This is a genomic window from Candidatus Woesearchaeota archaeon (assembly GCA_030651135.1).
GTDB lineage: Archaea > Nanobdellota > Nanobdellia > Woesearchaeales > JACPBO01 > JACPBO01.
In genome coordinates, this window is sequence record JAUSCS010000010.1 from 1 (window position 1) to 56,627 (window position 56,627).

General features: G+C 38.2%; 63 protein-coding genes (1 of these 63 running past the window's edge). 48 read left to right on the plus strand and 15 right to left on the minus strand.

All coding sequences use genetic code 11. The annotated features are described in order from the left end of the window. The 3 genes from Q7J54_05440 to Q7J54_05450 all read left to right on the plus strand — a co-directional run. A partial coding sequence (locus tag Q7J54_05440; GenBank protein MDO8740985.1) for a hypothetical protein occupies positions 1-562 on the plus strand: 562 nt, incomplete at its 5' end. Positions 563-668: 106 nt separating this feature from the next. Further along, complete coding sequence (gene gap / locus Q7J54_05445; protein MDO8740986.1) at positions 669-1,661, plus strand: type I glyceraldehyde-3-phosphate dehydrogenase; 993 nt, start codon at positions 669-671, stop codon at positions 1,659-1,661. A 1-nt stretch (position 1,662) separates the two neighbouring features. Next, positions 1,663-2,883, plus strand: a complete 1,221-nt coding sequence (locus Q7J54_05450) for a phosphoglycerate kinase (protein MDO8740987.1) — start codon at positions 1,663-1,665, stop codon at positions 2,881-2,883. Positions 2,884-2,894: 11 nt separating this feature from the next. Here Q7J54_05450 and Q7J54_05455 read toward each other — a convergent pair whose 3' ends face one another. Next, entirely contained in the window at positions 2,895-3,488 is a 594-nt protein-coding gene (locus Q7J54_05455; GenBank protein MDO8740988.1) for an HAD family phosphatase, read from the minus strand. A gap of 273 nt (positions 3,489-3,761) precedes the next feature. On the opposite strand from Q7J54_05455, the gene Q7J54_05460 reads away from it, so the two are divergent. After that, positions 3,762-4,904 carry an aminotransferase class I/II-fold pyridoxal phosphate-dependent enzyme gene (locus tag Q7J54_05460; protein MDO8740989.1) on the plus strand — a complete coding sequence of 381 codons (1,143 nt, stop codon included), beginning with the start codon at positions 3,762-3,764 and terminating at the stop codon, positions 4,902-4,904. On the opposite strand, the gene Q7J54_05465 is transcribed toward Q7J54_05460, so the two are convergent. Continuing rightward, positions 4,892-6,145, minus strand: a complete 1,254-nt coding sequence (locus tag Q7J54_05465; GenBank protein ID MDO8740990.1) for a hypothetical protein — start codon at positions 6,143-6,145, stop codon at positions 4,892-4,894. The genes Q7J54_05460 and Q7J54_05465 overlap by 13 nt on opposite strands. A gap of 52 nt (positions 6,146-6,197) precedes the next feature. Between Q7J54_05465 and Q7J54_05470 the strand changes: the two genes are divergently transcribed. The 13 genes from Q7J54_05470 (at position 6,198) to Q7J54_05530 (ending at position 13,049) form a co-directional block, all read left to right on the plus strand. Further along, positions 6,198-6,497 (plus strand): ribonuclease P, encoded by a 300-nt coding sequence (locus Q7J54_05470; GenBank protein MDO8740991.1) that lies wholly within the window; start codon positions 6,198-6,200, stop codon positions 6,495-6,497. A gap of 105 nt (positions 6,498-6,602) precedes the next feature. Continuing rightward, positions 6,603-7,034, plus strand: coding sequence for a hypothetical protein (locus Q7J54_05475; protein MDO8740992.1), 432 nt, complete (start codon positions 6,603-6,605; stop codon positions 7,032-7,034). Next, positions 7,027-7,656: a nucleotidyltransferase domain-containing protein gene (locus Q7J54_05480; GenBank protein MDO8740993.1), complete on the plus strand. Its 630-nt coding sequence runs from the start codon at positions 7,027-7,029 to the stop codon at positions 7,654-7,656. Before Q7J54_05475 ends, Q7J54_05480 begins: the two co-directional genes overlap by 8 nt. Before the next feature lie 173 nt (positions 7,657-7,829). Then, the gene (locus tag Q7J54_05485) at positions 7,830-8,435 is read left to right on the plus strand and encodes a hypothetical protein (GenBank protein MDO8740994.1); all 606 of its coding nucleotides are present in this window, start codon (positions 7,830-7,832) and stop codon (positions 8,433-8,435) included. A gap of 34 nt (positions 8,436-8,469) precedes the next feature. After that, positions 8,470-8,676, plus strand: coding sequence for a hypothetical protein (locus tag Q7J54_05490; GenBank protein ID MDO8740995.1), 207 nt, complete (start codon positions 8,470-8,472; stop codon positions 8,674-8,676). 83 nt (positions 8,677-8,759) lie between these two features. After that, complete coding sequence (locus Q7J54_05495; GenBank protein MDO8740996.1) at positions 8,760-9,119, plus strand: hypothetical protein; 360 nt, start codon at positions 8,760-8,762, stop codon at positions 9,117-9,119. After that, positions 9,116-9,577 (plus strand): hypothetical protein, encoded by a 462-nt coding sequence (locus tag Q7J54_05500; GenBank protein MDO8740997.1) that lies wholly within the window; start codon positions 9,116-9,118, stop codon positions 9,575-9,577. The genes Q7J54_05495 and Q7J54_05500 overlap by 4 nt, the downstream gene beginning before the upstream one ends. An 8-nt stretch (positions 9,578-9,585) precedes the next feature. After that, the gene (locus Q7J54_05505; protein MDO8740998.1) at positions 9,586-9,732 is read left to right on the plus strand and encodes a hypothetical protein; all 147 of its coding nucleotides are present in this window, start codon (positions 9,586-9,588) and stop codon (positions 9,730-9,732) included. After that, positions 9,732-10,187, plus strand: coding sequence for a hypothetical protein (locus tag Q7J54_05510; GenBank protein ID MDO8740999.1), 456 nt, complete (start codon positions 9,732-9,734; stop codon positions 10,185-10,187). Before Q7J54_05505 ends, Q7J54_05510 begins: the two co-directional genes overlap by 1 nt. A 48-nt stretch (positions 10,188-10,235) precedes the next feature. Next, entirely contained in the window at positions 10,236-10,487 is a 252-nt protein-coding gene (locus Q7J54_05515) for a diphthamide synthesis protein (GenBank protein ID MDO8741000.1), read from the plus strand. After that, complete coding sequence (locus Q7J54_05520) at positions 10,484-11,815, plus strand: MATE family efflux transporter (protein MDO8741001.1); 1,332 nt, start codon at positions 10,484-10,486, stop codon at positions 11,813-11,815. Before Q7J54_05515 ends, Q7J54_05520 begins: the two co-directional genes overlap by 4 nt. Positions 11,816-11,846: 31 nt before the next feature. Beyond that, positions 11,847-12,296 carry a hypothetical protein gene (locus Q7J54_05525; protein ID MDO8741002.1) on the plus strand — a complete coding sequence of 150 codons (450 nt, stop codon included), beginning with the start codon at positions 11,847-11,849 and terminating at the stop codon, positions 12,294-12,296. A gap of 51 nt (positions 12,297-12,347) precedes the next feature. After that, on the plus strand, positions 12,348-13,049 hold the full coding sequence (locus Q7J54_05530) for a hypothetical protein (protein ID MDO8741003.1): 702 nt from the start codon (positions 12,348-12,350) through the stop codon (positions 13,047-13,049). 24 nt (positions 13,050-13,073) lie between these two features. Here Q7J54_05530 and Q7J54_05535 read toward each other — a convergent pair whose 3' ends face one another. After that, complete coding sequence (locus Q7J54_05535) at positions 13,074-13,478, minus strand: divergent PAP2 family protein (protein MDO8741004.1); 405 nt, start codon at positions 13,476-13,478, stop codon at positions 13,074-13,076. 51 nt (positions 13,479-13,529) lie between these two features. On the opposite strand from Q7J54_05535, the gene Q7J54_05540 reads away from it, so the two are divergent. From Q7J54_05540 to Q7J54_05565, 6 genes are all read left to right on the plus strand, one after another. Then, positions 13,530-14,987 (plus strand): radical SAM protein, encoded by a 1,458-nt coding sequence (locus Q7J54_05540; GenBank protein MDO8741005.1) that lies wholly within the window; start codon positions 13,530-13,532, stop codon positions 14,985-14,987. A gap of 93 nt (positions 14,988-15,080) precedes the next feature. Next, positions 15,081-15,230: a hypothetical protein gene (locus Q7J54_05545; GenBank protein ID MDO8741006.1), complete on the plus strand. Its 150-nt coding sequence runs from the start codon at positions 15,081-15,083 to the stop codon at positions 15,228-15,230. A 2-nt stretch (positions 15,231-15,232) separates the two neighbouring features. Next, the gene (locus Q7J54_05550) at positions 15,233-18,451 is read left to right on the plus strand and encodes a hypothetical protein (GenBank protein MDO8741007.1); all 3,219 of its coding nucleotides are present in this window, start codon (positions 15,233-15,235) and stop codon (positions 18,449-18,451) included. Between the two features lie 95 nt (positions 18,452-18,546). Further along, a complete protein-coding gene (locus Q7J54_05555; GenBank protein MDO8741008.1) occupies positions 18,547-19,119 on the plus strand; it encodes a hypothetical protein in 573 nt (190 codons plus the stop codon). 13 nt (positions 19,120-19,132) lie between these two features. Next, positions 19,133-19,942: a hypothetical protein gene (locus Q7J54_05560; GenBank protein MDO8741009.1), complete on the plus strand. Its 810-nt coding sequence runs from the start codon at positions 19,133-19,135 to the stop codon at positions 19,940-19,942. Further along, positions 19,936-22,173 carry a hypothetical protein gene (locus tag Q7J54_05565; protein ID MDO8741010.1) on the plus strand — a complete coding sequence of 746 codons (2,238 nt, stop codon included), beginning with the start codon at positions 19,936-19,938 and terminating at the stop codon, positions 22,171-22,173. The genes Q7J54_05560 and Q7J54_05565 overlap by 7 nt, the downstream gene beginning before the upstream one ends. On the opposite strand, the gene Q7J54_05570 is transcribed toward Q7J54_05565, so the two are convergent. Further along, a complete protein-coding gene (locus Q7J54_05570; protein ID MDO8741011.1) occupies positions 22,170-23,093 on the minus strand; it encodes a hypothetical protein in 924 nt (307 codons plus the stop codon). The genes Q7J54_05565 and Q7J54_05570 overlap by 4 nt on opposite strands. Positions 23,094-23,187: 94 nt before the next feature. Between Q7J54_05570 and Q7J54_05575 the strand changes: the two genes are divergently transcribed. Further along, positions 23,188-23,724: an HD domain-containing protein gene (locus Q7J54_05575; protein MDO8741012.1), complete on the plus strand. Its 537-nt coding sequence runs from the start codon at positions 23,188-23,190 to the stop codon at positions 23,722-23,724. A 30-nt stretch (positions 23,725-23,754) separates the two neighbouring features. On the opposite strand, the gene Q7J54_05580 is transcribed toward Q7J54_05575, so the two are convergent. From Q7J54_05580 to Q7J54_05595, 4 genes are all read right to left on the minus strand, one after another. Further along, the gene (locus Q7J54_05580; protein MDO8741013.1) at positions 23,755-23,910 is read right to left on the minus strand and encodes a hypothetical protein; all 156 of its coding nucleotides are present in this window, start codon (positions 23,908-23,910) and stop codon (positions 23,755-23,757) included. A gap of 65 nt (positions 23,911-23,975) precedes the next feature. Continuing rightward, on the minus strand, positions 23,976-24,740 hold the full coding sequence (locus Q7J54_05585) for a hypothetical protein (GenBank protein ID MDO8741014.1): 765 nt from the start codon (positions 24,738-24,740) through the stop codon (positions 23,976-23,978). A gap of 65 nt (positions 24,741-24,805) precedes the next feature. Next, positions 24,806-26,251 carry a radical SAM protein gene (locus Q7J54_05590; GenBank protein MDO8741015.1) on the minus strand — a complete coding sequence of 482 codons (1,446 nt, stop codon included), beginning with the start codon at positions 26,249-26,251 and terminating at the stop codon, positions 24,806-24,808. A gap of 164 nt (positions 26,252-26,415) precedes the next feature. Further along, positions 26,416-26,760, minus strand: coding sequence for a dockerin type I domain-containing protein (locus tag Q7J54_05595; protein MDO8741016.1), 345 nt, complete (start codon positions 26,758-26,760; stop codon positions 26,416-26,418). A 164-nt stretch (positions 26,761-26,924) separates the two neighbouring features. Between Q7J54_05595 and Q7J54_05600 the strand changes: the two genes are divergently transcribed. The 3 genes from Q7J54_05600 (at position 26,925) to Q7J54_05610 (ending at position 29,189) form a co-directional block, all read left to right on the plus strand. Continuing rightward, complete coding sequence (locus tag Q7J54_05600; GenBank protein ID MDO8741017.1) at positions 26,925-27,818, plus strand: NAD(P)H-binding protein; 894 nt, start codon at positions 26,925-26,927, stop codon at positions 27,816-27,818. Between the two features lie 36 nt (positions 27,819-27,854). Beyond that, positions 27,855-28,508, plus strand: a complete 654-nt coding sequence (locus Q7J54_05605) for a helix-turn-helix domain-containing protein (protein MDO8741018.1) — start codon at positions 27,855-27,857, stop codon at positions 28,506-28,508. Positions 28,509-28,613: 105 nt separating this feature from the next. Next, positions 28,614-29,189: a hypothetical protein gene (locus Q7J54_05610; GenBank protein MDO8741019.1), complete on the plus strand. Its 576-nt coding sequence runs from the start codon at positions 28,614-28,616 to the stop codon at positions 29,187-29,189. A 92-nt stretch (positions 29,190-29,281) separates the two neighbouring features. On the opposite strand, the gene Q7J54_05615 is transcribed toward Q7J54_05610, so the two are convergent. Continuing rightward, positions 29,282-31,759 (minus strand): DNA-directed DNA polymerase, encoded by a 2,478-nt coding sequence (locus Q7J54_05615; GenBank protein MDO8741020.1) that lies wholly within the window; start codon positions 31,757-31,759, stop codon positions 29,282-29,284. 177 nt (positions 31,760-31,936) lie between these two features. Here Q7J54_05615 and Q7J54_05620 point away from each other — a divergent pair, with 177 nt between their 5' ends. Together Q7J54_05620 and Q7J54_05625 are read left to right on the plus strand one after the other, a co-directional pair. Then, positions 31,937-32,416 (plus strand): hypothetical protein, encoded by a 480-nt coding sequence (locus tag Q7J54_05620; GenBank protein ID MDO8741021.1) that lies wholly within the window; start codon positions 31,937-31,939, stop codon positions 32,414-32,416. 134 nt (positions 32,417-32,550) lie between these two features. Then, a complete protein-coding gene (locus tag Q7J54_05625; GenBank protein ID MDO8741022.1) occupies positions 32,551-33,441 on the plus strand; it encodes an FAD-dependent oxidoreductase in 891 nt (296 codons plus the stop codon). Between the two features lie 14 nt (positions 33,442-33,455). Here the strand turns inward: Q7J54_05625 and Q7J54_05630 are convergent, their stop codons facing one another. After that, a complete protein-coding gene (locus Q7J54_05630; protein ID MDO8741023.1) occupies positions 33,456-34,646 on the minus strand; it encodes a helix-turn-helix domain-containing protein in 1,191 nt (396 codons plus the stop codon). A gap of 124 nt (positions 34,647-34,770) precedes the next feature. Here Q7J54_05630 and Q7J54_05635 point away from each other — a divergent pair, with 124 nt between their 5' ends. After that, positions 34,771-35,400 carry a hypothetical protein gene (locus Q7J54_05635; protein MDO8741024.1) on the plus strand — a complete coding sequence of 210 codons (630 nt, stop codon included), beginning with the start codon at positions 34,771-34,773 and terminating at the stop codon, positions 35,398-35,400. A gap of 256 nt (positions 35,401-35,656) precedes the next feature. On the opposite strand, the gene Q7J54_05640 is transcribed toward Q7J54_05635, so the two are convergent. After that, positions 35,657-36,790 carry a hypothetical protein gene (locus Q7J54_05640; GenBank protein MDO8741025.1) on the minus strand — a complete coding sequence of 378 codons (1,134 nt, stop codon included), beginning with the start codon at positions 36,788-36,790 and terminating at the stop codon, positions 35,657-35,659. Between the two features lies 1 nt (position 36,791). Continuing rightward, positions 36,792-36,959, minus strand: coding sequence for a hypothetical protein (locus tag Q7J54_05645; GenBank protein MDO8741026.1), 168 nt, complete (start codon positions 36,957-36,959; stop codon positions 36,792-36,794). A gap of 86 nt (positions 36,960-37,045) precedes the next feature. On the opposite strand from Q7J54_05645, the gene Q7J54_05650 reads away from it, so the two are divergent. From Q7J54_05650 to Q7J54_05700, 11 genes are all read left to right on the plus strand, one after another. After that, positions 37,046-37,705 carry an NUDIX domain-containing protein gene (locus tag Q7J54_05650; GenBank protein ID MDO8741027.1) on the plus strand — a complete coding sequence of 220 codons (660 nt, stop codon included), beginning with the start codon at positions 37,046-37,048 and terminating at the stop codon, positions 37,703-37,705. Between the two features lie 132 nt (positions 37,706-37,837). Continuing rightward, positions 37,838-39,175, plus strand: coding sequence for a nicotinate phosphoribosyltransferase (locus Q7J54_05655; protein ID MDO8741028.1), 1,338 nt, complete (start codon positions 37,838-37,840; stop codon positions 39,173-39,175). Position 39,176: 1 nt separating this feature from the next. Beyond that, complete coding sequence (locus Q7J54_05660; GenBank protein MDO8741029.1) at positions 39,177-39,398, plus strand: hypothetical protein; 222 nt, start codon at positions 39,177-39,179, stop codon at positions 39,396-39,398. Then, positions 39,395-40,153: an isochorismatase family protein gene (locus Q7J54_05665; GenBank protein MDO8741030.1), complete on the plus strand. Its 759-nt coding sequence runs from the start codon at positions 39,395-39,397 to the stop codon at positions 40,151-40,153. The genes Q7J54_05660 and Q7J54_05665 overlap by 4 nt, the downstream gene beginning before the upstream one ends. An 11-nt stretch (positions 40,154-40,164) precedes the next feature. Then, on the plus strand, positions 40,165-41,034 hold the full coding sequence (locus Q7J54_05670) for a radical SAM protein (protein ID MDO8741031.1): 870 nt from the start codon (positions 40,165-40,167) through the stop codon (positions 41,032-41,034). Beyond that, positions 41,031-41,984, plus strand: coding sequence for an aminotransferase class I/II-fold pyridoxal phosphate-dependent enzyme (locus Q7J54_05675; GenBank protein MDO8741032.1), 954 nt, complete (start codon positions 41,031-41,033; stop codon positions 41,982-41,984). Before Q7J54_05670 ends, Q7J54_05675 begins: the two co-directional genes overlap by 4 nt. Further along, complete coding sequence (gene nadE, locus Q7J54_05680; protein ID MDO8741033.1) at positions 41,981-42,889, plus strand: NAD(+) synthase; 909 nt, start codon at positions 41,981-41,983, stop codon at positions 42,887-42,889. Before Q7J54_05675 ends, nadE begins: the two co-directional genes overlap by 4 nt. A 1-nt stretch (position 42,890) precedes the next feature. After that, a complete protein-coding gene (locus tag Q7J54_05685) occupies positions 42,891-43,430 on the plus strand; it encodes an NUDIX hydrolase (GenBank protein MDO8741034.1) in 540 nt (179 codons plus the stop codon). Between the two features lie 112 nt (positions 43,431-43,542). Then, positions 43,543-44,295 (plus strand): hypothetical protein, encoded by a 753-nt coding sequence (locus Q7J54_05690; protein MDO8741035.1) that lies wholly within the window; start codon positions 43,543-43,545, stop codon positions 44,293-44,295. Position 44,296: 1 nt separating this feature from the next. Next, complete coding sequence (gene nadA, locus Q7J54_05695; GenBank protein MDO8741036.1) at positions 44,297-45,199, plus strand: quinolinate synthase NadA; 903 nt, start codon at positions 44,297-44,299, stop codon at positions 45,197-45,199. Beyond that, positions 45,196-46,866: an FAD-binding protein gene (locus tag Q7J54_05700; protein ID MDO8741037.1), complete on the plus strand. Its 1,671-nt coding sequence runs from the start codon at positions 45,196-45,198 to the stop codon at positions 46,864-46,866. Before nadA ends, Q7J54_05700 begins: the two co-directional genes overlap by 4 nt. A gap of 56 nt (positions 46,867-46,922) precedes the next feature. Here Q7J54_05700 and Q7J54_05705 read toward each other — a convergent pair whose 3' ends face one another. Together Q7J54_05705 and Q7J54_05710 are read right to left on the minus strand one after the other, a co-directional pair. Beyond that, positions 46,923-47,729, minus strand: a complete 807-nt coding sequence (locus Q7J54_05705; GenBank protein MDO8741038.1) for a hypothetical protein — start codon at positions 47,727-47,729, stop codon at positions 46,923-46,925. An 18-nt stretch (positions 47,730-47,747) separates the two neighbouring features. After that, complete coding sequence (locus tag Q7J54_05710) at positions 47,748-49,391, minus strand: hypothetical protein (protein MDO8741039.1); 1,644 nt, start codon at positions 49,389-49,391, stop codon at positions 47,748-47,750. Between the two features lie 139 nt (positions 49,392-49,530). On the opposite strand from Q7J54_05710, the gene Q7J54_05715 reads away from it, so the two are divergent. From Q7J54_05715 to trxA, 5 genes are read left to right on the plus strand one after another with little or no spacing between them, the layout of a single operon-like run. Next, complete coding sequence (locus Q7J54_05715; protein ID MDO8741040.1) at positions 49,531-49,782, plus strand: hypothetical protein; 252 nt, start codon at positions 49,531-49,533, stop codon at positions 49,780-49,782. A 12-nt stretch (positions 49,783-49,794) separates the two neighbouring features. After that, a complete protein-coding gene (locus Q7J54_05720) occupies positions 49,795-50,298 on the plus strand; it encodes an NYN domain-containing protein (protein ID MDO8741041.1) in 504 nt (167 codons plus the stop codon). 13 nt (positions 50,299-50,311) lie between these two features. Beyond that, complete coding sequence (locus Q7J54_05725) at positions 50,312-51,124, plus strand: sulfide/dihydroorotate dehydrogenase-like FAD/NAD-binding protein (GenBank protein MDO8741042.1); 813 nt, start codon at positions 50,312-50,314, stop codon at positions 51,122-51,124. After that, positions 51,100-52,497, plus strand: a complete 1,398-nt coding sequence (gene gltA, locus Q7J54_05730; protein MDO8741043.1) for an NADPH-dependent glutamate synthase — start codon at positions 51,100-51,102, stop codon at positions 52,495-52,497. Before Q7J54_05725 ends, gltA begins: the two co-directional genes overlap by 25 nt. Then, a complete protein-coding gene (gene trxA / locus Q7J54_05735) occupies positions 52,472-52,801 on the plus strand; it encodes a thioredoxin (protein ID MDO8741044.1) in 330 nt (109 codons plus the stop codon). Before gltA ends, trxA begins: the two co-directional genes overlap by 26 nt. A 30-nt stretch (positions 52,802-52,831) precedes the next feature. On the opposite strand, the gene Q7J54_05740 is transcribed toward trxA, so the two are convergent. Next, positions 52,832-53,257, minus strand: a complete 426-nt coding sequence (locus Q7J54_05740) for a hypothetical protein (protein ID MDO8741045.1) — start codon at positions 53,255-53,257, stop codon at positions 52,832-52,834. Positions 53,258-53,353: 96 nt separating this feature from the next. Between Q7J54_05740 and tpiA the strand changes: the two genes are divergently transcribed. Next, positions 53,354-54,100, plus strand: a complete 747-nt coding sequence (gene tpiA / locus Q7J54_05745) for a triose-phosphate isomerase (protein MDO8741046.1) — start codon at positions 53,354-53,356, stop codon at positions 54,098-54,100. Between the two features lie 91 nt (positions 54,101-54,191). Continuing rightward, positions 54,192-56,627 carry the 5' portion of a hypothetical protein gene (locus Q7J54_05750; GenBank protein ID MDO8741047.1) on the plus strand. 1,191 nt of this gene lie beyond the right edge of the window, so only the first 2,436 of its 3,627 coding nucleotides appear in the window; it begins with the start codon at positions 54,192-54,194; its stop codon lies beyond the right edge, outside the window.

The window sequence follows — 56,627 nt, forward strand, 5'->3', positions numbered from 1 at the left end:
AGAATTTAGATCTTCTGTTAGCGCAGGCGGTGCCGGCTGGAAAATAACAGCAACAGGCAATTATTTGGGCCATAAATTACTTTTTGCTCCGAGGTCAGCAGGAGCCACTTGGGAAACAGAGGTTCTTACTTTAACACAAAACGGCAACGTCGGCATCGGTCTAACAGATCCAGGAGCTGTCCTTGAAGTTTCTGGAGGAGAGAATAAATTAAGCATTATTAGAATGGTGCAAAGGTCATCAGGAGCAGCTGCCTACGGATTAGACGTGGGACTTGACCCAACAACAGGCGACCCAGTTTTTAGTAGAATTGTTAATAACGTAGTTACCGAGGTGTTTCGTATTCAAAGAAGCACCGGCAACGTCGGCATCGGAACAACAAGCCCGACAGAGAAGCTGCAAGTAGCAGGCAATATAAAGGCAAACCAATTCATTACAGGCGACATAACATTCAACAAGAACGACAAGCCAGTATGGAGAATGTATGAAGATGAAGATGGTTTGTATGTTGAGAGCCTTACAACAGGCAAGAATTATAGGGTTGTTCTGGAAGAGATAAAATAAGGCCTTTTTTCTTTTATTTTTTAATTTGAACAACGCAAAACTTTAAATAGTCATTCTTTTTTTATTCTCACCATACAAATAAATTAAAATCAAGGGGGTGTTTTGAATGGTTAGAGTCGCAATCAACGGATTTGGCAGGATAGGAAGATTGGTTTTCAGGGCAGGCTACAAGGACAAGAATATTGAATTTGTGGCAGTAAACGATCTTGGCGATGCGAAGACAATGGCCCATCTTCTGAAATACGATTCTATACATGGATTGTTCCCTGGAAAAGTAGAGGTAAAAGACAACAATCTTGTTGTTGATGGAAAGGAAATAAAATTCCTGTCTGAAAAAGACCCTGAAAAAATGCCATGGAAAGAGCTTAAAGTTGATGTTGTTGTTGAAAGCACAGGCATCTTCACAACAAGGGAAGGCGCTTCAAAGCATATCAAGGCAGGAGCTAAAAAAGTCCTGATATCTGCTCCGGTAAAAGGCGAGGAGAAAGTGCAGACAATTGTACGCGGCGTTAATGACAATAAATGCGCTGGAAATGATTTAATTTCAAATGCATCATGCACAACAAACAGCCTTATTCCTGTTGTTTCTGTTTTGCAGTCGAAGTTTGGAATTGAAGCGGGCCTGATGACAACAATACATTCCTATACAAATGATCAAAAGATACTTGATCTGCCTCACTCTGATTTAAGAAGAGCAAGAGCTGCTGCAATTAATATTATCCCGACATCAACAGGAGCAGCAAAGGCAAGCTCTGAAGTTATTCCTGAATTGAAGGGAAAGATGGACGGCTATGCCGTAAGAGTTCCAACTCCGGACGGATCTCTGACTGATCTGACTGTTTTGCTCAAAAAGGAAACAACTGCTGAAGAAATAAACAAAGCGATGAAAGAAGCTTCTGAAACATATCTGAAAGGAGTGTTGCAGTATACAGAAGAGCCGATTGTTTCAACTGACATTATAGGCAATCCGCATTCCTCGATCTTTGATGCATCATTGACAAAAGTGATCGGAAGGCTGGCAAAAGTCTGCGCATGGTATGACAACGAATGGGGTTTCAGCATGAGGATGATCGAGACGATAAAGCTGATGGCGAAATAAGATGCTTTCAATAGAAGAACTGGATTACGAAGGAAAAAGAACAATAATAAGAGTTGATTTCAATGTTCCAATGGAAGGAACCAAGATAACAGAGGATTCTAGGATAGTTGCTTCATTGCCTACAATAAAACGTGTAAGAGCCAGGGGCGGCATGGTTATTTTAATGAGCCATCTCGGAAGGCCTGAAGGAAGGGTCGTGAAAGAATTTAGTTTAAATCCGGTTGCCAAAAGATTAGGGGAGTTGCTTAATTTCCCCGTAAAAATGGCTCCGGACTGCATTGGCGAAGATGTTAAAAAGATGGTGTATGGCATGAAAAAAGGCGATGTTGCATTATTGGAAAATTTAAGATTCCATGCAGAAGAAGAGGCGAATAATGCGTTATTTGCAGAGAAGCTGGCGAATCTGGCTGACATTTATATTAATGATGCCTTCGGGACTGCTCATAGGGCGCATGCATCAACAGAGAGCATCGCAGAGATTATGAAGAAACAGGGCAAAAAAGTTGCAGCAGGGTATCTGATGCTGAAAGAGATTGAAATGCTAAAGCCTTTGTTAAAGCCGAAAGGCTACTCTGTCGCGATAATTGGCGGCGCTAAGGTAAAAGACAAAATAGGGGTTGTAAAATCTTTAGCCAGAATGTACGACGCTGTCCTGATTGGCGGCGGAATGGCAAACACATTTTTTAAAGCAAAAGGATATGGCATAGGCAGCTCAAAGTTTGAGAAAGATTTTGTTGAAGAAGTAAAGCAATTATTGGATTCAGAATATGGGAAAAAAATTTTCACCCCGGTCGATACATTGACCGGAATAGTTCCGGTTAAGATCAAAGAAGGCAAAGAAGAAAAAGATTATAAAAAAGCAGCGTATTCCGGAAAAGTTGATTTTATCACGAGCTCAATTAAAGAAGGCGAAGATGCACTTGATATCGGAGAAAAAACAGTTGCATTGTACAGATCAGAGATTGCAAAAGCCAAGACGATATTCTGGAACGGCCCGATGGGTGTTTTTGAAGTTGAAGCATTTATAAAAGGCACAATGGAGATCGCAGAAGCTGTTGCGGCAAATAAAGGATATACTGTTGTCGGCGGCGGCGATTCAGTGGCAGCATTGGCAAAATCCGGCTTGGCAAAAAAAATAAAATGGGTCTCAACAGGCGGCGGAGCATCATTGGAATTTTTGGAGAATAAAGGCCATCTGCCCGGGATTGATGTGCTGAATTAGATTATATCTGGCTATTTTACTCCTAAAAGAGCCAGTTCTTTTTTGAGTTGCTCCGGGGTTTTAAATAATATTGCATTCATTCCTATTATTTTTGCGCCGTCAGTGCAGTTCTCCTTATCATCTATGAACACAGCAGATTTTGCTGCCACTCCAAGCCTTTCCAAAGCCAATTCATAAATTTTTCTTTCAGGCTTTATCACGCCCTCCATACAGGAAAACACGCAAATATCAAACATATCGTATTTTTGCTCGCAGAAATACTTCATGCTGGGCAGTTCAGTGTTGCTTAAAAGACCTATTTTGTATCCATTTTTATGCAAGGAAGAAGCTATAGAAATGACATCTTTTTTTTCAGAATAAACATGCCTACATGCATCAAGCCACAATGACCGGTTAGGAGGATCTACTTTAAGCTCCAAACAAATATTTTTCCAGAATGTCTCTTCTGAAATTATTCCTCGCCCGAAATCATGCTTGAATTTGTCGTAAACTCTTGCAAATTCACTTTTAGGCACTTTAAAGTATCTTGCGCAGTAAGAATTGCGCATATCTTCCGGTTCTTCAATCAATACACCGCCCCAGTCAAATATGATTGCTTCGATCATTTTTATTTAAAATACATTTCTCTTTATAAATCTAACTGCATCATTATTCCGATAAGAATATTTCTATCAATCAAATATTTAAATAAGAATAGTTCTGGGTTTGATTATGATCAATATCAGCAGCAAAAAAACAAATATAAATTCAATCCAGTCTGTTCTTAATACTTCTATGCTTATGCTGATGCGTTAAAGCATCTCATTGTTTTTATCTTTTTTCATGATTTTTATTTTCTTAAAAATATAAGCTTAAAAATTAACAAAGGTGATTAAAAAATGAATATCGAAACAATCGCAGTCCACGGCGCTGGCGGCCCTGATCCGTCAACAGGCGCAATCGCCACGCCAATTATAACAGCAAAGAACGGCGCATTCAAGGGCATAGGGGATCCGATAAAGATAGAATACTGCAGAACCCAGAATCCTACAAGGGAAACATTGGAGAAATTAGTTGCAGAATTAGAGGGCGGAGGCGATGCATTTGCATTTTCTTCAGGAATTGCAGCAATAAACTGCATATTCCAGACATTAAGCAGGGGAGATCATGTTATTCTGAGCAAAAAGCTCTATGCAGGAACAATAAGGCTGTGCGATTTGGTTTTATCAAAGTTTTTGGAGATTGATTTTGTTGATCCGCTTAATGCAAAAGCTCTGAAAAAAGCCATAAAGCAAAATACAAAATACATTTTCATTGAAACTCCGACTAATCCGCTGCTCGAGATTGTTGATCTTGAAGCAATCAGGAAAATCTCATCTTCAGCAGGAGTTCCTTTTATTGTTGACAACACATTTGCAACTCCGTGCTTATTGCAGCCCTTTGATTATGGCGCAGAAACAATAATCCACTCCACAAGCAAATATCTCGGAGGGCATAATGATCTTGTCGGCGGTGTCGTTGTAACAAGAAACAAAAGCTTTGCTGAAGCTCTTAAGCTTTATGCTAAAACACTCGGCGCAACTCCCTCACCCTATGATGTTTACAACACAATAAGAGGAATTAAGACTTTGGCGTTGAGAATAAAAAAGCACTGTGAAAATGCCCAGATAATCGCTGAATTCTTGGCTGCAGATCCTAATGTTTCAAAAGTTTATTTCCCCGGGCTGCAGTCCCATCCTGGCCACGAAATTGCAAAAAAACAGATGAAGGGCTTTGGCGGAGTTGTGTCTTTTGAAGTAAAAGGCGATTATAAAAAATTTGCAAAAAACATAGCAGATAATGCCCCCCCGATTTACCTTGCAGAATCTCTTGGCGGAGTTGAATCATTATTAACGCATCCAGCTACAATGAGCCATGCTTATTTGACAGAAAAGCAGAGGGCAGAAGTTGGGATCAAAGACAATCTGTTCAGGCTCTCGCCAGGCATAGAAAACAGCGAAGATATCGTTGCTAAATTAAAATCCGCGCTTTACAGCTCATGAACAACTCTCACATCCTCTCCAACAACCCTTTTTATTTCCTTTTCAAGATAATTCTTGAACCCCCCGATATCAATATCCTGCTCTTTTTCCTTAATCAGCGAATGCTCTTTCTGCAACTTCTGCAGCTCATATTGAAATTCATTTAAATTGTCTTTTAATTCAGCATGTTCTTTTATTATAGTTACTGCTTTTATCTTCTCCTCAAACATCTTTGCCGAGTTTTCAAGATCCTCAAGCCCAATCAAAAACTTTTCAAAGGAATCCCTGTCTAATTTTTTAATAAGCTCCAAAGTTCTTTTTTTCTTGTCTTCTTTAAGGTCCAGGCTGTCGATATTTTCCTCTAATCTCCCCAATAATTCCAACACCCCGAATTCCTTATCATTAATTAACGTGTTTATAGGATCAACTAAGTAACCGTGCACAACTGCCTCATCTACTGACATTCTCTCATATTTTTTAAGCGCTTTTTCAAATGCGCCGAATATATTCAGAAAATTAGCCTTATGCTCTTTTATTTTAATTAAAATACTGCCTTTTTCATTTTCGAGAGCTTTATATGATTTAAATTCATTGTTTTCTTCCTTTGCCTTTAATTCTTCCCCTGTATTTTTTATTTTGTTTTTTATATTCTCAATTTCGCTTTCAATTGCTTTTATTTTTTCATTCAGTTCCTTTTTAAGTTCAATCTTTTCTTTAATATTTTTCAACTCCCCTTTTATTCTTCCGAATCCAATTGGCCCCCTTTCCACCTGCTTTCTCAGGTCATCTACAATCAGCTCAAATTCCCTTATATTCTGGGCTATCTTTTTGACATCAGTTGCAAAAAACTCATTCAAAACATAAAAATTCTTTGAAGTGTTCTTTCCGAATTCATTCAGGCTGCTTGAGAAATTAGTGCTGAAATCCAGAATATTCTCATACGCCTTCTCATCAGGAAAGGAAAGCTGCTCAAGGAAATAGCCGAGCTTTCTTATGTAAGCTCCCCTGTTGCCTTCCATAACTTCTTTTGCCTTTAGCGGAATGTTCGGGTTCATCAGCTGGGCTTTTTCAAGCTCTGTCATGTTTGTTTTAAGATCGTCTTTCTTGCTTTTTATGTCTGAGAATAAGGCCATTATCGAATTATTGAAATTGCCGAATCTTTCGCTTATTTTTTGGTCTATCCAATTCTCAGCTTCTGCTAATCTGACTTCCTCAAGCTCAGCCTTCTTTCCGAAAGAAAACAGCCGTTGAAAAAACCCCATGCACGAGAGTAATAGCAAATTTATTAAATACTTTTCTGTTTTATACCGCAATATGGCTAAAAAAGACAAAAAACCGCGAGCAGAGGTAATAAAAGACATAGAAGAGATGTTCAAGGAAGCTGGAAATATCTTTAGAAAAGACAAGGGCAAGGCCAATGATCTCGTCAGGAAAGCCCGTAATCTTGCAATGAAATCAAGGTTAAAGATGCCTTCAAGGCTGCAAAAGAACTTCTGCAAGCACTGCTATTCTTTTCTTAAGCCAGGCATTAACTGCAGGATCAGGCTGCAAAGGGGAAAGGCGATCTATTACTGCCTTGAATGCAAGAAATATATGAGATTTCCATATAAATAAGATTATGTTACATGTGTTACATTAACGATATTACATATGTAACAACAAAAACCAAAAGGCTTATATATTACATATGTTACATCTACGATATTACAGGTGTAACATATGAAGCTTGAAAAACACATCGAAACTTTGATTAATCTGCTGAAGGATATCAGAAAAGAGCCAAGCCCGGCAGTTATTGGCTTTGCTTATTCCACAGCAGCCATTCACATCTTTAATATAGCATTCCATGATGAATTAGACCCTGGTAGAGCTATAAAGCATGGCGACTTCAGGTCTGAAAGCGGCATTAGCAAATTAAAAAGCCTGATAAGGGATTTTGATAAAAAGAATGAATTATTCCTTCTATGGAAAGAAATGGAAAACAAGAGAAACGAGCTTTGTTATGGTTATCCCAACGAAAAAGACATCAAAGAATATGCCGGTAAATTCTACAAAATAAAAGAAATCCTGGAAAGCATATCTGATTTAAAATTCGAGGTAGAATTTCTGGAAGAGCGCCTAGCCAGAATAAACGGTGAAAAACATGAATGATCTGGTTTCCTATGCTTATGATTTTATTTCATATCTTTCATTGCAGCCTTTCTTTAGAAAATATGCCCTTAATAAAATAATCTTATTCGGATCTGTAGCAAGAGGAGATTTTACAAAAAAAAGCGATATTGATATCTTTATTGATGTCCTCAGCACAAATAAGATTGATTTGTTTACAAGGGAAATAGAAAAGACAAAAACAAGCTTCTTTGAATCCGAAAGAATGAAAAAATGGAACAGGCTGAATATTTCAAATAATTTCAATGTAGTTGTTGGAAGCTTAAAAGATGAAAAATGGAGCGATCTTAGAAAAAGCATGCAAACCCACGCTATGTCGCTTTGGTCCGGCTTTTTTATTATGGAAAAAAAAGGCTTAAAATCTTATGCGCTTGTGAGATGGGTTACAGGTGCAAAAAACACAAATAAAAGGGTAAGTATTGCACGAAAACTATATGGTTATAAGCAAAAGGGCAAGAAGTATACAGGACTTTTAGAAGAGACCAGTTCAAAGACAGTTGGCAAGGGCGTTGCTTTAATTCCGATAGAGCATGTGAATAGGCTAAGAAAGTTGTTTGATGGGCTTGAAGTAAAGTACAGCCTTATGGATGTTTTCATAACCTAATATCCCTTAAATCATCTTTGGGCATAAACTGCAGGATCAGGTTTCAGAGGGGAAAATTGATCTATTACTGCCTCGAATGCAAGAGATATATGAGGTTTCCGTATAAATAACGTTACTAAACAATAGTTACAAAAACAAAAGGTTTAAATATAGATTAATACTTGCTTATCAAAATGATTGAAGAATTAAAACACAAACTAGAATCAATTGATTCAGTTTTGAATGAAGAATCGATGAAAAGCAGCAACGAGTTAGATATTAAACGCGGATTCAACCCTTCTCAAAGCTATACAGATAAAGAATTAGCAAAATTTTACCCATCTGGCATCGAATTGTTCAAGAAAAAAGGAGATGAATCTAAATATCTGCTTCTAGAAGTTAAAATTGAGAAAGGCGCTGACACATATGCTAAACAATATCTGAGAGGTTTTGATATGCCTCTGCCATCACATCCTGTTCTAGCTGAACAGTTTTTGAGAGAAGAATTAGAACCTGTTCTGGCTCCTAATTTTAAACTGCCAGATAGATGGCCGCAAATAGGAAAGCCAATAAATGATGAGTGGGAAAAAACAGTCATCAGCGAATATGATGGAATAAAATTATCAATTTCCGCTGTCGGTGGTGGAAAATTTGATTTGAAAAACAACAGCATTAATTTAAGAGAAAAGAGTAGATCTTTTGGTCCAGTTCCCCTAAAGTATCAAGACAGATTTAATGAGCTTATTAATCAATTAGTTCAAAGACCTGCTTATAACGGATTTAAGGTCAATTTTGAATAAATTTATAAAGTGTCAAATTTTTAGGAGGTCAAAAATGAACATTGAAACTAAATCGGGGATTGGTCATAAAGATGTAACTAATATAGCTGATATTCTAGCAGAGCCAGCCAATAACTCGGCAATGGAAGAAAAAGTAACTCCTGTTGGAAAAATAGGCGATTCTGAATTTGTCTGCGTTATGGGTGAGGAAGAGAACAGATACCCTGTTCCTAGAAATCTAACATACCCTGTAAATCACTGATATAGTAATTTAATAGTGGTAACAAAACCGAAAGATTTAAATACTAGCTCTTATCCTATTTTCTACGTTGAGGTGGATAAAATATGACAAAAGAACCAAAGATTGTTTTACCGCAGAATCCTGAAATAAGGAAAGCATTAGAAACTAAATTAAAAGAGTACGAAGGAAGGCTTAAAAAAATAGAAGAAGAAAATCCATGTGCTTCTCCAGAAGCACTTCATTGTACAAAGGATGCATATAAAATTGAAATTGTTGAAAGGTTGCTCAAAAAAGGCGAGGTTGATACATGGGAACTTTTAGGAGAGTTAGAGAAGACATATGGCACCTTTGATCGTGATGATTTTAACAAAGCTGCCAGTGTAATAGATGATTACTGCAAAACAGGCGGCAAGAATGTTGTTGATGGAACAGGGTTTATGAATAAAAAGGTGGATAAAATATGAATGAATCAAAAACAACAGTTATAGAAAATTATGTACACAAAGAACTAAATTTGCTAGGAAAATACCTTTTAGGTGCAGCTGTTTTTGTAGCAGTTGCAGCAGCGATACTTCCTGATATGGTACATAAACAGTCTTCTTCAACTCTTGATAGCATAGTCAGGAAAACACAAGCCAATCAACCCTCTGAGTGCAATATTTACAGAAACAAGTCAGGCAATTATGATTGTGTTGAAATAATGACTGCAACTGGGTCTCATTATTACCCTATTGTGCAAAAAAAGGCAAAAACATTTCTTGGGCTCGTTGATAGTTCTCTTACAGAAGGAAAAAAAGGTTACAGCCACGAAATGCTTGCTCAGTTAATTGAATACATAAATGGGGGCATTAATGTTGTCAGAGAAGACAGAGATTATTTGGGATTGGGTCCTGAAAGGTCAAAGCCAGCTTATTTAAAGTGATATAAAAAATGAAAGAAGAATCTGATTTCGAGGACGATGAAGATTTCATGTTCGATGAAGTTACTGGAGGCAGGTCCAAGAAGCCAGTAATGAGTGTCCTGAACAAAAAGAAGATAAGCAAATATGAATTGGATGACTTGTTCGCAGGAGATTAATGATGGGAAAAATAGAAGGAACATCAAAAGATAATCAAGGCGCTTATTTTGTAATGTTTGACCCAGAAAACAGATTGATGCAGGCCGATATAAACCTCCAATTTAAAGAACCCAATGTAAGTCTGGTCAGAAATCTCACTAATGGGTTTGAAGGAAATTTAAAGTCTCGATGTACTGATTATAATGAATCTGCATATAGCGCTAATTATGAAGGCGTACCTGATAAAAATGTAACTGTGGCGATTAACGCAGGCATAGATAATTATCTTATCAGAATCACACAAAGAAAACTAACAGTGTCATCACCTGTGTTAGATTCTTTTAAGAAAAATATTAAAGAAATTATAAAGATGATTCAAAAATATCATTCTGACTTTCATGAAGATTCTCTGGAAACCTTATTAGATGAAAAAATAAAGGAAGCAGAAACTAAAGTACCAAATAGCGGTTTTTAAAACAAAAAAACAAAAACCTTTTAAAAACCAGCTTTTTCTTTATTCGCTATGGATTACGATCTAGAATTGGATAGGGTAATAATCGAAATAAAAAAGCAGAAAGCCAAGCTGGTCTGCATTCAATTGCCAGACGGCCTAAAGCCAAGGGCAGATGAAATAAAGGAAGCAGTAGAAACAAACACAAAAGCAAAGGCATTGATCTGGCTCAACTCGTGCTTTGGCGCCTGTGATGTTCCTGAGCATGTTGAAAAGCTCGGAGTTGATCTTCTCATACAGTGGGGGCATTCAAAGTTCAGATGAGGGATCTGACAAACGGCAATATCCTGAAAAACCTGCTTTATCTTGCCTGGCCTACTTTCATAGGGATGATGCTGCAGACCCTGTACAATATTGTGGATACTATCTGGATTGGAAGATACAGCTCATTGGGGGTTGCTGCAATCTCAATGGTCTTTCCGGTGTTCTTCATAATAATTGCATTTGGCTCAGGCATTTCCATCGGCACATCATCATTGGTTGCGCGCTATCTTGGGGCAAATAAAAAGAAAGAAGCAGACAATGTTGCAGAGCATTCTGTTTTAATCGCGCTGTTATTTGGCATTCTTGTTACAATTATCGGAATAATATTTGCCGCTCCTTTATTCAGGCTGCTCGGCGCAACACCAGACATATTTGATATGACTTTGGATTATGCAAAAATAATTTTCCTCGGCTCTGTCTTTTCATTCCTCAACATGATGCTGAGCGCAGTGTTAAGGGCAGAAGGCGACACAAAAACCCCGACAAAAATACTGCTTTTCACAACAATACTCAACCTTGTGCTTGATCCTTTCCTTATTTTCGGCCTTGCCGGGCTTCCTGAAATGGGTGTTGCAGGAGCAGCAATAATCACAGTGTTTGCACAGTTAATAAGCGTTGTTCTCTTGTTCCGCCATATTCTGGCAAAAAGAAGCGAAATAAGATTAAACATCAGGGATTTTAAATTCAACTTTTCGATAATGTGGAAAACGCTTGCAATAGGCATTCCAAGCTCAGTTTCAAATATGTTCACATCGCTGGGATTTATGTTCTTGATGAAGAATGTGAGCATTTTCGGAAGCTATGCAATAGCTGCTTACGGGATCGGCATTAGGATGGACGCAATAGCGATAATGCCCGCCATCGCGCTGACAACTGCCGTATTGACAATGGTCGGCCAGAATATTGGCGCGAAAAAGCCGCACAGGGCGGAAAAAACAGCATGGGTTGCGGTTTTCCTGATCAGCGTTTTCATGCTCTTTATCGGTCTGCTCTTTTTTATAGCTCCGGAGATGTGGATAAGGATATTTACAGACGATCCTGAAATCATCAAAATCGGCTATTGGTATTTCCGCATTATTTCATTGTCTTATTTATTCAGGGGCTTCCAGTTCATAATGAACGGCGCATTTCAGGGAAGCGGGAAAATTGTAATGCCGACAATTGTCAATATAAGCGCATGGTTTGTATTCGCAGTCCCTTTGGCTTATATTTTTTCAATAAAGCTCGGATTCGGGCTGATCGGAATATGGTCGGCAATTTTGATATCCTCAGTTTACGGAGGCATAGCAAATATATTTTTATTCAGCAGAGGGCATTGGAAAGGGTAACTATTTAAATTAAAATAAACTTTTAATGAAAATGGACGCAATAATTTATTTTTCAACAATGGCGGTGGCTTTTTGCGGCATAATAGCTGGATTTATAATCGCGAACATGGCAAAAGAGGAGCTGAAGCCAGGAAGAAAATATTTTTCATTGATGCAGGATTTTCTGATTGTTTTGATGCTGTTTTTTTTGCTGGAATCTTATAAATTGAGTATTTTCATCATAGCGCCGGTATTATTGGCTGTCTTTTTACTGCTTTTTTACTTTAAAAATTCAATTAAAAATAGTAACATGATCATCCACTCATTGCTTGCTGTTATTTTCTATTTGTCCTCAAAAAGCATTAATCTGTTCTCTTTGGAAGCGTCTTTGATCTTCCTTTACGGCCTGCCAACAGGATCTTTGATAAGCAAGGAGAAGATAAAAAACATTCTGAAAATGGCAGTTTTCATTTTGATAGCCGGTGTTTTGTTTCTTATCTAATAGTGGTAACAAATAGAAAGATTTATAAATAAGCACCTTATTTAAATAATAATGGAAGGCGAACCGAACTTAGAGGAATTATGGAAATGGTTTAAAACACTGGATTTGACTAATTCTGAGAATATGGGTGAACTGGCAGCAAAAATGGGAAGAGCTATTGAACGCCTTGATGATAAGATAAAAGATGCGCTCACTTACGCAGAAAAAACAATAGTGGAAGGAAAAGAGCTTGACTTCAGCGAAAAAAGTCCCCTTGCCATTTATAATGCTATGATCAAAAATCCCTCGCCGTATCATCATTTTCTTCAACCCAGCTTAATGATGCTGGATAAAATTGTCAGAAGCGCAATGAAGCAAAGAAAACTGTTTGAGTTTTATGAAACAACATCTGATCAATCAGACTACGCAATCTGGGGACTCCCGGAAAAGCCAAAAGTGAAAGTGTTTATAAAAGAGAAAGATGACTTCTATATACAAACTATAGAGTTGCCTCTTTTAAGCATTAAGTTGGATGACAAAACAAATGTCGCCAAGATAAGTGGCCTTCCACTAGTTTATGAAAGCAAAAGAGCGCCATGGAAGAAAGATTATAGGCGTCTTGTAACCCTGCTAGAAAAGGAAGTTCAAACTTATTCTGTGATGCTGGCGCACTATCCTGAACCGATTCCTAGAATCACAAGAATGAAAGATACAACGGTCTTTTTCCTTGAAGCGTTTTTTATCCACAGAGAAAGACAGCAAGAGAACGCATAAGATAATTTTTCTCAAATAAGGTCGTTAAACAACAATCAAAGCAACAATAATCCCAATAACAATCCCAACCAATATATCTGATAAACTATGCCCGACTTTCTCGTTAAGTTTTTTCCCTTTATTTGATTTATTCAATATTTCAGCGTGCTTTCCGACTTCTCTCCTGACTCCGGCTGCATCTCTCAATACAATGATCGAAAATGCAAGAGAAACAGCAAAAAGGATTGAAACGCCCTGCAATAAAAATATTGCTGCTGTGATGGCAGAAACAAACGCAGAGTGGGCGCTTGGCATTCCCCCCAAGCTGATAAAAAATTCTGGCTTAAACTTTTTCTCCTTGACGGAAGCAATGATGACTTTAATTAAATGGGCTATAAACCAGGCAGCAATTCCTGCAATGATGATCTTAACAGCATTCACATCAATCATAAGCACATATTATCACTAAATATTTATAAACCTTGCCATTATTCTGAATGCATGATAACAATCTTGGACTGCTACACAGATGAGCCCTCCGGCTTAGGTGTTCCGCCTTATCTCGGGACTTATCCAAGGTATATTGCAGGCTATATCAATTCTGATGCCATATACATAACGATAGATGATCTGAGGTTTTTCAGATATTACAATTTAGACGAGAAGAAAAAAGAAGTCAACAGGAAAACCAATATAAAAATTTATAATTTAACAAAAAACCACACCAACATCAAAGATATCCTGGAAAATACAACAAAACTGATAATAATCCTTGGCGTCCACACACCTGGGAAATATCTCTCTGCGCTGCCAGGAACTTTAAAAGAAGTTTCTGATTTATTGAAAGATTATCGCTTTGAAAAAATCCTCACCGGGCCAGCAGTTTTTGGCACTCAATTAGAAGGAGGAAAATTCTCTGAAAAAGCAGATTTAAAAATTTTCAATAAAATAGAATCATTTGATTTCAAGTATGACGAAATAAAGGAGTATGCAGTTAAAGGAGCAGAAATAATAAAGCAGATTCCTGATTTAAGGATCATTGAAATCGAAACATCGCATGGCTGCCCGAGAAAAAAGGGCTGCTCGTTCTGCACAGAGCCCATAAAGCACAATTTAGAATTCAGAAACAAAGAAGACATTGTAAAAGAAATTGGGGCATTTTACAGCTTGGGGTGCAGATATTTCAGAATAGGAAAGCAAAGCTGCTTTTACAGCTATCCTTATGCAACTGAGCTGCTTAAAGAAATAAGGGATAAATTCCCGAGAATTGAAGTTCTGCATATTGATAATGTGAACCCAGTTATGGCATTGTCAAAAAAAGGCGGGGAGATAACAAAGGCAATAGCCAAATACTGCACAGCAGGCAATGTAGCGGCTTTTGGAGTTGAAAGCTTTGATCCAGTTGTTTATAGTGAAAACTGCCTGAACTGCACAGCAGAGCAGGCATTGGAGGCAATAAGGATTCTGAATAAATACGGCTCTGAAAAAGGAGATAATGGAATGCCGAAATTTCTGCCCGGGATAAACTTATTATTTGGCTTAAAAGGCGAGTCAAAAGAAACGCATGAAAAGAACATGTTTTATCTGAAGAAAATATTGGATGAAGGATTGCTGCTGAGAAGGATCAACATAAGGCAGGCCGCAATATTCGAGGGAACAGACTTATACAATACAGTAAAAAATAAATTCATGAAAAAGAACAAAAAATATTACTGGAAATGGCGCAATGAGATAAGGCAGAATATTGACTTTCCGATGCTGCAGAAGCTAGTGCCCACAGGAACAGTCTTAAAGGGCGTAAGAGCAGAGATCTATGACGGAAACACAACATTTGCAAGGCAGATCGGAACGTATCCTCTTATTGTAGGAATAAAAGGAAGGCTCGAATTAAACAAATTCTACAATGTAAGGATAACTGATCACATGCTGAGAAGCGTTGTTGGGGAGATTGTTGAATAAAAACGAAATGTTTATATATGTCATAGTCTAAAATAGTTAAAAATAGCAAAATATGATAAAATATAGTTAAAAATAGTAAAACATAGTTAAACTATGACTGAGCCAGAGCCGTTGAGTTTCATAAAAAGAGTAGCCAAGTCAGGAAGAGGCTTTCTTATCTGGATTCCTAAAGATGTTTCTGATTATATTGAAATTAAAGAGAACGATACAGTCGAGGTAAAGATAAGAAAATTGAAAAAATAAAAATGATGAACAAAAAACATATTAAAAACTACATAGTTTTCATTGCAAGTTTTCTAATATTCCTTATACTTACACTTCCCTTTTACATAGCAAATGTCTTTGCAACCGGAATAACTGTAAAGTCAATTTACGGCAGCAACGGAGTTCAGGGCTATAGAAAAGCAACAGACTCAACAAATGTTGATGTTGATGCGCAGATTGACGGCGACAGCTCCATAGCGCCATCTCAGGTCACATTTGGAGTTGGCGATGTTTTCAGCAGCTGCAGAAATATGGGCGCTTCTTTCAACTGCTCTTACCGCTCTTCAAGCTTCACAATAGATGCTAAAAGCTACAGCTACACAATTCATTTATATGACGATAATAGCACTGAAGTTATAACTGCTCCGGCAACAACAACTGTTGACAATATTGCGCCAACAGCGGCTATTGATGTACTGCAGAATGGAACAAATGCAAATTCAAACATCAGCGTAACTTATTCTGTCACTGACACAGCATGCGCAGATTCAAGCTGCACAGGAAAATGCTCAGGCATTAAAGAAATAAAGCTGTACAAGTATGACGCAGCAAACCTTATTGAAACAATCCCAGTTAATACAGCAGACTGCTCTAATGAAGCAACAATCTCGAGAGCAGCATCTCTTTTTAATTATGGAAATGGCTCAACCCAGGCATGTCTTGTTGCTTATGATAACATTGGCCAGTCATCTTCTCTTATGTGTGATGTATTTATAGTCGATAGTTCTGATCCACAGATAAGCTCTTTGCAGATACTGAGCAATGGAGAAGCTGTAACTTATGTCGGCAGTTCAGGAGTTATAGCAGATGTTTCTGTGCAAATAACTGATTCTGGAACTGGGATCAATGCTAATAGTGTAAGAGCGGGCTTTTCGCAGATTAATCCAAGCTATGCTTCGCTTGTTTATGCAACAGCAACTGGCGGAAGCTGCGAGTTAGTTTCAGGCATATATTACTGCACATGGAATAGCATTAACATAAATGCAACATCTGGCGTTTCAATAAATTTTTATGCTGAAGATAATGCTGGCAACAATGGAAGCGCAACTTTGACTTACTCTTTTATGGCAGACAGTTCAGCTCCTTCTGTTACATATATCGGAACAAACAGAAGCTATGGCAATCTAAGCTATGCTTCCGGCCTGTATACCGGAACTGTCAAAGCAGTAATAACCGAAAGCGGCTCTGGATTGGAAAAAGAAAATGTAAAGCTGAATTTCCAGGATATTGGCGGAGCAACTTCTGTTGCTGCAACAAACTGCTCATCATCTGCTTCAACATATACCTGCACATGGGATGATATTGATTTTTCAGCTGCTGACATTTCAACAGAAGATGAGAAGAAAATCTGGGTTGACAGCATAAAAGATAGCACAGAAAATGAAGCAGCTGGCTTGACTTACGGCAAAGTAAAGGTTGATAAAACTGCTCCAGTAATTTCAAATATATATAACATAAGCTCATCCGGAATCTGCGCAACAAGCAATGATGAACTTACATTTTATGCAGCTGTTGAAGACAATTCAGGCATTGCGCCTTCTTTTATAGTAAATGCCTCTCCAATAAGCTCATTAGGCGATATAATTGGAAGCTGCGTTAACATAAGCAGCAGCACATGGAATTGCTCTGCAGCTGTTCAAAGCCTGTACTCAACTGCAATTGAAACAACTGTAAATGTTTATGCAAAAGATTTTGCCGGCAATGATGCTTCAGCAATTGCACCAGTTACAATATGCCAGCTTACTGATACAACTTCTCCTCCTGAATTAGTCAGCTCTTCTGTTGGAACTTTGATCCCATCTGTTGGAATTGACAGAAGAATTGTTTCGCAGACTTATGCAACTATATTTGTTCCTCTTAGCTTGACATTGCAGCCGAATTCAGAGATTCTTTCAATGGACGTTGATGTTGGAAACTGCACTTCTGACTATTTAGCTGCAGATCCTTATGTGATGAATGAATTCTCCACAGAGCCTTATGTTGTGTTTAAGATCTCCGGCGATCTGAGTGATGTGGATTCTCCAATAAGCATAGACTGCAAACTGAATCTCAATATGAGGAACGGCAATCTGATCTATGCAAAGCCAGAAGTTGAGGAGTTTTCAGTTTCAATACCCTTATACAACAATGCCCTTGGCACAGTTGATGATAGCGTGCAGGATAAGCTGGATAGCATCAACAGTGAAATTGACGATCTGGAAAAAGACATTGAAAAATGGGAGCAATGGAACAAATGGCTCGGCATAATATACGGAATTGCAGGAATGCTGCAGAGAATTGATCAGATATTGCAGGCGATTAAAGCTATAGTGTGGGCGATTTTGGCAGTTCTTTATGCAATTTTTGGGTGGTGTTGTGCGACAGTTCTTGATGGAATTTGGACAGCTATCTGCAATCCCATAACGGGTTATCACTCCTTTATGCAGGTTATATGGCCAACTGGGTTTAAGAATATAGGTCCCCTGCAGGCTGCATTCAAAATAATAGGAATGATATACACATGCAAACTGTGCGACTTCGGAACATGGGTGAATATTGGATTGCAAAGTGTGCCTGCGTTGAAAGAGGGTGGAGGGGATGTAAACGTCGGAAATCAATTCAGAGAACAGGATCCAGTATCAACAAGGGGAACATCAGATGTAACTACTGCGTTCGGAAAGATATGGAGTGGAGGAGGAGCTGTAAGCAATACAGTAAACTACCCAGTCGAAACAGGCCAATGGCTTTATGACCCTTACAAGAGCATTCATTATGCTCAGGCTTGCTTGTGCCTTCCAGGCTATGTCTACAACCTTAAAAAAGACAGGCAGATCAAGTGCATGTACAGAAGCTGCATTGAAGATGCTGCTGCGCAAGGACTGCCGACAACAAACTGCGAATTGGCGTATTCAGAAAGGGAATGCCTGTATGTTGAAAGCGCAGCTTACAAGCTGCATGGCATTGCAAAGCAATTTTTCAGAAATTTCTTGGATCTGATATGGAACAATCTGCCATACATGATTTTGGGTGTTGCGCATTTCTTGGCATGCAGACATGCTGACTTTACATGCGGTACAATACCGACAGGTGGGTGGAATGTAGCATGCGGAATAAGCGGCGTTGCCTTGGCTATATTAGACTGGGAAGACGTATCAGATTCGCCTTTCAGCTTCGATAATTATAACCCTGACTTAGGAGGAACGGATTACTGCAGCAGCTAATTAGAAAAATAAATCTGCAAAAAACAAAAAGATTTGTAAAGTAGAGTTAACAAATTGTTAAGTAGGGTTAACAAAATACAAACAAGCATTAAAAAATGAAAAAAACAATTTCAATAACATTGGCCATAATGTTTTTATTAGCCATAATGCCGGCAACATTCTCAACTTATGAAATTTCAGACTGGTATGCTGTTGAAGACTGGGAGCTTGAAGTCTGCTCGAAATGGGGCGGAACAGATGAGGCGCAACGCGGATCAGCAACCTCGGATATTTACTTATCGCAGCTTACAGTAGCGTTGCAAGCGGAAAAAACAGCATTTCCTGACAACACAACATTATATGAAGTTTCATATTACATCCAGCCGTTCAGCGAAGATATACAATTCGCAATCAAGCTTGCCAATTCGCAGAATGACACGGATTACGATATTGTTACTGTCACAACAGCTTCAATCTCAGCAGGCGCTTCTGGGTTTACTGCCTTCTACTCTGATGAATTTTTTGATTTGGCAAAAATAGGCTATGGCGACTCAAGTTCATCAGGCCCGGAAAATATTTTAACTGTCCCCATATTGAACCAAACAGCAACTTACACAGGCGGACCTTCAGGATCAGGCGGAAGCACAGGAACCAGCACTGGAGGAGGAAGTGCATGGACAGATTGGTAAAAAAGAGGCAACAATGAAAAGCAGGATTATCAAAAAAATAGGGAAAAGCTCATTTATTGAAAGCTTTAGAAAGCCAAAAGCATTGCTTTACAATGTTCTGCTTGATATAGCCATTATAGTTGTCATACTTTTGCTTTTGAAGCTCCTCTCTGTTGTTTTAAGCAATCAGCTCTCTTTATCAAGCATCATAAATCCTACGCTTGAAAAAATACTGTCTTATGCTTCAGGCATTAACAGAGATGTTTCCTTTACAGACTTAGATTTGTTCAATTTGCAGTTTATTGTAAAATTATTTTTTAAGGCGCTGGCAACATTGTTTTTATTTTTCATAATTTTTGTGCTTGTAATTTCGGCATTTAAATCTGTTCAGTGGAGTAGGATATTAAAGCAGAAATTAAGCAGAGCATTTTTTATAAAATTTTTATCAACAGATTTAATCTGGCATCTGCTTTGGCTGATTCTGATCATCATCACAGCATTCATATTTAAAATCATGATTTCAGCTTACTTGATTATTATTGAAATTATTTTATTTTTATATTTCACAGCAATACTTCATTCAATTTTCAGCAAAGACAAAAAAATATTTGCAATGATGAAAGAAGCTGTTAAGATCGGAGTTTTAAAATTTTATTATTTCCTTCTGCCTGTATCAGCTATAATTGCAATTCCCCTGGCTTTGTCATATCTTTTTGGCTTTTTATATTCAATCAGCAGATGGAATTTTCTGATTCTTATTGCAATCTTAATCATCCTGTTTTATCTCTCATGGAGCAGAATATATTTTTCACTGGCTGCAGGAAAGGCGGCATCAAAATGCTGAACAAAAAATCCCAGATCACAGCATTCATGATAGTCGGGCTTATATTAGTTATTGCAGCAGGCACTTTAATCTATTTTATATCGCTGCAAGCCAAAGCCCCATCTCAAACTCAGGCTGAAAGGGTAATCGAGAAAGTGCCTGTTGAAATGCAGCCAATAAAAGAATATGTTGAAGCATGCATTGACAAGACTGCAACTGAAGCATTAACTAAATTAGGCGAGCATGGCGGATATATTGACCCCGCTGATTCAACGTTAAGCGGTGTAAATCTTGACTTGGACAAGGCGATGTCTGATCCAACAAGTTCAGATGCTGTCAGCTTATCATCCAATTCCCTAAACCCAGTTCCATACTGGTGGTATTTAGCTACTGATAATAAATGCGTAAACTGCACTGTTTCATCACTTGCGCCTTCTCTGGATAATGTAGCTTTGCAGCTGAGCAACTACATCAACAGGAATTTAAACCCATGCTTGCAGGATTTTGATGTCTTCAAGAAACAGGGCTTTACTTTTAATTTAAAAACCATTAAAACCGAGACAACAATAGCAAGAGACAATCTTGTTGTTTATGTCGAATATCCGATGGAGATTGCAAAAAACAATATAACAAGGCAGATAAAACAGTTTCAGACTAAAATAGATATTGACCTCAGAAAGATATTTACAATTGCAGCTTCTCTGGCGATAAATGAGGCGAACAACCAGAGCATTGAAAGTATTTTAAAGCTTTTAATAAGCTCTTATGGCGGCGCTGATTTCAATAAGCTGCCTCCAACATACTGGAGAGATGATAAGTTTTACACAGTAACATGGGACTTTACATCAGTTAATCAGAAAATACAGCAGTATGTTTTGCCATATACAAATCTAATCAGGGTAAATGGAACAGCAAATGCAACATTGATAACAAGCCCCGGCGAACAAGGCCTTTACAATGCCCTCTTCCTTGATGCGCTCGACCAAAAATATCCAAACATCAGCGTTGATTACTCGTACTTGAACTGGAACTATTATTTTGACATCAATCCGCAGCCATTAAAGCCCGTAGTGGACAAGCAAAGCTTTCCAATTACAGGCACAACGCAGACAAACACTTATGAATTCTTCTATGACATTTCATATCCTGTTGTGGTTACCATATTTGACAAAAATGCCCTGAGAAACAAAGGATACAGGTTTATGTTTGCATTGGAAGGCAATTTAAGGGACAATAAAGATTTGTTGGAATGGCATCTTGGCAAAGGCACAATTGGAATTTATGATTACAATTTAGTTGAATATGGCATAAATGAAAATAGAAGTTCAAGTTATGATGTTTTTGACCCAACCACAAATACAACATATACTGTAACAGTGCCTAATGTGACGAGAACATTGTTCTGCAATGAAAATCAAAGAATAAGCGGCGAGGTAAAAATAATTGCGTATAATAGCTCATCATACCAATCATTAGAGGGAGTTTCCATAACTTTTGGCTGCGGCGATTATTCTGCATGCCCTTATGATGCTACGCAGCGCAATCTGACAACGAATAAATCCTCTTGGGTAGGAAAATTGCCAGTATGTGATGGCGGCTACTTATTGCTCGAGAAAGACGGTTTTATCCCAAAAGCAACTCTCTTAACAACCCTGCCTAATAAAGGCGCTAATGTAACAGTTGAAATGGATGAATTCAAATACTTCAATGTGAGTGTAAAGAAAAAATTAGTCGATTTAGTTAATGGCACTGGCATTGGCCAAGCTCAGTCCCTCACTTCAGATGAGCTTCTTATAATGAGTATAAGCAAGGTAAAGGAAGATATTTTCGATCAGGAGCTTCAGCAAGTTATTATTGTTGATTACAGCAATGCAACAGTTACAACAGACACTCAGCAGATAAGGCTTGTTCCTGGAAAATACGAAGTTACAGCAACCTACCTTGACAAAAGAGGATTCATAATTCAAAAAGAATGCAAGCACATCTGCGAATGCTGGCACTGCCTCTGCGTTGATGAAAAAATACCTGACCGCGACATCAATGTAACTCCTGCTCCATTGGGCGGGTTGTACCTCAATAACAACACAGGCAGCTGGTATATTGGATCATGGAATCTCTACAACAACGATAATCTGGAAATGTATATTATTACAGTTCCAAAGCCAGGCTGCGTTGATGACATGGATGTATTGGGCAAGATAGAAGAATATTCAGAGACATACAGATCAGCTATTGAGCCGAAGTTTTCTTAACCGCCTTCTATCATAGTTTTTATCTCTTCGCTTGTCTTTCCTTCTGCAACTGCATTTCTTATCGCGTTCAGAACATTATTATAAGAAGGAGTAAGCTCTTCGTTTATTGCAGTCGCAATCTGCTCATTTGTCTTGCCTTCATCAACATAATCTATGATCCTGTCAAGCTTGCTTTTAGAAGTGGTTATTGTTATGTTATACATCTCCGCAATCTCGCTTGTCCTGTTCTCTGCGATCAGCTGCTGCGTCAATTCCAGCTTCTTCAATGTTTCACAGCTGTTTTTATAATAAGAATCAGTTATGTCTTCGCACATGCTGTAGTCGCCCATTAAAATGAATGCAACATAGCAGGAATCCTTTGAAAACACTTTAGCTATTCTGCTGCAATAAACGCTGCTGTTGGCTGTTTCAGCAACTGCCCTGTAGCAGTCATCAATATCCCTTGAATCCTCTAATTTTATGCAATTGTCAGCAGCATCATCAGGGCTTCTTTTTGCCATTTCTTTTATTTTCTCGATTGTAATGCCTGAAGTTGGTGTAGGTGTTGGCACAGGAGTCGGAGCAGGTGTTGGCGTAGGCGCAGGTGTTGTTGTCGGCGTAGTCGGTGGAGTTGTCGGAGTAGTTGTTGGCGGCGGTGTTGGCGTAGGCTGCGTTGGCGGAATATAGCCAGGCTGCTCAGAAATCGGCTGCTTTTCAAGCGTTGTAATTAAAAAATAGGCTGCAAGCCCAATTACAATAAGGACAGATATTATGATCAGCAGCGGCATAAAGTTCGGCTTTCTGCTGACTGCCTGATCAATCGCCTCGTTCACAGCATTTATGTTATAGCCGTAATTAAGAAGATAGCTTTTAACCTGATCTTCTGTATAACCTCTTTTTAACTGCTCTTTTATGTACTTTACAAGCTTTGCATCAGCCATTGGTTTTATTTTAGTGTCTGGATATTTAAACGTTTTTGTTTAAACCGGTTTTTATACCAATAACTATTTATACAATTTGCTTATTTTAATTAGTATGCTGGACAAAGTAAAGCAATTTGTTAATAAGGCGTTTAAGAAAAAGAATGTGGCCCATTTTGAAAGGACTATTTACTGGGTCAAATATTTGAAACCAGAAGCAGATGAAGCTATGTTGATTGCAGCATATGCCCACGATATTGAGAGAGCATTCAGAAAAGAAAACGCCGAAGAGAAAAGTTTTGCAAGCGGAGAAATTCTTGAAACTCATCAAAAAGAAGGCGGGAAGATAATATACGATTTTTTAATTAAAGAAGGCGCTGATGAAAAATTCGCAAAAAGGGTTGAAGAGCTCATCTCAAAGCACGAAAATGGCGGAACTGAAGACCAAAACATTATCAAAGACGCTGATTCTATAAGCTACTTTGAAAATAATGCAGAGAGGCATGTAAATTGGATTAAAACAAAAGGATTTACAAAAGAAGAAATCAAAAGAAAATTTGATTGGATGTATGGCAGAATTTCATCTAAAAAAGCTAAAAAAATTGTACTCCCGATGTATAAAAAGGCTATAAAATTGATGGGATCATATTAATTATTTAGTTTAAAACTATAAAAATAAAACTTATTTTAGAATAAACCCGCACTTTAAGCACACATGTGCTTTCTTTCCTTCAATGTATTCTGTATTTATTCCGTACTCTATCTTAACCATGCATTTCGGGCACTTCGGCTCCAGATGCTCCACGCTATTAAAGAAATTGAATTCCAACCCCATCAATTTAACTCTATAGTAAAATATGTATATAAAACTTTCGGAAAATTTGCTAAATCTTAAAAAGTATTTTATTCAGAGCAAGCAAGTTCACATGAGGGTCCGGTTACCATTCCCTCATCATCATGAAATTTTCTAGGTCCTAACTTAATTTGGCTATCACGGTATTCTTTATAGAATTTCAGTTTCGCTGGCTCTATAGCAGACAACATATCAGAAACAACATCGTCTATCCATTTAAACGGATTTTTTTCAGCATATTGAAGCTCTTTTTGTTTAAACTTACCGTTGCACCATTTTAGTATTTTATAAGATAAATCATCGATGATTGTATAATCATCACTATAACTTGGTCCTGTATCTCTGCTTGCAAGTTGTTCCATAACATAATAATGCAAAGCACTTGCTATGTCTGATGAATTATATGGTCTAAAACATCTGTTATCATCTGTTTCATGATGCAGGCTTTCAACAATTGCAACCTTGTTGTCTGCTATAATGCAATGTAGCTTTTTTGGCCGCCTTGTGTAACAGAAAAAATATAAGTTACCAAATAATTGTATATCATGATGTCTTTCTCCGATAAGAGATGGTAGTGTCTCAGAAGCAGGCTTGCCTTTTCTTTCAACCACATACTTCTGAGTCAGAAATATTGTCTTTACACCATCTCTTGCCTTTTGTTGAACCATTTTAACAAATTCGTCTCTTCCATAAATATTCAAATTAAGCCACCCATCATGTACTATAAAAGAAACCTTTGCATCCTTAAGACACGTGTCTACCAAAGAACAGTATGAGTCTAGCGAAACACCTTTCTTTTCAGCCACCGCCCTCATATTTAAAGAGAATAATCATGAAATTAATAAGCTTTTCGGAAAAAGGCCAATGAATTTAGAGGTTGCTATAAGGAATGACTTGACACAGGGGCGTTAATTTTTAATTTGCTTCCTTCATAAGCAGTTTTAATGCGCTTCAGGTAATCCAAGTAAGACTTGTTCAGATTGAGCCATCTGCGGATTATCACCTTGCCAAGCAGCGTTGTATCGCAGTTTTTCGGAGCATACTTTTTCAGCCCTCCGAGGGCAGAAGAAACGCGGTTTATTGTTTGGTCATAAAACACATTTAATGCGCCTTTCAGCAGCTTTGTTGATGTGTAAAACTTTTTGTAAGAATCAATTATTCCCTGCTGCAATTCCATGGGAGAAAGCAGTTTGGGCCTGAAAACAACATGCATTCCGTCATAATATTCCCATACCCTGTGCAGCAGCCTTTTTTGCGCTGCAAGCATATTATAGACCGGAGTGCCTGGCAGCGGCGTAAGGATCGAGTATTGGACAGAGTCTATGTCCTGGGCATTGGAAAAGTCATTTGTAGCGTTGAATATGGACTTATCATCCTCGTCAGAGCCAAGCACAAACATGCCATGAATCTTTATTCCGTACTCGTGAAACCTTTTAATTGCGAGCACAATATCATCCAGAGATTGATTTTTTTTATATCCTTTTAATGTCCTTGAATTGACTGATTCAAACCCGATAAAGACCCTGTCGCACCCTGCATCTGCCATTCTTTTAAGCAGCCTGTTGTCCTGTGCAGCATCGCATCTTACCTGAGCTGACCATTTAATTCCAAGGTTCTCTTTTGCAATGATGTTGAAAATTTCATAAGACCTTTGCTTGTCCGCGCAAAGATTATCATCATAAAAGAATGCAGTTTTTGTTTTGATGTTTCTGAATTCTTTGATAACCTGCTCAGCGCTGTTCGTCCTGTACTTTCTGCCGAACATTGCAGTCACAGAGCAAAAATTGCATCCAAATGGGCATCCTCTTGATGTCATTATGGGAGTCATGCTCATTCCCTGATAATTTTTAAGAACTGTGAAATCCGGCGCTGGCAAGCTGCTCAAATCACTTAACTGCCTGGAATGAATGAATTTTTCTGATGAGCCATTTTTAATCAAATCCAGTATTACATCCTCGCCTTCCCCGATAACAACATTATCAGCATACTTGGCAGCCTCTTCTTTCATGAATGACGCATGTATGCCGCCTATTATCACTTTTCCCTCTGGCCTTGATGCCTTGAAATCCTTTGCAATCTCATAGCCTCTCTCAATTGTTGATGTTAATCCGGTAATGCATAAGATATCAGCATCAAGCTCGTGCATGGCTACATCTCTTCCAAGAAGATTCTCATTGTATACTCTTGCATTATATCCTTCATTCTTAAGCATTGTTGCAAGATATACCGGGCCGAGCAGCGGAAGCGTCATCTGGCTCGAGAACACATTTGCAGCTGATCCGCGGGGCTCTACAAATATTATTTTTTTGCTTTCTGTTTTTTCCATCTTTTTTGTTAAAGATTGAAATTCGCATATATAAATATTGTGAACGAGTGTCGATAAAAATAAAAGAAATCCGATAAATTCAGATGATGCAATAAAGAAAACTCAAATATAAGTCAATGGTTCAGATCGTTAATTAAAAGAAAAAAAATAAAAAAAGCCCTTCATTAGCACTTATTTCCCACAAAACCCGTTGAATTGGTTTGATTATAGCCCAGATAATAATTTGTGACTAATAAGGCATCTCCTGGTGTAATTTTTCCGTCTTTATTTGCATCAGCACAGCATTTATTGGGGGGTGTTGGTATTTTGCCAAGATACATGTTAAATATCATCGCGGCGTCTGTAGAGCTAATTACTTTATCAGAATTTACATCGCCAATTGTCGAATTTTTTATGCAACTCACTCTCTGTCCGCTTAAATAAGCGGCCTCTCCTGTTGTACTGCAAGCAGCAACAAAAAAAACAGCAAGAATCAGCGCTGCCATCAAAAACAAAGCGTTCCATTTCATATTCATCACCTTTTTTAATTGATATCTTGTATTCTGGAAGAGGACATATATATACATTTCTGTTTTTCTAGAAAAACCTATCTAATTTATGACAATGCTTCCAATGGTTTAACTAATGCCATTTTTCGGAAAAGTTTAAATAAAAATCAAACTACTCCGCCTTGATGAACATCCTTATAGCGGGCGCAACAGGCTTTCTTGGAGGCGAACTGTTAAAACAGCTGTCTAAGACAAAGCACAGTATAAGGTGCCTCGTGAGAAAAAAAGAGGACTCATCACGTTTTTCAGCCAAATGCTATATTGCTGTCGGCGATCTGCTTGATTTGGATTCACTGTATGCTGCAGCAAAAAACATAGATATTGTTTACTGCCTCGTCCACACAATGGGCATTCAAAAAAACAGGGGAAATTTGCTCGCAACTGAAAAAACAGCTGCCCTTAACCTTGCCAAAGCATGCAGAAAGAACAACGTCAAGAGAATAATCTACATGAGCGGCCTGATGGCGGCAAAGGATGCAAAATCAGAGCATCTCAAAGGAAGATGGATTTTTGAAAACGAAATAATAAACAGCGGCATTCAATACACTATTTTCAGAGCAGGCATGATTATCGGCATGAAAAGCCTTCCGTTCAGGACTTTGTATTTGACTGCAAAATACTTTCCAATCATTTTTCTTCCAAAATGGGCGAAAACAAAAATGGAGCCTGTTGCCTTAGATGATGTTTTGTTTTATTTGATTGATTCATTAAAAAATAAAAAAACAATTAATAAAATCATTGAGATTGGTGTTGGAAAAGGGTATGCTTATGAAGAAATACTGGGAGAAATAGAAAAAGCCATTAAAAAAAGAAGGCCGCACATCATTCTTCCCTTTTATTTGCTGAGATCAACTGCGCTTTACATATCTATTCTGGCAAATACGCCATATAAAGAAACAATCGAGCTTGCAAAGAGCCTGAAGATAGATATGTATTGCAGGGAAAGAAAGATCAAAGATATTTTTAAGAGAGAGCCTTTGGATTTTGGGAGCGCAATAAGGAATGCATTATCTTTATAGAAAGATATTTATACTAAACCCTAATATATTCGGGTTATGTGGATCGCAAAGATAAAGCTAAAGCACGACTGCATCATAGGAAGCAGGTGCAAGGATTTTAATGTTGTTGACACTGGAATTTCCTTTAACATTTATCAGGAAAAAGGCATTACTTATTCTCCGCAGATACATACTGTTCATGGCGATGAAGAAAGCATTAAAAAATTTTTAAAAGACTTAAAAAAAGACAAAAGAATAAAAAATCTTGAAATAGAAGGGAATTCGTTCTTTTGCATTGAGGTGAGAAAAGAGAAAGTTCCCTCAACATTTAAAACAGAAAAGCTAATTTTTGTTAAGCCTGTTTTTGTTGATAAAAGCGGCTATGAAACATGGGAAGTTGCCTCTTGGAGAAAAGACATATTGATGGAATTCATTAACAATGTTAAAGAAGAAATAAAAAATACTGAAATCCTGAAGATCCAGCAGACAAAATTAACTGATGTGTATTACCCTCATCTGATGCCTAAGCTGACTCCTAACCAGAAAAGAGCAATTGAGCTTGCCTTTGAAAACGGATTTTATGATTTTCCCAAAAGAACGAACATGGAGAAGCTAGCTGAGATCATGAAAGTATCCGCTCCTACATTCTGCGAGCATATTAAGAAGGCCGAGAAAAAGCTGATGCCCGACATAATAAAGGCAATAGAATAGCTAAATGGCAATTATGGCCTTAAATACCCAAATATATTAGGGTAAAATTAGATATAGTAACTGTTTCTTACTTAATAGTAATTAAATAATATGGAGGCAAAGAAAATGGATGTCGCATATATAGCACGAACGCAATTTAATAAATATCACCCGCCAGCTGGTATCGGTATCCAATTTATAGAGAATCAATTTAGTTATGGTCTTTTCAGAACATCCATCAGGCATAAGAGTAATTGGCAAAATATAGATATCATGTATAGGGTACAAAAGATAGCGAATCGTTATGTGATAAAAAGAGGGCAATCATCAGGATTCAACATATATCCTGTGGAATTAAGGAAAAAATTAGAAACCAATAAATCAAAATTGAAATATTGGAGTCCTATTTGGTACGAGCAAAAAATCAAGACTCAAGAACCATTTAAAACAAAAGGAGAAGCAATGATTAAATGTCTGAAACTGCTAAGAGAAGAATTAGATTTAGAAGGTTATCTGATGTTAGAAGAGATATATAAAGATAAGGTCAAGGTTCAACCAAAAAATTTGAAAGAATTTGAAAAAGCACTAGAGAATACCCAATATGGTGAAGATACTTTAGGATTATTTGGAAGTGTATGGGATACAGAGATAATGTCAGACTATATTAAGAAACAGTGTCGGTTGTCAAGAATAACTTTGTAATATATTGATATCATTACAACGAAAATAGTAATCAAATAATATAGAGGCATGAAATGAAAAATAATAATGGAAGAATAATTAAATCAACTCAATTAAAAAAACCTATCTAATTTATGCTGCTCCTTGCTTTCAAGAAAATCCTCTTTTCTATAGCCCAGAACCTCAAAGATCTTCTCAACTGAGGGAACAACCTGGTTTTTGATATAGTAATCTGGATCGTAATCCTCTTCTGTCACTTCTTCAGGCAGCCTTGCCCTCTCGCTTATCGATTCCTTTGAAGAGTTCTCTTTGCTTTTCGCAATAACATACTTTATCATTGAGCCAGCTCCGACAGGAATGCCTTTCTGCTCCATTCTTTTCGCAACAGCAACATGCGGGCCAATTGAATCATAACCTTTAATCTCCTTCTGCATCTGCGTATAAATGACAACCTTATAGAGAGGAACCTTTTTAGCTTTTAAATCAGCTATAACGCCCTGCACATAATTGAATGCCTTCTCCTTATTGTTCTCTTTCAAAATAATATTGAGGACATTCTCCTGCGTTTCCTTTGCAACAACACTCCAGTTCCTCCTGACTGTTTCAAATCCTTTTATCTTTATTTTTCCGTCTTCAGGCAGCAATGCATATTTCTTCTTCGCCCCATACCCCGTCATCTTTGCAGAAACAAAAATTCCAGCAGGGTAATATCCTTCATACCCGAGCTCCATCAATCCTGGAAGATCTACATTTATCCTTTCTGAAAATTGTTCAGCATCATTTTTAGTTTTTCCATCCAATGTTAAAAACACCGAGTCTGTATCGGAATAAATAACATTAAAACCGTCTTTTTTTGCTTTGTCAATGACCTTATGGATGTAATATCTGCCCCATGCTGTTACAGACTGAGCGCATTCAAGATTATACCATCGCGCTCCAAAAAATCCCAGATAGCCGTAAAAAGAATTGCTCAGCACTTTTAATGCTTCAGACCTGGCATCCAGCAGAATATGTTTGCCCTTGTTTTTTATCAGCTCTTTGATTCTCATTCTTCTTGTTATCAGGTCTTCCATTATTGAAGGAATAAATCCTTTCCTGTTTTTGCAGAACCAGTGTTTTTGCTCGCTTCCTTCTGTTGGAGTCGGCTCGGCTTTTCCCTCGCAGCAGTCGCAGTCCATCATTCCAGGATCAATATTGTGGCTGCTTATTATTGTTGGATAAAGGCTGCGGTAATCAAAAACAACAATGTCTTTGTACAATCCAGGAGTCGGCTCATAAACAAATCCACCCTTATAGCTATGCGTTTTCCTCTCCACAATATCGTCATGAGTTGGCCTGTTCATTATTATTTCATTGAAGTTCTTGCTCTGCTTCATCATATAAGCTTCAACCAAAAGAGAGAAAGGCATCCTTTCAACATCAAAAATCGGAAAGCCTGTTATCTTGACAAGCTCAATAAGATTCGGAAGCACCTTTTCGCATATGCTGTAAGTTAAAAAAGAATCCCTTAAGTTGTATTTGCAGAATTCCTCAAGCTTTTCATGGTCTTTGTCCCATGCCTCGGCAAGCTTGTCAAGCTCAACATCCTTTTTTCCCTCTCCCAGAAGCTCATTCGCAACAGAATCAAGATCATAATAATCAGTTTCCATTGCCCTGCCGATAACCTTCAGCACAAATTTAAAAATATCAATATGAACCAGGCCAGTTATCTGCGCCAGTGTTTTTCTTCCCACTGTTATCTTGATGCCTGAATGATCCATTCCAAGATCGAGCTTTATCTTATATTTTCTGGCTCTTGCTTCAAGATAAGGCAGGTCAAACCCGTCAGAATAATAGCCCACTAAAAGCTCTGGCTTGTATCTTTCAATTGTGTCCCTGAAGCGCTCAATCAGCTCAAGCTCGCTGTCAACAAATTCAATGTACTTTTCCTCTGTCCTGAACCTTCTCCACGTTATCACTTTCTGAAAATCCTTTCCGTAAAAGCTAACCATTATTATCGGGTTTTTTTCCATATCAACATTCTTGCCGTATGGATTGTATGTTTCAATGTCAAACGCTAAAATTTTGAAATCTGCAACAGACTCCTCGCCAAACTGCGCAATATTTTTCGCTTCCAGAACAGGGACTTTGATTCTTTCTGTTACAAATTCACCCTCAACCTTGACCAGAGCAAGCGGCGTGATTCCCTTGTCTATAAGATATCTCTTTGTAAAAAGTATGTCTGCTTCATAAACTCCTTCAACATCATCCCATATCTTTATTTGTTCCCTGATAACAGATACTGCGGCAGGAATATTTGTATAAACTTTTATTGCCTCAATTTCCTTTCCAAGCAGCTTTTTATTGATCAGCTCTGTTTTAGTTATCCTGTATTTTCTTTCTTCTCCCTCAATCTCTATTTGCTCAAGCTTCTTCCTCAAACTATCTTTGTTTGTTCCCCGTTTTGCAATAATCAGAAAGTAAGGCTCAAAATTGCTGTCTTTGACGCAGATCGATGCCCCCTCAATTGTTCTTCCGAATATGTAAATGACAGGCTTCTCATTGACAACCTTGTATTCTATGTCGATCGGAAAAAACTGCACTGTAACCATATTACCCCCTTATAACATATGTTAATCGACAGAGATTTATAAAGATAGTGGAAAAACAGACATATCGGTATCGGTTATTTTATTAGTTATCCGATACTTAGGTTTTTTGGAAATTTATGAAGATAATGGAAAAAATAGAAACACTAAATTTAAAAATACAAGTCTATTCCTGAGGCTATGAATAAAAAATCTTCAAAACAAACCGAAAGAAAATATTCGAGAGGAGATTTAATTCTTGCTGGAGGAATTGGAGGTATTGGGGGGTTAGTTATGGGCTACATAGAAGGCACCATCGGAAACTTAGCTATACCGACATCGTTGAGATGCATAAATGATAAGTTAGACGAAAATCTTGATAGCATTTTGAGAGATGACATCGATAGGGATGACAGAATTATGAACTTATTTTATCATGCTACGCGGCTTCCAATTAGGCTCTATGCCCATGCAACTTTGTTATACAAAGCATTTGCGAATATTGCTGAGGTGATAAACAAACAGGATATTAATGAATTAGACTCTGCTGTACTTTTAATCCCGAGCATTATAAGTTTAGGTTACGAAATTTATAGGGCAAAAACAGGCAAAACTTTCAAAGAAGCTTTATATGCTTTTTGGGTTTGGGGGCATACATCTCACGAGCGGTATAAAAACTAATAAAGAAAATCACCTAAATATTGCTATAAGCAACCATCTTGTTAGGCCATATATAAGAGTTAAGAAATTAACATTATTAATTAGACACACTCATATGGTAAGTTTTAAAAACAAAGCCACTTTACCCCTTTCTTATGTACGATCTAATAATAATCGGAGGCGGGCCAGCTGGCCTGAGCGCAGCGATCTATGCAGCCAGATTCATGCTAAAGACCCTGATCATAACAAAAGAAGTTGGCGGCGCAATAGTCGAAGCCCACAAAATAGAGAACTGGCCTGGCTATAAATCCATTTCCGGCATTGATCTGATGAAAAATTTCAAGGATCAAGTTACTGCTCTTGGCGTTGAAATTGTTGAAAATGAAGTTGTTGATGTTGAAAACAAAAAGGGCTTTTTCAAAATAAAAACCAATGAAAATAAAACTTATGAATCGAAAAACACGCTCTTTGCATGCGGCACAGTGAGAAGGAAACTTGATGTAAAGGGCGAGAAAGAATTCACAGGCAAGGGCGTAAGCTACTGCGCAACATGCGATGCTGCATTCTTCAGAAACAAGGCTGTTGCTGTTGTCGGCGGGAATAATTCAGCTGCAAGAGCTGCCCAGTTATTGGCGGAATACGCAAAGGAAGTTCATATCATTTACAGAAAGGAAAAACTAAGGGCAGACCCGATTTTAGTCGCCCAAATATCAAAAAACAAAAAAATAAAGATAATAAACAATGCAAACATTGCAGAAATAAAGGGAGATAAATTTGTCACAAGTGTTATTTTTGATAATGGAAAAGACCTTAAGGTTGACGGGGTGTTTGTTGAGATCGGATCAGAGCCGTGCTCTGCATTTGCATCAAAACTCGGCGTTGCATTAGACAGCACCAATCACATGATTGTTGATAAGGCCCAAAAAACAAGCATAAAAGGCATCTATGCAGCAGGCGATGTGACAAACAACCAGATGAAGCAGATAATAACAGCCTGCGCTGAAGGCGCTGTTGCTGCGAATTCTGTTTATGAAGAGATGAAATAACACGCTGCAGCTTCTCAAACATTTCCTGTTTCTGCTTTTTCCCATAGCACATCAAAGTAGTTTTTAAAGTTTCTGTAAAGAATATCTGATTCTATCTCTATGCATCTCAATTCATCCCCCCAAAGAAAAATAAGCACCTTGTTGTTTTTGTAGAGGTTAATCTGCATGGGGCTTGTAAGTTCAGGTGGAAGCCTTCTTATCTCCGAAATTTTAAGTTCTGGATCGCCTGACTGCGTGAACTCCTTAGCAATATCTGAATAGTCTTCATGCGAGCTTAACACTTTCAGCCCAATATTTCTTTTTATCCTAACTTTGTGATATTTGAAAAACCATTTCTTTAATTTCTCGCCTCCTTTTCCGTATGATGCGCCGAGGACATAATATTTTTCTCCTGACTTCAGATGGTCTAGCATGGAACTGAATTTTTCAGTCACTTCTTCAAATCCCCTGTAAACATATATATCCTGATTCCATAATGCATTGAACTGCTCTTTGAAAGAATCTGCCAGTTCCTTGTTCTCAATCATCACGCAAACGACATTAGTTGAATTGCCCATCCTCAGTATGACCTTATTGCCGTATATATTCGCAGTTGCTGGCGAACTCATTGCCTCTGCAAGAATTTTTCCTTCGAAGGCAACTATCTTTTTTCTCGTTTCATAATATTTTTTTCCGGCATCTGAAAATATTGTTTTCGAGTTTATCTTATTCTTTGCCCTTAATTCGTAATGTTTTTGGAAGAATTGGCCCAGTTTTTCATCCTGCTCCCCAACTACGAATGCATAAACAATATCTCCTTTTTTCAAAGTTTTGAATATGTCGTTAAATGCAGTCTCCAGGCCTTTCATTCCCCTGAACAGAGTTGCTTCTGTCCTGTATTTTGCAAGGGTCTGCTTTAGCTGCAGTTCGGGAAGAATCTTCCTCACATTATTTTCAGATTCCTCAAGCCTTAACTTCTTTTCTTTCAGATAATCCAATATCCTTTCTGGAGGTGCTGCTTCAAAATGTTTTATCCCCCTTTCGACAACAACACTCGCTAATCCTTTTTGCATTAATCTTTCCAGGATCTCATATATTTTTGAACTCGAAGCCCCCGATTTATCAACTATCTTTCCGGTTGTACAGCTACCTAACTCAAGCAATGCCAAATAAACGCTTATTTCCGACTTTGTCAGCCCTATTTCCTCCAGCAGCCCGATGTCCATCGCAGTACAAAAGCAGATCTTATATATAAACTTTATTATTTCTCCCCCCTAAGGGTGAGGTAATGTTTATATACTTATTACTACTCTAAGATGGTTATAATAAATAAAAAGGGAGGCAAATAAAATGAAAACATTAAAAAATGCGGTTCGTGCGGCATCGGCAGGTTTAGGGCTGTTATGCCTTGCTTCAATGCTTTGCGCTGATGAAACAGAATATAGGGCAATAACACAAACATCCGCTAAAATAACAGACAAAGTTGGAGTCTGGGTTCGCACGGAAGACAGGTGGAAGAAAGGCGATAATTATTATGATGAAGAAAAGATTGGCTTTGACTTCACAGTTGGCAAGTATCTGGCATTATCGCCTGCTGTTTGCAACAGAAGAGTGGGCAGCAGCGACAGTGATATTGCTTTTTTAACAGTTTCCACTTCCAAGAAGATGGGCAATACTGCATTAGTTGGCGCTCTGACCGAAGAATACAATCTTGATGCAAAGACATCATTGACAGAGCCTTTTGTTAAGATAGCAAGACCTGTAAAGCTTGGCGATATAAGGATGGCGCCGTATGCTTACGATCTGGCTTTCATATCTAATGCAGATGGAAGTTTGAGGGAGAACAGAATCGGAGTTGGCATTGAGCTTCCTCTGGCTGAAAAGATCAAATTGGCTGTAGAATATGCTATAAGGGACATGGATCCTGCAGTAGGGAAGAACAGCAATATGTATACAGTCAGCGTTAATGGTAAATTTTAAACACTGAAAATTCCACCATTCTCTGAATGGTGGTTTACTCCGTAAACCACAGATCAATATGTGAAATTTTGGTGTGCTCAAATGTCAAAAATGTCTGCATTTTTGAGCAAATTGGAAATGTGAGCATTTCCAATTAACCGCCTGATTTGGTGGATCGCAGCGACATGCCATCCATCTGTGATGGGTGGTTTTTGACATTATTTTTTTATTTCTTTAATTTTAAACTATGGCATAAGACATTAATGATTGTACCTTTTCATCTAATCTCATGATGTTTTATAAAGTCAATTATCCTGCCTAGAGTTTCTTGTTCCCCTTTGTATAAATTATACTCGTCTGCCAGCGTATCGCCTTTTAAAGGAAGATCAGAAACATAGCCCGCAAACCCAAAGTTTATGTCAAGAAACCTGTGAAACCATCTTCTTGCGTCATTTACTGCTTCTGCGCTTTCCCTGCTTTCCAGCTCCACACATATGCAGCCATTTTTCCTTGCCTCTTCAAGCTGTTCAATAGACTCATCTACTAGAGTGGGCACATTGAAATTTAACTCGCTCTTGCCTTGAGCTAAAACATTATGCATCGGATACTCAAATCTTTTTCCGTTTTTTAGGTCAACATCATCAATGATTGCTGTCGGATAAACCAGATCATTCCTTTGCATATTCTCCTCTAAGCCGCCTACACGACCAAACATAAATAAATCAATTTCCAGTTTTTTGCCTTCATTTTCCGCTAGTGCTGCATATTCCCTAAGCATCTTATATATTATGTGTTTTGCCTGATCAGCATAAACAGGGCCTATGTTCAATATCTTCTCACCTTTTATTTCAGTTATCTGAGCATCCAGATATTCGCTTTGGCCCTTTGCAATAATCTTGGTTGCTTTTGCTACGGCATCTATTGAGCCAAAAATAATTTTTCTTATATCCTTGATATCACAACTCGGGAATACTCTTCTGTCCTTGTATTTTTCTGAAGGAACAAACAAGCCGGCTACAAAATCATAGGCGTGGTTTTCATAGTAAATGTTTGCATCTCTTTCGTTATTGTTTAAATGGCGAATTTCAAATTCCATATTTTTTCCGCTAACTGCAATATACTCTTCAATCAGCCGCCTGTACCTCTCTCCTCTTCCAAATCCGCTGTATTGAGGTATAAGCAATGTTCCTTTTCCGAAAGGAGGCCCGTAAAAATAGATAGGTTCACGCCCATTCTCCTGTACAACTCTTTCAAAATCACCATGCTCCCTGCGAATGATCTGTTCCAGTGACGAAGGCAGACTTCCGTTATAAAGCTCGATTTTTCCGATATCCTCAGGAGCCAAGTTTCTGCCAAAAAGCCTTGTTTCAGCATACTTGATCAGTTTTCCTTTTGTGAATATTGAGATCATTTTATTGTTTTGCCTCTTCAAAATATGTTCTTAAAGCCTCTTCAATCACATGGCTTTTGCTCCTGAAAAGCCTGTTTTTGGCCATAGCATCATTTATTCCAAGAATCAGATCCTGCTCTATTGTTACGCTTAACTTATGCCTCATAGGGTAGTATGATGCACTCATCATTTATAAATCTTTCTATTTTTAACTACTTTATGGTAGTTTCATTATTGGGATTAAGTTTAAATATTACTGTATTTATTACACTATCGATGGAGGAATTTAAAAAAGACAGGTTCTATATTGCAGTAGATGCTGTAGTCTTTACCATATTGGATAAAGAGCTCAAGATCCTCCTGATAAAAAGAAAAAACGATCCTTCTAAAGGCAGATACGCCCTGCCTGGCGGGTTTGCAGAGCTAGATGAAAATCTTGAAGATGCCGCAAGGCGTGAGCTGGAAGAAGAAACGGGCGTAAAGAATATTTTCCTGAAAAAGCTTCATGCTTTTGGCGATGTTGGCAGGGATCTCCGCGGCAGGGTTATTACAATCCCTTTTCTCGCTTTAATAGATGGCGATAAAATAAAGCTTAATTCGACATCTGATGCGGAATTGGCAAGATGGTATCCTATTGACCGGCTTCCGGAGCTGGCATTCGACCATAAAAAAATTATTGACGATGCGCTGCAGCATTTAAGATTTGAAATGCAGAATACAAACATTGCATTCCAGATGATGCCTGAGAAGTTCACATTGACAGAACTGCAGCAGGCGCATGAAATAGTGCTGGATAAAAAGATAGATAAGAGGAATTTCAGGAAGAAGATCGGTGAATTAGGGATATTAAAGGGGCTGACGGAAACAAAAATGGAAGGAGCTCATCGCCCGGCAAAGCTTTATTCTTTTAAATCTAAAACATACAAAATGCTGTGATTTTTTGACATATATTCTGCAGTATAGAAATATTTATATACTTGTTAGTGTATATAATACACTAAGAGATAAAAGCTCAGTTATTTTTTCATCATAGTAAGTGTATAAAATACAATAAGTAAATGAGAAAAAATGAAAGAAAACAAAACAATGCTTACGGACCTGTACCAGCTGACAATGAATGCAGCCTATTTTGATAACGATAAAGATGATGCTGCAACATTTGACCTGTTTATAAGAAAACTTCCAAAGGACTGGGGGTATTTCATAGCCAATGGAATTGAAGATGCTGTTGACTATTTAACAAACCTAAGATTCGAGGAAGATGATATAGCTTACTTAAGAGAACAAGGGATCTTCAATGAAGATTTTCTGGAGTTCTTGAAGGATTTCAAATTTGAAGGAGATGTTTATGCAATAAAAGAAGGAACTCCGATATTCCCAAATGAGCCAATATTACGGGTAACTGCAAAAAGAACCCAGGTGCAGTTTGTTGAAAGCGCCTTATTGAATATTATAAATTTTCAAACAATGATCGCAGCCAAAACAAACAGGGTTGTAAATGCCGCTAATGGTGCAGGGGTTGTTGATTTTGGCTTAAGAAGGGCGCAAGAAGAAGATGCTGCAATAAAGGGAGCAAGAGCCGCTTATATCGCCGGAGCAATAGCAACTTCAAATGTTAAAGCCGGAAAGGAATATGGAATCCCGATAAATGGCACTCAGGCGCATAGCTTTGTAATGGGCTTTCCTACTGAATTAGAATCATTCAGAGCTTATGCTAAAACATTTCCGAACAATCCAACTTTGCTGATTGATACTTATGATACGCTGCAAGGAGCAAGAAATGCCGCAGTTGTTGCAAAGGAACTAGAGCAGCAAGGCAGGAAGCTTGGGGCAGTAAGGCTTGACAGCGGGGATTTGGCAGATTTATCAAAAAAAGTAAGAGCAATCCTTGATGAGCAGGGCCTTAATTATGCCAGAATAGTTGCAAGCAATGATCTCAATGAATACAAGATAGATGACTTAGTGAAAGCAGGAGCTCCAATTAATGGCTATGGTGTTGGCACAGAGATGATAACAGCCAAGCCAGTTGCCGCGATTCCTGGCGTCTATAAGCTAGTAGAAGATGATGATGGGGCAAAGATCAAATTAAGCAATGAAAAAAGAACATTGCCTGGCAAAAAACAAGTTTACAGAATAGAAAATAAGGGAAAATATGAAAAAGACATAATTGCTTTAGAAACCGAACAAATAGAAGGAAAACCCCTGCTGGAAAAAGCAGTTCTTAATGGCCAGAGAGTCAGAGAAAGAAGAGAGCTAAAAGAAACAAGGCAATACTGCTTGGAAGAAGTTGCAAAACTTCCTGATGAATTAAAACAGCTTAGAGTTGATCAACAATACACTATCGAGTTAGCTCCAGCTTTAAACAATTTAGTGGAGCAATTAACAAAACAATATGGAGGCGGGTAAAATGGACCAAGAACGAGCGAGAGCAGTTGTTAAAGATGCGCAGGGCAGAATGCATCTCTTGCTGCAGGAAAGGAAATATGCGGAAGACGAGCAAATCAGACAATTTGATGCCGTAACTGTAGACGTGCCTTTAGGAGATCGGCAAGCAAAGCCCCAGTACTATATTTTGAGGATAATCGAGCAAAAGAAAGAGCAGGATTACCAGAGGAGGTGGGTGAGATGAGGATATTCTACGATGTAGACACGCAAAACGACTTCATGAACAAGAATGGAGCATTGTATGTGCCTGATGCAGAATTAATAAAGCCAAATTTAGCGAAACTAACATGTTTTGCTAAAGAGAAGAATATTCTTATTGCAGGAAGTGTTGACAGGCATTTTGGCACTGAAGAATATAAATGCAGAGAAGGAGAACTGCAAAGATGGGGCGGGCCTTTCCCAGACCATTGTATGAATGGAAGCAAAGGAGAATTGAAAATTTATGATACCGCTCTTCATGTCTACCCAACCAGATCAGGAGGTCCAGTAACAGACAGGGACTTTGATGCAGGAAGATATATTGCCCATGAGAGGGAAACAAGTTCAATAAAAGAAAAACTGAGATGGGCTAACAATATAATGGATGTTAATGGGAATCTGATTCTTCTTTACAGAGACCCAAAGAAAGAAAATCTTCCAGTATATTTTGAAAAACAGAATTATGATGTTTTTACAAACCCTGCTGCAGATTATTTTTTCCAAAGACTGCTGAAAGCCAGAAGATTTGACAAAGAAGCAGTAGTCTACGGCGTGGCAACAGATTATTGTGTCAAGGCAGCAGTTCTAGGAATGCAGCAAAGAGGAGTTCAATGCTATGTTGTAGAAGATGCAATCAAGGGGGTTGATCCAAAAACAACTGAAGCAGCTATTGAAGAAATGAAAAAAGCAGGAGCCAAATTTATCAATACTAAAAAAGTTTTGGAGGAAATAATAAAATAAAGGTGTTTCATATGGAAGTGCAAACATACAGCATCGTCATAGGAACTGAGGCATGCAATGCAAGCTGCCCTTATTGCGTATCTAAAATGACCCCCCAGTTAGGTGTTGAAAATAAGCATGTAGATGTTAACTGGAGAAATTTTGACATAGCAGCAAGATACGCTAAAGATTGCGGTGCATCTACTGTGCTTTTAACAGGTAAAGGAGAGCCAACCTTGTTTCCAAATCTTATAACAGACTATATGAAACATTTGAAAGATTATAAATTTCCTTTTATCGAGCTTCAAACAAACGGCATAACTTTGGCAGAATCAGCCTATGACAAATACCTCAAAGAATGGTGCGATCACGGCATGACCTTAGTAGCGATTTCAATAGCGCATTATGATGCAGAGAAAAACAGAGAGATCTACCTGCCAAAAAGAAAACAATATTTTGATTTGGAAGGTCTGATAAGCAAACTTCATTCGCAAAAATTCAGTGTAAGATTGTCATGCACGATGCTTAAAGACTACATTGATGATATTGCGGGAATAGAAAAATTGGTGGAGTTCGCAAAAAAGAACGATGTAGAGCAGCTGACAATAAGGCCGGTAAGAAAACCAGAGTCAAGCAGGAACGATGAAATTTTTGATTGGGTTGACAAGCATGCTGTTGATAATGATGCCCTTAAACGCATAAAAGATCATCTTGATGCAAATGCCACTCTGCTCATGGAGCTTGCGCATGGCGCTGCAGTGTATGATCTTGGCGGCCAGAACATATGCTTTACTGATGCACTAACAATTGATCCAAAATCAAGCCAGATCAGGCAGTTAATATTTTTTCCTGACGGCCATCTCAGATATGATTGGCAGTACAAGGGGGCGATCTTGCTATGAAACAATTAAAGGCAATGAATGCAGTCTACAGTTATTATTTTCCAGAAGTTAGAAAGTTAATAGATGATTTAATTAAAGATTATCCGCACGAAATATTTTTAACATCAAGCAATGTAAACTTAGACCAGTTTCATGAGCCAGTACTTGAAAAACTATTGAAGTTTTATGCAGGCGCTGTTCCTGATCTAAAAAATTTCAGATTTGCATATCCGACATCCGGCTCAAGTGAAGGCATCAGGGAGTATTTAACTTTATTGCAATCTAGAGGAGTTAATCAGATTTATGTGCTGAAAGGCGAGTATGAAGGCTTTAAAGAAACTGCCAAAACCAGAAATATTGCTGCTGTTGAAATTGATTTAGAAAAAACATCACCATCTAAACTAGAAAAAGGATTATGGTTCATATCCAACCCTTCAGCTAGGGATGGCAATATAATTCCTAACGAAACAATAATGGATATATGCGAGTCAGGGCACAGAATATTTTACGACATGGCGTATGTGGGCTCCACTACGCAGTATAAATTTGATGTCAATCATAAAAATATAGAAGCCGCCGTGATATCATTGAGCAAGCCATTTGGGTTATTCCGTTATAGAGTGGGGTTTACTTTCAGTAGAAATGATGTTCCTTCACTTTACTCTAATAAATGGTTCAAAAGTATTCCTGCCCTTTTAATCGCAGAAAAGATTTTTGATAATATGGAGGTTGATGAATTATACGCTAAATACAGGCCAGTTCAGAAAAAAATTATTGAAGAGATCAATGATGAGTTTAAGCTAGCTATACAACCTAGCGATGCGATACTTTTAGGTTACTTGCCAAAAGATGACGCAGCCAAGCTTGACAAAAGTTTGCAGGAATTAATAGCTCCGTTTGAGAGAGGAGATAACTATAGGTTTTGTTTAACACCTTATTACGAACAAAAAGAAAAGGAGAAACCAAAATGAACCTCGAAAAAAGAATAAAATTAGCACAAATGGACCCAGAACTTGTAGCAGGCGAAATTGGGAATTTCATAGTCGAAAGAGTGCTTAAATTCAAAAAAACAGGCGGCGTGATTGGATTGTCCGGCGGTGTGGATTCAACAGTAGCGGCAGCATTGGCAAAAAGGGCCTTTGATGCTTACAATAAAAATCACCTAGAAAATCCACTGGAATTAGTTGGTTATATCTTGCCTTCTAAAACAAACGATCCAAAAGACGCAGAAGATGGAATTAAAGTTGCAAAAAGGCTCTGCATAAGATACGAGATCAGAAGCATTGAAGATATTGTGGAAGCTTACAAAGTAACAAATCCAGAAGCCCTTAATGATAGATATCACAGAGGGAATTTAACTTCTGAAATGAGAGCAGTAGTTCTTCATGGAAAAGCTGCCACAGAAAATAAATCAGTTATTGGAACAGGCAATCGCGATGAAGATTATGGATTGGCTTATTACACTCTCTTCGGAGATGGAGCAGTGCATATGAGCCCACTAGGCAGGTTGCCGAAAAGATTAGTGCGGCAAATGGCGGTTTATGTTGGATTTGGAGATCTAGCATATAGAATTTCAACTCCTGGATTAGAGCACGGCCAAACTTCTTTCAAGGATCTTGGCTATGACTATGAATTTTCCGAAGTGGTGTTGGAAGGGCTTGATCAGGGAATTAAGCCTGAAGATCTTACTGCGCATTGCCAAATTATCCCATATGCAAAAGAGCAGATAAAAAAATACACACAATTGCACGGCAAGCCCAAGTTCACCAAAGTCGAGGAATTTATTGATGATATTATTATTAGGCATAAAGTTGCTCTTGAAAAATCAAAGCTTGTAAGCCCGAAGATTGCAAAAATCACCTTGAGGTGCGATTAAAATGAAAGATGTGCTAATGCCCGGTAAAAATGATGAACTTGTTTATGAGGGCCACGTAAAGCTGGTAAGAAGAAAATATGACGGCCGCTATTATGATGTTATTGTTTCAAAAAACGCCTGCGCCATAATGTACATTGACCAGGAAGATTTTGTTTGGCTTGTTAAACAATATAGGATTCCTATAGCTAAAGAAATAATTGAGCTTCCAGCAGAGACCATGGACAAACCAGGCAAATCCTCTTTGGAGGTTATTGTTGAAGGATTAGAAGAGGAATGCGGAATAAGGATAGACCAAAAACAAGCCCATTTTTTTGCAACAATTGGCTCAAGTGAAGGCCACGATACTGAAATGGTTGATTTGTATTATGCCTATGGCCCGCATACAAAAACAAATCAAAGGCTAGAGGATACAGAAAAGATTGAGGTTGTTAGGATTCCGTTTTATCAGGCGTATAAGATGATCAGCACAGGCGAAATTCAGGGATCAAAAACTGTCGCCTTACTTCAAAATGAATATATAAAAAGACTGGAGAAAACGTAGAATACTTGCAAAACCTTCTTTTTTAAATTATAATATGTGCAAAAAAATCCGAAACATTTATATAATAGTAAGTGTATTGTATACACTAATATATGCTAATGAGAAGAATAAAATGAGAGCTGCAATAGTAGACAAAGCAAGTGCACTGGAAGAGCATAAAAACACGATTTCTCTAATTGAAAGGCTGTTGAAAAAATACAGCTCTTCATATGAAATAATAGCTAAAGAAGACCTAAATAAAGCACTGGATGATTTTGATTTGGTAATAGCTGCCGGAGGAGACGGAACCTTGCTTTACACTGCCTCTTTTGTTGATTCAGCTTTAGTATTAGCTGTTAACTCTGCGCCGCAGCATAGTGTTGGCAACCTGACATCTGCTAATGCATCTGATTTAGAAGAGAAATTAGGCAGATTTTACAAAGGCTATTTTTCTGTATTGAACAGGACAAGGCTGAATGTTGAAATTGATTCAAAACACGTGGGATTGGCGCTAAATGAGATATATATGGGAAGCATAAAGCCTTTTGGGATAGCTGCAAGATATGCAATAAAGGTTGATGATAAAGAAGAAGAGCAAAAAAGCTCAGGCATCATTGTTTCAACCGGAACTGGATCAACAGCAATGTTCAAGCATTTTGGAAAAGCATTTAAAGCAAATGCCGATTATGCCAAATATGCCGCCGTATTTCCTATTGGAAACTATAAGCTTATCGGCGGGAAAGTAAGGGAAATAACAGTAATTTCAGGCATGACTAAAAACGATTTGTTGACAATTGATGGATGGCAAGATTTTAATTATGGCCATAAAACCATAATAAGAGTTAGCATTGCAGACAAGCCATTAAGAACAATAGAGTTTGGTTAAAATGGATGAAAAAATATTAATCCAAAAAATAAACAACCTGAAGAAAGAGAAAGATGCAGTCATATTGGTCCATAATTACCAAAGGCCCGAAATCTACAAGGTAGCTGATTTTATTGGCGATTCGCTTGAGCTCAGCAGAAAAGCAGCTGAGACTAATGCAAAGATCATTGTATTCTGCGGCGTTGATTTCATGGCAGAATCTGCAAAGATACTGAATCCTGAAAAGAAAGTGCTGCTGCCTGCCTTGGAAGCAAAATGCCCGATGGCTGCAATGGTAACAGCAGAGGAATTGCTTAAGGAAAGGAAGAAATACAAGGATGTGGCTGTTGTTTCTTACATAAATACAACCGCAGATGTAAAGGCAGTCTCGGATATTTGCTGCACTTCTTCAAATGCAGTCAAGGTTGTTAATTCGCTTAAAGAAAAAAACATTATTTTTGTTCCAGACAGGAATCTTGCGGATTATGTTGCCAGATTCACAAGCAAAAAGATAATCCCCTGGCAGGGATATTGCTATGTTCATGCGCGGTTTTTGGCTGAACAAATAAGAGAAGCAAAAAAACAGCACCCTGCTGCAGTTGTTATTGCTCATCCAGAATGCCCCGCTGATGTAATAGATGAAGCAGATTCTGTATGCTCGACATCTGGGATGATTGAGCTTGCCAAAAGCTCAGATTCCAAGGAATTCCTAATATGCACGGAGGCAGGAATGGTTGAAAGGCTCAAGATTGAAGTGCCAAATAAAACATTTTATACATTGGGAACAATCTGCCTGCAGCAGAAAAAGAACAATCTGCAGAAGGTTTATGACTGCCTGAATAATGAAACAAATGAAGTTGATGTGCCTGCGAAGATAAGAAAAAATGCAAAGAAGGCATTGGACAGGATGCTGAGAGTAAAATGAGCGGTGCAAGAGATCTGATAAAAACAGATTGCGGAGTTATAGGCGGCGGCTTTAGCGGCTGCGCAGTTGCGCTCGAACTGGCAGAAGCTGGCAAAATGGTTGACTTATTTGTCAAGGGCAAATTAATAGAAGACTGCAACAGCTATTTGACAGCTGGCGGCCTGGCAGCAGTTCCATTAGTGGGTGGAAAGCCTCTTAATGGAGATTCCTTTGAAAAGCATATCACAGAAACATTAATTGCAGGAAAAGGCCTTAATGATGTTAAGATTGTTAAATTCTGCGTTGAGCATTTCTACAGCGATGTTATAGAATGGCTGATTGACAAAGGCGTTAAATTTAATCTGTCTGAAAAAGGCTATGAATACGATCTGCACAGGGAAGGCGGACATTCAAGGAACAGGATCTTCCATGCTAATGACACAACAGGCGTGCAAATAATGAAGACGCTTGGCAGATTAGTGAAAAACAACCGCAACATAAGGATTCATGAAGAGCATGTTGCAATTGACTTAATAACGAAGAACAAGTTAGAAAAAAGAAAAGAAATTAAGACAAAAGCAAAGGATGCCTGCCTGGGGTTTTATGTTTATGACGCTAAAAAAAATTGTGTTAAGGCAGTTTCGTGCAAAGGAACATTCATTGCAACAGGCGGCCTTGGAAAAGTTTTTCTTTACACAACCAACTCAGATGTTGCGACAGGCAATGGCTTTGCAATGTGCTACAGGGCAGGCCTGCCGTTGGCGAACATGGAATTCATACAATTTCACCCGACTGTGTTTTATGACCCGTCTGCTGTCAATGAATACAGCAGAAGATTCCTGCTTACAGAGGCGCTTAGGGGAGCAGGCGCAATACTAAAGCTAAGAAAAAATTCAAAAAAAGATTTTGTTTTGAAATATCATCCACTTGGATCAAAAGCAACAAGGGACGTTGTTACAAGAGCAGAAGATATTGAGATGAGGAAAAATGGCCTGGCGCATTTATGGCTGGACTGCGCAAAAATAGACAAAAAAAGATTAAAAGAGGATTTCAGGAATTCTTACGAATTCTGCTTAGCCAAGGGAATTGACATAACAAAAGAGCCCGTGCCTGTCATCTATGCTGTTCATTATTCAAATGGGGGTGTGCTTGTCGGCCCGAATTCAGAAACAAAAATGAGAGGATGTTATGTCATAGGTGAAACTTCTTATACTGGCCTGCATGGAGCAACAAGACTGGCAAGCAATTCTGCGCCAGAATGCATTCTATTCGGCAGGCTGGCTGCAAAGCATTTTTTAAAGCTCAGGAATCATGCAAATATAAATGTCCCATTATGGGATGCAGGCTCTGCAAACGATATAAAAGACAAGACCGCCATAGCCTATTATTGGGAAACTGTCAGAAGAACAATGACTTCATTGTGCGGAATATCAAGGAATAAAGAGAGGCTGAATGCCGCAAAGCAGGTATTATCCGCGCTCAGAAAAAACATAAATGACTTTTATTGGTCTTATTACATAACCAAAGATTTCCTGGATGTGAGAAATATAGCGGATGTTGCCAGCATAATTGTAGACAGCGCCCTTGTAAGGGAAGAATCCAGGGCATGCCATTTCAGGGAAGATTTTCCAAAGCAGAACGACAAGAAATTCAAAAAATTAACAATAGTGAAAAAATCTCAACCTTGATCTTTAAAAGTGTTTGGTCTAAAATAACGAAAAATGCACTAATGGTTTTCGGGAAACTACCAGCTATATGTCTTGTGCACCTTTATTATGCTTCCTCTATCTATGCCATTTTCAGTCACGCTGTTCTTGATTATCTGGCATCCAGATAAATATGCTGCATCAATAAGCTTAGAAAGCCGGTCTATATTGTAGCGGCTGCTGATTTTACTTATTTTTTCATCACAATCTGCTCCAAATTCTTTGCTTCCGAAATAACTGATATCATAATTTTTTTTCATTAGTACTTCAAGCGGAACCAGGAATATCTTCAATAAAGCGGTGGCTGTTAGTGAATGCACGGAGTTTTCTTGCAATACATTAATATAAGGATTTACTTTTATTTCTTTAATGGGCTTTGGCTCCCTCTCTAACTCCATCTTCAGTTTACTCTCCGGCTCTATTTTCGGTTCTTCATCCTTAGTTTGAAACGATTTTGAAAATTTTATATCAATATACACTAAGTCTGGCGGATAAAGAAGATTTTGTATGCCTTCCTTTGTTTTCTTTTGCACCATTTTTCCTTTGCAGTAATTAGACAATTCATCGTCTGTTAAACCGATGATTGATGCCATTAATGAAGAATCTAAATGGCCAAATGAATCGTAACTTATTTCGTGCGCATTCATTACGTGGCCGATAATATAGGCTCCTAATATTCCTTCATTATCTTTTTCATCCCTTCTGAACAAAGAAGGTTTTATTCTTAAAATATCCTCAACCCAGCAGACATCCAGCAAGTTCTTTGCTTCTCCAATTTCATACCATCTATAGAATCTTATTTTTTTTAGAGCACTTATTATTACGTCATCTATATTTTCTGTCATTCCGCACAGCTCTTTAAGTTACTTTCCCTCTCCTTCTTTTGCCAGCATATATGCAAAATAAGATGGCCTAGCAATTCCGCCTTTAACTTTAACTAGCTGCCCTTCCTTCAATGCGCGGTCTACTTCTCCATCATTTTTTATGGCAGATCTAACGGAAGCCTCTGATATCACTGAACTCGCTAAATTTTTGACATTTCCAAATAAATACATGCCTTCACCATCGCCTTTTACGGGCACTATTTCTCCTTCTTTCTTTAATTGTTCAATTTTTCCCTCGTCAAAACAGCCATAAATTCCAATCTCCTTTTCCGTCAGCAAACGATTATCTTCAATAGCAGGAATTTTTTTTACAACACCAACATCTGCAGTTCTTGTTTTCTTTCCGGAAACAAGCTCCTCCAGCCTGGCCAGATACTCGTCTTTTCTCTTTGCATTATATCCTTTTTTTAAAGAGTCGATATACTTTTTTAATGCATCATTGGTGATTTCAGTGGTGTCTATTCCTGTCTTTCTTATCTTGCCAAGAAGACTGTATACAGAATGTTTGTCAATATCAAATACATAAGCAATCTTTTTTTCATCAAGATGCGCTTTATCGCTTTGAGCAGGCCCTTTGATTTCTTTTTCTGCAGCTTTTATTATTGCTGTCAGTTCTTTTACAGCCGGTTTAGGGAAAAAAGCATCATAAACTTCTGCCGCACTCCTAGATCCTATTTTTCCATCCTTTACTTTTAACCCCATTTCCTCTATTTTTTCCTCCACCTCTTTTTTAGGCATCTTTAATTTTGAAGCTAACTTTTCAAAAGTATATTCTTCTCCTTGCTTAGGCCTGTTAGCCCATCTTTGCAGTTCATCTACTGTTGTAAATAGATCGCCCTTAAAATCTATAGCAATAAAAGCTTTCATTACAGAATGAGCACTATAAATCTGTTTTTGGGCGAATTCAACATACTTATGCCCTTCGCTTAAAGGTATAACTTTATACTCTGCTTCTTTTCCTGTCTTTTCTTTTGTTTCTGTTATCGCTTCCCTTTTTTTGTAATGTCTTTTTTCCACAACTCCGGGTTTCTCAGTTTCAGTTGCTAAAGAAGTTGGCGCCGGTATTATCTCTTTTACATTGAAATACCCCAGAATTTGAGTTAATGTTATTTTTCCTTTAAGCTTCTCTATCTCTGCCGTGTCCAAAAACGAAACAGCGCAATTATTATTGAATATAAAAACAAGATTTCTATCACTTTGGCCATTGCTCATATACCTGTAACCTACATAGAATCCTTCCTTGTCCTTAGTTATATTTTTTAATTCTTCAAATATTGTTCGATCCATAGAATAGGCTGTTGTATACAGGTGATTTCTTTTTTCGTTTTCTTTCGACCATATTTCAACATATACGGAATTGCCTGAAAAACTAAGATCGACTTCTGCAGGCACTGCACATAAGCCAATCTTCTCTTTATCTGTTCGTATCAAAAACTCATCCAATGCTAAACTCAATTTATCATCATGGCTGTCCTTGACTTTTGCAGAAGTCATAAACAATTGTTCGGGGTAAAATCCAAGTGGCATAGAAGCAAAGACGCCTTCTTTTGATTTTCTAATCAAAGCATTCGTTGTATCCCTTTCTTTTTTATCGATTCCTACAATAATAGCAGCCAATGTCATATTTATCCCCCCTTTAATGCTAAGCTTATGTTTCTACTTGAAAGTTTAAATATAATATAAAAACCTTTCTATTCTTGTCCGCTCATCATAGAAACCTTTTTAAAACACCCCATATTCACCCTTTATCGAGGTGGCAGAATTGAGATTTTACAAGGGATCTTTTATAAGCACTGCATCCAGCATCTTTAATTTTACTAACAGCATGTTCAGCCTCATAGTTGTTTATTTCATCTATCATTTTGCAAATGAAAAAGGATGGGCTTTGCTGGCATTTGTTTCAAAGCTTTATTTAATCGTGATAGTCGGGGTTTTCGCCGTATTGTTCATAGTGATGCTTACTGCTTTCCTTTTTTCGATCTCAACATGGCTTTCATTGGTTTTTAGAAGATAAAAAGGTGATAAAATGTACAAGCATAAAGGGCAAAGAGTGGGTGTTTTCATAGATGTGCAGAATATGTATTACTCTGCAAAGCAGATGTATGGCGCAAAGGTAAACTTCAAGGAAATCCTGAAGGAAGCAGTTAAAGGGAGAAATCTAGTCAGGGCACTCGCCTACGTGATAAAGGCAGACATAAAGGAAGAGCAGGGATTTTTCGAAGCATTGAAAAATATCGGATTTGAAGTCAGGGCAAAAGACCTGCAGATTTTCTACGGTGGCCAGAAAAAAGGAGACTGGGACATCGGCATTGCAATGGACACAATTGAGCTTGCCCATAAGCTTGATACAATAATTCTTGTAAGCGGCGACGGGGATTTTGCTCCATTAGTCCAGCATCTTAAAAGGGCAATTGGCTGCAGGGTTGAGATCATAGCATTCGGCAAAAGCGCTTCAGCTAAATTAATAGAAGAAGCAGATGAATTCACCAATCTGGATGAAGCTCCAAAAAAGTTTTTAATAGAAAAATAAAACAAAATCTAAAATGCCGATTATAACAAAAAAGCAGAAGCTAGCTGAAAACATATTTCTGATGAATGTTAAGGCTCCAAATATTGCGAAAAAGGCAAAGCCCGGGCAGTTTGTAATCCTGAGGATAGACGAAGAAGGTGAGAGGATTCCTCTGACAATTGCAGACTCAAATCAAAACGAAATAACGCTTGTGTTTCAGGCAATAGGTAAAACAACAAAGCAGCTTTCAGAATTGAAGAAAGGCGATAATATGCTTGACCTGATCGGTCCATTGGGAAACCCGTCTGATATAAGGGAATACGGAACAGTCTGCCTTGTTGGCGGCGGAATTGGCGCAGCAGAATTGCTGCCGTTGGCAAAAGCGCTGAAAAAAGCAAAGAATAAAATAATCACAATAATCGGCGCTAAAAATAAAAAATCATTGATATTTGTTGACGAGCTTAAGAAGCTCTCCAAGCAGCTCATAATTTGCACAGATGATGGCAGCAGGGGAATGAAGGGGTTTGTTACGGCAGCATTGGAAGCATTGCTGAAAAAAGAAAGGTTAAACTTAGTTTATGCAGTCGGCCCAACAATAATGATGAAGTCTGTTTCTGCATTGACAATGGACAAGGCAAGGACAACAGTTTCATTGAACCCAATAATGATTGATGGAATAGGAATGTGCGGCGGCTGCAGGGTTATTGTTGATGATCAGGTCAGATTTGCATGCGTTGACGGCCCTGAGTTCAATGGGCATCAGGTTGACTGGGATGATCTGCTCAACAGGACAAGCCATTATCTTGAAGAGGAAAAGCACGTTTGCAATTTAAGAAAAATAAAATGAAAACCTCAATGCCGCAGCAAAAACCTGAAGAGAGAATTAAAAATTTTGATGAAGTTAATCTCGGTTATGATGAAAAATCTGCAATCAAAGAAGCATCCCGCTGCCTGCAGTGCAAGAAGCCAGTCTGCATCGATGGATGCCCTGTCAAAATAAACATTCCGAAGTTTATAAAGCAGATAAAAGACAAGAAATTTAATGACGCGATAAAGACAATAAAAGAGCAGAATTTTCTTCCAAAAGTTTGCGGCAGGGTTTGCCCCCAGGAAACGCAGTGCGAGGAAAAATGCATACTTGCAAAGAAAAAACAGGCAGTTGCAATCGGATACTTGGAAAGGTTTGCAGGAGATAATGAAAAAAGTTTTGATATTCCTAAAATCAAAAAAATAAGCAAAAAAATTGCTGTTGTTGGCTCAGGCCCTTCTTCTCTTACGTGCGCAGCAAAGCTTGCTTTGATGGGCCATAATGTAAAGCTATTTGAAGCATTGCACAAGACAGGCGGTGTTTTGCGCTACGGCATCCCGGAATTCAGGCTGCCCAAGAAGATTGTTGATGATGAAATAAATTATATCAAAAAACTTGGTGTTGAAATCGAGATTAATGCTGTGATTGGCAGGACTATCTCGCTTGATGAGCTTTCAAATGAATACGATGCGATATTTATCGGAACAGGCGCTGGCTTGCCTTATTTCATGCACATTCCAGGAGAAAATCTCAATGGAGTTTATTCTGCGAATGAATTTTTGACAAGAATAAACCTGATGAAAGCAAATGAATTTCCAAAAACAAAAACCCCAATTAAAAAAGCAAAAAAAACCATAGTTGTCGGAGGTGGAAATGTTGCAATTGACGCTGCAAGAACAGCCAGGCGCCTCGGCTCTGATGTGACTGTTGTTTACAGGCGCTCTTTTGATGAAATGCCTGGCCGAATTGAAGAAATCGAGCATGCCAGGGAAGAAGGAATTAACTTTTTAATGCTGACAAATCCTACAAAAATATTGGGTGAGAAAATTGTCACAGGCATAGAATGCCAGCAGATGATGCTTGGCGAAATGGACTCATCAGGAAGGAGAACTCCCTTGCCAATAGAAGATTCCGAGTTCAGCCTGGAATGCGACCAGGTTATTATTGCGATCGGCCAGGGCATAAATCCATTATTGGCAAGAAATTCCGAGCTGAGAACAGGCATGCGTGGCTCAATAGATGTAAATGAAAAATATCAAACATCAAATCCGAAGATATTTGCAGGCGGCGATGTTATTGGCCAGGAAGCCACAGTCATAAAAGCAATGGCTGACGGAAAAAATGCAGCATCAGCAATAGACGCTTTTTTGAGGGGTGAACTTAAAGATGATGGCAGTAATAGAGCTGAATAAAGATAATTTCAAGGAAGAAATTCTGGACAGCGATAAGGTTGTGCTAGTGGATTTCTGGGCAGAATGGTGCATGCCCTGCAAAATGCTGGCGCCAGCTTACGAAGAGCTTTCAAAAAAAATGGCGATGCTGAAGTTCTGCAAGCTAAATGTTGATAGTGCTTCAGACATTTCCGAAGAATATGGCGTAAGAGGTATTCCGTGCATTGTTGTTTTCAAATCAGGCAGGGAAATCGGAAGGATTGTCGGAAATATAAATAAAAACGAGCTTGAAAACAAGATTAAAGGGATTATAGGAGAAAAATAGGCATTTCCGACATGTTGAAATTCAGCATCATCAACTAAAATAATCTTCATAGCAGAAACTTTTATTCTTTCCTTCAAATGTGCAGCTGCCTTTTTCATCAATTATGTTGCCGTCTAAGAATTCTCTATACTCGTTGATCAGGGAGTTACAGTCGCTGCACCTCTTAAAATCAGTGCCTATCTCAATTTCAAACTGCTTTTCATTGAGCTTCTTCATTTTATGCGGAACAGCCGACCTTTCTTTAAAATAATTATAAATGGTGTCTATGAATCTGTTATCGGCAAAAGCTTCTGAAAGAGTTATGTGAAGGACGCATTTTTTTGGAGCAGTGAAGCTTACTATCTCTCTTTTTATTTTAATGCATCTCTGAGATCTTAATTTTTCCTTATTTTCTTCGTTCTTTCTTGCAAGCTGTTCTGGAAGCTTAATGCTGCCGTCTGGATTGAATTCAACCATGAAAAAATGGAATTGAAGCTGTTTAAATTGTTTTCGTTTTAATGGTGAATGAAAATAAGAAAACTATATAAACCGAATAAAACCAATAATTTCACTATGAGAAAGCCAATAATCGCAGGAAACTGGAAGATGAACAAGGTCAATTCAGAGTCAGTTGCTTTTGCCAGGGAATTAAGGCTGCGGTTAATTGATGTCAAGGATGTTGAGATTGTTGTATGCCCTCCATTCACTGCGCTGCATGATGCTGCAAAGGAAATAAGGAATTCCAACATCAAGCTAGGCGCCCAAAATATGCATTTTGAGGATTCCGGCGCATTTACAGGCGAAGTATCGCCGCTAATGTTAAAAGAGTTGGGAGTTAAGTATGTGATTCTGGGCCATTCTGAAAGAAGGCAGTACTTTAACGAAACTGATGATCTGATAAATAAGAAAATAAAAAAGGCATTGCAGCATAACATCATTCCGATACTTTGTGTTGGAGAAAAGCTTGAAGAACGAGAAAAAGGCGAAACAAAAAAGATTGTTGAAGATCAGATCAAAAATTGTTTAAAGGATATTGATGCTTCTAAGATTGTCATCGCTTACGAGCCAGTATGGGCAATAGGGACTGGGAAAAATGCAACACCAGAGCAGGCTGAAGAGGTTCATTTGTTTATAAGAGAATTGGTTAAAAGCCTATACGATGAAAAAATTGCAAACAATATAAGGATACAATACGGCGGCTCTGTGAAGCCAGACAATATAAAGGCTTTAATGGACCAAAAAGACATTGACGGCGCATTAGTTGGCGGGGCTTCCCTGAAAGTTGATGATTTTGTGAAGATTGTGAAGTACAGGCAGTAATAACTATTTCTTAGTGGTCAAAACAGAAAGATTTATAAAGCTGGAAAGAAATGTATACCTGAAAGACATATGAGGTGATTGGGGTGAGGCCATGAAGAAAGCGCGTATGTTTTTGGTGTTGCTGGTAATTGCCGTATTTGTTATTTCCACTGCATTTGCTGAAAACAGCCTGAATGAAAAAAGCGCAGATGGAAAGCTTAAGAAAGAAAAAGACATAAAGATTTTTGATAGCAAGATTATTGAAAAAGAGGGAAAAGGCAGAATAAATTTCAGGAATTCTTTTGATGTTGAAGTGGAGGATGTTGATGGCAATCCCAATATCTACATCGGAAATAATATAATTGCTGTAAACACAGAAGAGCTGCCTGAATTAAACCAGTCTGCTATAATAACTTTTTATAATGTTTCTTTTGAAAACACGCCTGTAATATATTACAGCGAAGAGTTTACAACTAACCCGAGCCAGATAAACAGGCCTTGCCCTAAGGATATCTGCACTAATATAAATTATGATGATGCGACAGGAACCTTGACTTTTGATGTTAGCCATTTCTCATCATATGCTGCTTACCAGTGGGCAGTAGGGTACAACCCCGCTAAGCCTGGCGGATGTTCTGTTGATGCTGACTGCGTGCCAGCAGCATTTTGCGCCAAGTATCTTGATTGCTGGACAGGAAAAGACTATGTTACCAGCGGAGGTTATGCTTTTGGTTGGGGTGATTTCCATTCGTGTTCTTATCGCCCGCCTGCAGGAACAGAGAACAAAACATGCAGCGCATACGACGGCCGTATCATAAAATATAATGAACCTTGCCCGGCTAATTTTACGCAGGGATGGGCTTCTGATTATTATGATTTAAAAATTTGCAGCAAAACTGAAACATGCAGTACATGTGAGGGCACTACAGCCTGCGATAAACATTATTGCACTGCCAGCTCTTTCAATTCCTGCTGGAATACATGCTCGTCAGGAGATTGCTGGAGTTATTGCCAAACGAGTGCAGCTAATTCCTGTGACACCACATTTCAAGGAGGGTGGGGTATATTAGGAATCGATTATGGCACGCCTGAGAATTATTACTGCCAGCCAAAAACCTGCTCAAGCCCGACAGGAGAGCTCGGAAAATGCTTTGACACACAAACTGTTGGAAATATCACTACAAACTATTCTTTCAATATAGGAGGTATAAACTGTTTAGGTTCAGACAGGAATATAAAAGTCTGCAGCAATCTAAACAATGACCCCTGCGGAGAATGGGAACAGACAAGCATAGGGTGCAATGCTGAAAGGAACGAAACTACGGAAGGGAACGAGACTAAGAAAGAATGCTATGACAACACAGGAACAAAACTGGATTATTGTCAAGACAAGGAGATATTGATTAAGTACGATCCAATCTTTCCAGAACAGGTTTATAGAGTTAATATAACTGATATGTATGGATACAGCAATTATTCTAATCCGTGGTGGTGGGGTCTGAGGGGGGCTCCGAGCACGACATTCTTGGGGGTAAACATTCGAGAGCATATCTGCGATGCAACTCAGGTGAACTGCACCCAATCTGGTATGGTTTGCAATTCAATAAAGAGGGCATGCAATACACTGCCAACTGCTTCTGTAAGCTTGCTTCCTAAAGATCCAGATATGAATGACTCGACACCTTATGTAGGCAGTGGAGGTCCTTATAGTAATGCTGATTTGAATTGCACAGCTACGCTATCAGATGCTGATACCGAAGATAAAGAACTTCATGGTAAGTACAAGGTTATAGGCTCAGGCCAAACTGCGATAATGAGCGGAACAGAAACCTGCACTAAAGAGCAAGGTAAAAACTCATGTAAGATCCAAATACCAATAATATCAAATACTTACACAAAAGTAAACGACACTATAAATTGTACCGTGGTGCCTAATGACAATTATGATGATGGTAAAATGAGTTATAATATTATATGGATTGCGCCTGATTCAGATTTGTATATAATGGATATTAAGCCAATACAGGTTATAGAAGATGCGCCTTTAGTTAAAAACAAAGAAACAATGGTAAGGGTTTTCGCAAATTTCACTTCTTTTATTAATCTTAACCAGATCGACAATGTTGTTGTTAATCTTACGATCGATTATTATGATGCATCTGGAAATAAATATTACACGAAGACATATACATCAAACCCAAAAACAATAAAAAAAGGATATACTACTCAAGAAAAATTTGCTGCTGACGACACTTTTAATTTTAATAATGTACAACCTCCTTTTTTTGAAGGAAAAATCAAGCTTACAGCTCAAGTAGATGGCAGTAATATGTTGATAGAGACAAATGAAAACAATATCAAAACAATAGAAAAGGTTAAGGTAGCTGGCCTAAAAAAAACATATTATCATGAATATATCCCTCTTAGTATTGGTAACTGGGCAGGACAAAATATGATAGATATTTCTAATGTGTGCAATCAAAATGCAGAATTTCTATTAAGTGTATACCCTCTTTCTAAAAGTCATTTTTCATATCATTGTGAAGAT

Bases quoted from the DNA above. Each gene is read 5' to 3' on its own strand.
- Q7J54_05665 (MDO8741030.1), top strand. From the start codon at position 39,395: ATGAGGATATTCTACGATGTAGACACGCAAAACGACTTCATGAACAAG.
- Q7J54_05450 (MDO8740987.1), top strand. From the start codon at position 1,663: ATGCTTTCAATAGAAGAACTGGATTACGAAGGAAAAAGAACAATAATA.
- Q7J54_05685 (MDO8741034.1), top strand. From the start codon at position 42,891: ATGAAAGATGTGCTAATGCCCGGTAAAAATGATGAACTTGTTTATGAG.
- Q7J54_05640 (MDO8741025.1), bottom strand. From the start codon at position 36,790: ATGATCTCAATATTCACAAAAGGAAAACTGATCAAGTATGCTGAAACA.
- Q7J54_05630 (MDO8741023.1), bottom strand. From the start codon at position 34,646: ATGGACATCGGGCTGCTGGAGGAAATAGGGCTGACAAAGTCGGAAATA.
- Q7J54_05710 (MDO8741039.1), bottom strand. From the start codon at position 49,391: ATGACATTGGCTGCTATTATTGTAGGAATCGATAAAAAAGAAAGGGAT.
- Q7J54_05655 (MDO8741028.1), top strand. From the start codon at position 37,838: ATGAAAGAAAACAAAACAATGCTTACGGACCTGTACCAGCTGACAATG.
- Q7J54_05475 (MDO8740992.1), top strand. From the start codon at position 6,603: ATGAAGCTTGAAAAACACATCGAAACTTTGATTAATCTGCTGAAGGAT.
- Q7J54_05460 (MDO8740989.1), top strand. From the start codon at position 3,762: ATGAATATCGAAACAATCGCAGTCCACGGCGCTGGCGGCCCTGATCCG.
- Q7J54_05520 (MDO8741001.1), top strand. From the start codon at position 10,484: ATGAGGGATCTGACAAACGGCAATATCCTGAAAAACCTGCTTTATCTT.
- Q7J54_05725 (MDO8741042.1), top strand. From the start codon at position 50,312: ATGCCGATTATAACAAAAAAGCAGAAGCTAGCTGAAAACATATTTCTG.
- Q7J54_05545 (MDO8741006.1), top strand. From the start codon at position 15,081: ATGACTGAGCCAGAGCCGTTGAGTTTCATAAAAAGAGTAGCCAAGTCA.
- Q7J54_05645 (MDO8741026.1), bottom strand. From the start codon at position 36,959: ATGATGAGTGCATCATACTACCCTATGAGGCATAAGTTAAGCGTAACA.
- Q7J54_05625 (MDO8741022.1), top strand. From the start codon at position 32,551: ATGTACGATCTAATAATAATCGGAGGCGGGCCAGCTGGCCTGAGCGCA.
- Q7J54_05600 (MDO8741017.1), top strand. From the start codon at position 26,925: ATGAACATCCTTATAGCGGGCGCAACAGGCTTTCTTGGAGGCGAACTG.
- Q7J54_05495 (MDO8740996.1), top strand. From the start codon at position 8,760: ATGACAAAAGAACCAAAGATTGTTTTACCGCAGAATCCTGAAATAAGG.
- Q7J54_05470 (MDO8740991.1), top strand. From the start codon at position 6,198: ATGGCTAAAAAAGACAAAAAACCGCGAGCAGAGGTAATAAAAGACATA.
- trxA (MDO8741044.1), top strand. From the start codon at position 52,472: ATGATGGCAGTAATAGAGCTGAATAAAGATAATTTCAAGGAAGAAATT.
- Q7J54_05605 (MDO8741018.1), top strand. From the start codon at position 27,855: ATGTGGATCGCAAAGATAAAGCTAAAGCACGACTGCATCATAGGAAGC.
- Q7J54_05590 (MDO8741015.1), bottom strand. From the start codon at position 26,251: ATGGAAAAAACAGAAAGCAAAAAAATAATATTTGTAGAGCCCCGCGGA.
- Q7J54_05490 (MDO8740995.1), top strand. From the start codon at position 8,470: ATGAACATTGAAACTAAATCGGGGATTGGTCATAAAGATGTAACTAAT.
- Q7J54_05635 (MDO8741024.1), top strand. From the start codon at position 34,771: ATGAAAACATTAAAAAATGCGGTTCGTGCGGCATCGGCAGGTTTAGGG.
- Q7J54_05555 (MDO8741008.1), top strand. From the start codon at position 18,547: ATGAAAAAAACAATTTCAATAACATTGGCCATAATGTTTTTATTAGCC.
- Q7J54_05510 (MDO8740999.1), top strand. From the start codon at position 9,732: ATGATGGGAAAAATAGAAGGAACATCAAAAGATAATCAAGGCGCTTAT.
- Q7J54_05505 (MDO8740998.1), top strand. From the start codon at position 9,586: ATGAAAGAAGAATCTGATTTCGAGGACGATGAAGATTTCATGTTCGAT.
- Q7J54_05705 (MDO8741038.1), bottom strand. From the start codon at position 47,729: ATGACAGAAAATATAGATGACGTAATAATAAGTGCTCTAAAAAAAATA.
- Q7J54_05670 (MDO8741031.1), top strand. From the start codon at position 40,165: ATGGAAGTGCAAACATACAGCATCGTCATAGGAACTGAGGCATGCAAT.
- Q7J54_05740 (MDO8741045.1), bottom strand. From the start codon at position 53,257: ATGGTTGAATTCAATCCAGACGGCAGCATTAAGCTTCCAGAACAGCTT.
- Q7J54_05535 (MDO8741004.1), bottom strand. From the start codon at position 13,478: ATGATTGATGTGAATGCTGTTAAGATCATCATTGCAGGAATTGCTGCC.
- Q7J54_05455 (MDO8740988.1), bottom strand. From the start codon at position 3,488: ATGATCGAAGCAATCATATTTGACTGGGGCGGTGTATTGATTGAAGAA.
- nadE (MDO8741033.1), top strand. From the start codon at position 41,981: ATGAACCTCGAAAAAAGAATAAAATTAGCACAAATGGACCCAGAACTT.
- Q7J54_05720 (MDO8741041.1), top strand. From the start codon at position 49,795: ATGTACAAGCATAAAGGGCAAAGAGTGGGTGTTTTCATAGATGTGCAG.
- Q7J54_05585 (MDO8741014.1), bottom strand. From the start codon at position 24,740: ATGAGGGCGGTGGCTGAAAAGAAAGGTGTTTCGCTAGACTCATACTGT.
- Q7J54_05500 (MDO8740997.1), top strand. From the start codon at position 9,116: ATGAATGAATCAAAAACAACAGTTATAGAAAATTATGTACACAAAGAA.
- Q7J54_05660 (MDO8741029.1), top strand. From the start codon at position 39,177: ATGGACCAAGAACGAGCGAGAGCAGTTGTTAAAGATGCGCAGGGCAGA.
- Q7J54_05560 (MDO8741009.1), top strand. From the start codon at position 19,133: ATGAAAAGCAGGATTATCAAAAAAATAGGGAAAAGCTCATTTATTGAA.
- Q7J54_05620 (MDO8741021.1), top strand. From the start codon at position 31,937: ATGAATAAAAAATCTTCAAAACAAACCGAAAGAAAATATTCGAGAGGA.
- Q7J54_05465 (MDO8740990.1), bottom strand. From the start codon at position 6,145: ATGGGGTTTTTTCAACGGCTGTTTTCTTTCGGAAAGAAGGCTGAGCTT.
- Q7J54_05575 (MDO8741012.1), top strand. From the start codon at position 23,188: ATGCTGGACAAAGTAAAGCAATTTGTTAATAAGGCGTTTAAGAAAAAG.
- Q7J54_05690 (MDO8741035.1), top strand. From the start codon at position 43,543: ATGAGAGCTGCAATAGTAGACAAAGCAAGTGCACTGGAAGAGCATAAA.
- Q7J54_05550 (MDO8741007.1), top strand. From the start codon at position 15,233: ATGATGAACAAAAAACATATTAAAAACTACATAGTTTTCATTGCAAGT.
- Q7J54_05610 (MDO8741019.1), top strand. From the start codon at position 28,614: ATGGATGTCGCATATATAGCACGAACGCAATTTAATAAATATCACCCG.
- Q7J54_05565 (MDO8741010.1), top strand. From the start codon at position 19,936: ATGCTGAACAAAAAATCCCAGATCACAGCATTCATGATAGTCGGGCTT.
- Q7J54_05615 (MDO8741020.1), bottom strand. From the start codon at position 31,759: ATGGTTACAGTGCAGTTTTTTCCGATCGACATAGAATACAAGGTTGTC.
- Q7J54_05525 (MDO8741002.1), top strand. From the start codon at position 11,847: ATGGACGCAATAATTTATTTTTCAACAATGGCGGTGGCTTTTTGCGGC.
- Q7J54_05480 (MDO8740993.1), top strand. From the start codon at position 7,027: ATGAATGATCTGGTTTCCTATGCTTATGATTTTATTTCATATCTTTCA.
- nadA (MDO8741036.1), top strand. From the start codon at position 44,297: ATGGATGAAAAAATATTAATCCAAAAAATAAACAACCTGAAGAAAGAG.
- Q7J54_05485 (MDO8740994.1), top strand. From the start codon at position 7,830: ATGATTGAAGAATTAAAACACAAACTAGAATCAATTGATTCAGTTTTG.
- gap (MDO8740986.1), top strand. From the start codon at position 669: ATGGTTAGAGTCGCAATCAACGGATTTGGCAGGATAGGAAGATTGGTT.
- Q7J54_05530 (MDO8741003.1), top strand. From the start codon at position 12,348: ATGGAAGGCGAACCGAACTTAGAGGAATTATGGAAATGGTTTAAAACA.
- Q7J54_05650 (MDO8741027.1), top strand. From the start codon at position 37,046: ATGGAGGAATTTAAAAAAGACAGGTTCTATATTGCAGTAGATGCTGTA.
- Q7J54_05700 (MDO8741037.1), top strand. From the start codon at position 45,196: ATGAGCGGTGCAAGAGATCTGATAAAAACAGATTGCGGAGTTATAGGC.
- tpiA (MDO8741046.1), top strand. From the start codon at position 53,354: ATGAGAAAGCCAATAATCGCAGGAAACTGGAAGATGAACAAGGTCAAT.
- Q7J54_05675 (MDO8741032.1), top strand. From the start codon at position 41,031: ATGAAACAATTAAAGGCAATGAATGCAGTCTACAGTTATTATTTTCCA.
- Q7J54_05540 (MDO8741005.1), top strand. From the start codon at position 13,530: ATGATAACAATCTTGGACTGCTACACAGATGAGCCCTCCGGCTTAGGT.
- Q7J54_05595 (MDO8741016.1), bottom strand. From the start codon at position 26,760: ATGAAATGGAACGCTTTGTTTTTGATGGCAGCGCTGATTCTTGCTGTT.
- Q7J54_05570 (MDO8741011.1), bottom strand. From the start codon at position 23,093: ATGGCTGATGCAAAGCTTGTAAAGTACATAAAAGAGCAGTTAAAAAGA.
- Q7J54_05515 (MDO8741000.1), top strand. From the start codon at position 10,236: ATGGATTACGATCTAGAATTGGATAGGGTAATAATCGAAATAAAAAAG.